A 47,387-nucleotide genomic window follows, 5' to 3' on the forward strand; every position below is an offset into this window, starting at 1 on the left:
CAACGGCGGTTTCCGCTAAGGTCTGGGCATCAGGATCGATGTTAATGGCATTGTCAGCAAACAGATAGCGTTCGTCGCGGCCGCGTTGCATGATGAAGGCGCCACTGGTCCGGGAAACACCAGGGCGGGTCTTGATGATTTGCAAAGCGGGCCGCACGGTATCTGCCGTGGAGTGCACAGCGCCAGACACCATGCCGTCTGCCTTACCCATGTACACGAGCATCGTGCCGAAGTAATTCGGATCCTTAACCATGGCTTGGGCTTGTTCTTCAGTGGCCTTACCATTGCGCCGGTCGAAAAAGGCCTGCGCCATTTCTGGCAAAATGGCATCGCTTTGCGGATCACGAAGTTCCAGCTTGCTAATGTCCAACCCTTTAGCTTCAGCCACAGCGGCAATCTCGCTGGTGGTACCCAGCAGGACTGGCTTAATCAGCCCTTCTGCCGCCAAGCGCACTGCGGCGCCTAAAATCCGTGCGTCGTTGCCTTCAGGAAAGACAATCGACAAGTTTTTGCCCGTAATCTTTTGCTCTAAGCTTTCAAATAAATCCAAGATGATCCCTCCAAATTGCGAATTGTTAGCGCCTTCAACGCTCGCCTTCTATCATATCAGTCCTCTTTACCGCTTGCACTCATAAATTACTGGCGGGTGAGGTCTGGCTGCGCTGGCAGCTGCCAATTGATTGGGGGCTCACCCATTTGCGTCAGTAGCGCATTGGTTTTAGAAAACGGCTTGCTGCCAAAAAAGCCGCGATAAGCCGACAAGGGACTGGGATGCGGCGAGGTGATAATGGCATTTTTGCTCTGGTCAATCAAGCTGGTTTTAGCTCGCGCCGAGCTGCCCCACAGGATGAACACCACCCGGCCGCGATCTGACAGCGCCGCAATGGCCGCGTCCGTCAGCTCCTCCCAGCCTTGGCCGCGGTGCGAATTCGCCTGCCCGGCACGGACGGTCAGCACCGCGTTTAGGAGCAAGACCCCTTGCTGCGCCCAACTTTTCAGATAGCCATGCGTCACTGGCGGATAACCGAGGTCGCTTTGCAGCTCTTTGTAGATATTTTGCAGTGACGGCGGCAAGGCGATGCCTGGCGCCACGGCAAAACTCGCTCCAACCGCCTGGTTAGGCCCATGGTACGGATCCTGACCCAAGATCACCACCTTGACGGCTTCAAATGGGGTCCACTCAAAGGCCTGAAAAATGTGATGCATCTCGGGATAGATGGTTTGCGTTTGATATTCCTGCTTAAGAAATTGGTGCAGCCGCGCATAGGTGGGACCTTCAAATACCGGTGCGAGCACGGTCTGCCAATCATTATGAATCAGTGTTTTCATAGGCAACCTCCGCCTTCTAGTGTACTCAAAGGCCCCAGCCTTTGCATCCGCTTTTATGCTAAAATTGAGCTCGAATGGAGGTTTTTGCATGATCAAACTGATTGCGTCCGATATGGACGGCACCTTGCTCAACGATAAGATTGAAGTGTCCGCCAAAAACGCCGCGGCCATTCGCCAAGCTCAAGCCGCCGGGATCGAGTTCATTGTCGCTACGGGCCGCAACCTGCCCCAAGCGCAAGTCGAGCTGCTCGCTCATGACCTGCACCCAGCTTATATCACGATTAATGGCGCGCTGGTTTACGATGAAGCCGAAACGATTACCGTTCAAGTGCCGCTCACCAACGCCAAACTGCAAGCCTTGTTTGAGGTGCTTGATGCCAGCGGCCTCTACTACGAACTGGAAGCCGCTGATGGCGTCATCTCCAATGCCAAAGCCGGGCGTATTGCCAATTTGATGGCGATGTACCGTGGCCAAGATGCCACGATGAATGTCGCCACGGCGCGGCAGAAAGCCGAAGCTCGCACCCAGCAAATCAAAACCACTTACGTCACTGACTATCGTGAAGTCTTCACGAACCCGGCGCTGGAAGCCTATAAGGTGATTGTGTTCTCCGACGATGAGCAAGCCGGCTTAGCCCCGGTCAAAGCCCGCGTCGAAGCGCTAGGCGGTTTGGTCGTCACTTCCAGCGGCGCGCGCAATATTGAAATCAATGATCTCAAGGCGCAGAAAGGCCCGGCGCTCGCCGCTTATGCCGAAAAGCGCGGCTACACCATGGATGAGGTCATGGCCATCGGCGACAATCTCAATGATGAGTCCATGATCAGGCAAGCCAAATACAGCGTCGCGATGGGGAACGCCATCCCGTTGATTAAAGAACTGGCATGGCACACGACCCTGACCAACCGCGAAGACGGCGTGGCCAAGGCCATTCAACGCGCCATTGCTCTCAACCAAGCGGAAAGCCAAGGTGAGCGCAGTGATTTACTACATTGATGCACAATCGCTCCATGATACCGGCGTGACGGTGGTCAAAGACCACCACAATCAGCCGGCTTACATTCTTAATGGGAAGCACGGCCTCGCTAATGACCGCATCAACTTGCACACGATCGCCGGTCAGGAACTTGGCGACATTCGCCAGCGCACGGTGGGCATGTCGCCGCGTTATGATTTGACCCTGAATGGCCAAAAAGCCGGCAGCGTCAAAAAGCTGTTCGGCGTCTGGCATGAGTTTGTCTTTGTGTCTGATTTGAACTGGCTAATCTTTGGTAATCTGCTGGCCAATGAATATCATATTTACCACGGTGTCAAAACCGTTACCACCATTGCGGCAGTCGGCGCCGCCACCAGCCGCACGTTCCAAATCGATATTTTGGATCCGCGCAACGTCGCGGCCGGCTTACTAGTAGCGGCCATCTTGGACCGTTGGCGCTTCGTCCACCAAACGAATCCGCTTAGCCGCCGCAATCCTGCGTATGGGCTAGGATAGTCAAAGGCTGAGACAAAATGCGGTTTTAGCCCAGAGTATAAGCCGAACGGCCTGTAAAACCTGTACTTAGGTTTTGCAGGCCGTTTGGCTTATACGGCTAGGGCGTCGCATTTTGGCTCGTACTGTTCCGGAATCGTCGTGCGTCCACCCTCAGCTCAAATTATGGCTCAATCATTTTATGTTTAATCAAATGGCTTTGGTCATATGGTTGTAGCGATGCGAGCCAATCATCAGCTCACGGGTTTTCTTGAAGCCTTGCCGGCGGTACAGTTGCTCCGCGCGCGGATTCGTTTGGTCCACATTCAGCGACAGCAGCTTTTCGCCGCGGGCTTTCACAATCGGCTCAATGCCGGTTAACAGTGCAGTACCCACGCCATGATCTTGGGCACTTTCGGCCACCGCCAAGGTATCGATGTACCATTCGCCAGGGTCGGTTTCGACGTCTGGGAACAGTTCATGGTCGACGGGCAAGCCGACACTGGGCAAAAGCGGCTTGAACGCGTCATCGATGGTGGCTTCTTGCGCATGGGAATAACCCACTAAAATGCCATCGATGCCATTTGGGCCTTCATGGACAATGGTTTGGGGATAACCGTAGCGATAATCCGGCAGCAAGAAAGCTTGCTCGAACACCCGATACAAATCGGGCTTGGCCATTTTCATCAACTGCGGGACTTCCATTTCTTCGAACACTAAGTCGATCAATGGCACGACTTGAGCGGCATCTTCAGGGTGACTTTGACGAATCATAATCTGTTGCGGTCTCAGCCCGCCAAAACGGTGCGACCGCAACTTTTCCCTCCTCAGGCGCCGCTTCGGTTCGGGTAACATCTAGTATATCAAAGTTTCAGGTCAAACCCTATTCCAGGCCGAAAGAAAAACTATCTTTTAGTACCCGCTGTTTCGCGGCTCGTCTGAGAATAGAACATGATTTTATTCTTAGTTCCTGCTTTTTCTCTTAATGGCAAGTATAAGTAAATGCCACCATTATTTGTTCACACCCATTAGCTCCGCGGTTGGCGCGCGCTACAAAAACGTCACACATTTGTAATGAAGAAACCGACAATGGTTTGAGTATGTTGCAAGACCGGTAGAGACTGTTCAAGGATAAAAGCGATAAGAAGCGCCTTAACCAGCAATATGGCCCATATTTTGGGAGTGGAATCTGCGCCACTACTGCATCTTGTGGGATTTTGGCATTTTTGCTAACATTAGCACTGACGACACTTCTCGGTAACCAGTGTCGCCAGAATACAGTTGAAGGAGCGTTAAGGGTGAAAGTAACGTTTAAGGACGTCACTTTGTCCTACGATGGGAAAAAAGATACGCTGAAGAATCTGAATTTTACGATTCCAGATGGCGCCCTAGTTTCTCTCTTGGGGCCAAGCGGCGGGGGCAAAACAACAACGCTGAATTTGATTTCAGGGTTGCTTCCTGCCACGAGTGGTCACATCTATTTTGGGGATGAAGATGTCACCAAGAAAGATGCGCTCGCGCGCAAAGTTGGCATGGTATTTCAGAACTACTCACTTTATCCACACCTGACCGTGCGTGATAACATCGCCTTTCCGCTGAAAATGCAAAAGGTGAGCAAAGCCGAACGCTACAAGCGGGCCGAAGAACTAGCCAAACTGGTTCACGTCGACGATCAGCTCGACAAAAAACCAGCGGGGCTCTCTGGTGGTCAGCAGCAGCGGGTCGCGATTGCGCGCGCCTTGGCGAAATCGCCGTCCCTGCTCTTGCTGGACGAGCCTCTGTCCAACTTGGACGCCCGGCTGCGCATTGAGATGCGGCAAGAAATTCGCCGGATTCAGCAAGAAACTGGCGTGACGACCATTTTCGTCACGCATGACCAAGATGAGGCCTTACACATTTCAGACCACATCATGGTGCTCAGTTTCGGCTCGATTCAGCAATTCTCCACCCCGGCGGAGCTTTACGAGCGGCCAAGCAATCTGTTTGTCGCGAAGTTCATCGGCGAGCCTGTGATCAATTCAGTGCCCGCTGATGTCTTGCGGGCAGATTTGGTTGAGTCAGTGCCAGCCAGCGTGCTGGCGCAGGCGCACACCGTTGGCATTCGCAGCGAGGCCATTGTGCCGTTTGACAATGGCCAAGGCATGGTTGCGAAGATTCATGCCACCTTGCAGCAATCACAGAAGTACGGCCGCGAGTCCACCGCCTACCTCACCTACAATGGTCAGCAACTTTTGTCGACCGAGTTGGCGGGGCTGCCGGCATCACAAACGGAGGGTGACTTCTTCCTGACAAAAGCTGGCTTCTTCCTCTTTAATGAGCAAGGCGCCTTGATCTTTGGCGGTGAAGCCCATGATAAATGAGAAACCCACCCTTAAGTCTTCACTGAAGGCTTACCTGTACCTGCTGCCGATGCTGGTGATTTCGCTGACGTTCAATATTTGGCCGATCATCTCATCATTTCTGATGAGCTTGTACACCAAATACAACTTCTACACCGACAAAGTCGACGCCATGGGGTTCGACAACTTTGTCTACCTTTGGAATGATCCAGACTTTCACCTGGCCGTGCGCAACACGTTGGTCTTTGTGGCTGGCGTGGTGCCTGTCACCGTGATTTTGTCGCTGATCATCGCGCTGCTCCTCAACCAGGTCAAATGGCTGTCTGGGTTCTTCCGCACGGTGTACTTCCTGCCGTTTGTGACATCAACGGTGGCGATTGCCATGGTGTGGAACTGGATTTACCATTCTGACTACGGGCTGATGAATTACTTCATGGGCCTGGTGGGGCTGCATCCGATTAATTGGTTGACGGACCCACATTGGTCACTGCTCGCCTTGATCATTATGTCCATTTGGAAAAACCTGGGTTTCAATATCATTTTGTTCCTCGTGGGGCTGAACAACATTGACAAAGGCTACTACCAAGCCGCCGAAATCGATGGCGCTAATGCCTGGCAACGGTTCTGGAATGTGACGATTCCCATGATTTCTCCGATCACCTTCTTGGTGTCAGTCAATGGCGTCATTGGCTCGTTCAAAGTGTTCGACCAGATTTTTGCCTTGTTCCAAGGCCAGCCTGGCCCGGCAAACGCGGATTTGACCATCGTGTATTACTTGTATCAAAAGTTCTACACGGAATACAAATACCCCATTGCCGCCGCCAGCGGTGTGATCTTGTTCTTCTTGATCTTACTGGTCACGTTGGTGCAGCTGTGGTACTCGCGCAAGCACGTGCACTATTAGGAGGCAACCATGGCAAAAAAAATCAGTCGGATATTGTTGTATGTGATTGTGACGTTAGGTGCAATCACGATGCTGATTCCATTTTTGTGGATGGTGTCAACATCCCTTAAAACCAGTCCGGAAACCATCAAGATTCCCCCGGTTTGGATCCCGAAAGTCTTGCAGTGGCATAACTATGTCGAGGCCTTTAACGCCGCGCCATTCGCTCGCTACTTCATCAACAGTGTCATCGTCACGGTGGTCACCACCGTGGGCCAATTGTTCACCAGTATTCTGGCGGCTTTTGCCTTCTCACGGTTACACTTTTGGGGTAAAAACCTGCTCTTCATGTTGTTCTTAGGCACGATGATGATCCCAGGCGAAATGCTGATCATCCCGAACTTCGTTACCTTGTCTAAGATTGGCTTGATCGATCACTACGGGGCCTTGATTGTGCCGTGGCTGGCCAGTTTCTTCACTGTCTTCACTTTGCGGCAGGCCTTTCAGTCCACGCCTGAGCAAATTTACTACGCCGCCAAAATGGACGGCGCCACGGACTGGAAATATTTGTGGACGGTGTTGGTGCCAATGAGTAAGTCCACCATCACTGCGGTTACCGTGTTATCCGTCATTGGGAGTTGGAATTCCTTCATGTGGCCGCTGATTGTCACGAACAGCGAAAACATGCGCACCTTGCCGGTTGGGCTGCAAGCCTTCACCACTGATGCGGGGACCCAATACCAATTGCTGATGGCAGCATCAACTTTCGTCATCATCCCAATGGTGATTGTTTATATCTTCTTGCAAAAATACATTATTGCTGGCATATCCAAAGCTGGATTGAAAGGATGAGTTCAACTCATGAAAAAGAGTGTTTGGGGTAAATCATTACTTGGGGCAGCTGCTGTTGTGCTGGGCCTAGGCCTGGCTGCATGCGGCAACTCCTCTTCTGATAAGAGTAGTGATAGTGGCAAAAAAGTGACCATTACTTTCTGGCACGGGATGAATGGCCCGTACCAAAAAGCCTTAAACGGCATTATCAGCGATTTCAACAAGTCCCAGGATAAGTATGTGGTTAAAGGCACGGCGCAAGGCAACTACACTGCCCTGCAACAAAAGATCATGGCGGCAGCTAAGTCCAAGAAACTGCCAACAATTGCCCAGACAACCTACACCACCGTTCCTGACTATGTTTCCAACGGGTTCATCACCCCGCTGGATCCGTACATGCTCAAAGGCTCTGACAAGCTGAGCCAAAGCAGTTTGGACGATATTTACCCAGCGTTCATCACCAGTTCCAAGTATGAAGGCAAGTACTACTCCATGCCATTTTCCAAGTCAACGCGGATTATGTACTACAACCCAACTTTGATGAAGAAGCTTGGCGTGGACATGCCAAAGAGCTGGGAAGACCTTGAAGCCCTCGGGCCAAAGTTGAAGGCTCAAGGCGTGATGGTTATGGGCTTTGACTCCAGCTTTGATATGGAACTTGAAGGCTTGGCGCGCCAGGCCGGCAACCCATTTGTTTCCAAGGACCTGAAGGCTAACTTGGACTCCAAGAAGACCCTCAAAGTCACGAACATGATTTACAACATGATCCAAAACGGCGAAGCCAAGACCGCCGGCGAAGACTTCTACGGTGATAAGAGCTTCACTTCTGGTAAGACGCTGTTCTACTTCGGTTCTTCAGCTGGTATCTCTTCCATGAAGCAAAACGCACCTAAAGGCTTCACCTGGGGCACCGCACCGCTACCAACCTACAATGGCAAAAAAGCCACTGAATTGGCCGGCAACGACATTGTGATGTTCAAGTCTGCCTCAACCGACGAACAAAAAGGCGCTTGGGCCTTCATGAAGTACCTGACCTCGAAGAAAGAAACCATCAAGTGGGCTGAAGCGACCGGCTATGTGCCGCTGCGTAAGTCTGCCGTTAAGGATGCTTCCTTCCAGGCTTATCTGAAGAAGAACCCAACCTCCAAGGCTGCGGTTGACTCCCTGAGCTTTGGTTTCCAGTCCACGGCGTTCAAAGGCTTTACTGAATACCGTAACGATCTGCTCGATGCTGTTGACAACATGACGACCAAGGGCACCAAGCCTGAAACCGCCATGGCAGACCTGCAAAAGAAGACAGAAGTCATCTTAAAGGATGCCAAATAAGCAATTTGTATTTTTGAACCGTCGCCTCGCGCGACGGTTTTTTGTTGCCTGTCGTTTCGCGTTTTGGCTTAGTCAGTTAAAATAAAGACAAATCAAACGGAGGTGGCGCCCATGCGTAAACCCATTCAGGAAATGCCATTCAACCAAATCTACCCGCTGTACGTCAGCAAAGTGACGCGCAAAGGCCGCACACAAGCCGAGCTTGACGCTGTGCTCACCTGGCTCACCGGTTACCCTGCAGCGCAGCTGGCGACCAGCACGCTCCCCTTAAGCGACTTTTTCGCCCAAGCCACTATGGCAAAGACTGCCAACCAAATCACCGGCGTCATTTGCGGCGTGCGGGTGGAAACCATTGAAGACCCCCTGCTACAGAAAATTCGGCAGATGGACAAAGTCGTTGATGAACTCGCCAAAGGCAAAGCCGTGGTAAAAATCGAACGAAAAAACTTGTAAGGCTCTGGACATTTAAACATCATCTAGTCACTTATGCATGATGAACCGCTTTGGAGAAACAGTCATACAACGTAACCTCTCTGCTGCAGCGTTGGCGATCAAACATGTTTGCTCTGCATATGAGGCCGAATGCTATGTAGGGCAGGCCAACCGAAGCAGGCAGGGGCTCAGTGGGGAAATTGTGCTTAGCCAATGTGTTGGCTTAGCACAACCCGCGACTTTGAGACTCGGGCTTCGAGGTTAAAAGCGCTGGCCACCACGATCCAGCCCGCGCCTGCGGAGGTTGGCCTGACGGGCCGCGATAGTGTAGTTGCGCTCCGAGCGGCCTGATGACTTTTCCCGTTTTCAGGCGTACAATAATGGACTACGCTAATTTAGGAGGCTAATATGACTGAAATCAGGTTTTTGAATGGACTGCAAACCATCGGCGGGAATATTGTTGAGTTCTCGCAAGGCGCCAGCCGGGTCATCATGGACTTTGGGGTGGCGGCAGATTTAACCGACGAGACGCCGGCTTCTGCCATCGCCAACGGTAAATTACCGAATGTCCCAGAATTATTTGGCTCGGCTGAGGATCACTTTGAGCATGAAGCGATTTTTATTTCGCATCTGCACATCGATCACATGGGCGCCTTGCAGTATCTAACCAAAGACATCCCCATCTACCTGTCCGCCCCGAGTTTCAAGTTATATCAGACCTTGATTCAGTTGGGCATTGAGGCGCCAGTACCAAACCTGCATCCGCTTGCGTTTGAACAGCCGCTGACGGTGGGTACTTTTACGGTTGAAGGCTTTGCCTCCGACCATGACGAACCTGGGGTGATGGCCCTGCTGGTGGGCGACGGGCAGCGCTTCTATGCGCACTCCGGCGATGTCCGCCTCAATGGCCCGCATCGGGAGCGGGTCGACCACTGGGTGCAGGTGTTCCATGACAAGGGGCTTTCGATGTTGATGCTTGAAGGCACGACCTTTTCCTTCGATACGCCAGCCCCGGTGGAAGATCAAGCGCACCCGAGCGCCCCACTCACCGAGGCCACCATGCAAGCCAACCTGGCAGCGCTGCTCAAGACCTCCTCGCAGTTGGTGGTCATTAACCCTTACATTCGCAACTACGAACGGCTCGCGGCCATTCAACAAACCGCTCATGAAGCCGGCCGGATGATGGTGTGGGAACAGCCTGAAGCCACTGTGCTAACGGCGATGACCGGCCAGCAGCCTGATGCCGTAATCGGTCAGACTGTGACCTTAAGCGACATTAAAGCAAACCCTGGCCATTATCTGTGGCAAAACGCCTTTGACCATCTGGATCAATTAGCCGGGCTACCAGTTTCCGCCTACGTGCACACGAATGGTGAACCACTGGGCGATTACGATCCACGGTTCAACCAGCTCAAACAGTTTCTCGCAGAGCATGCCATCCCGCTCCATTTCCTCTCCTGCTCCGGCCACGCGCTGCGGGAAGACCTCGTGACGTTAGCGCAAATGGTCGCGCCCAAGGTCATTGTGCCATGGCACAGTTTCCATCCTGAACGCGAAGCCGCGGTGCTCGATGAACAAACCAGAGCCGAAATTCTTTTGCCGGAAAAAGACCTCTACTACACTTTAGATGAACCTGACCAGGAATAGACAATATTAATATTTTTCTGAAAACCCCATTAACCAATTGATTTGTCAATGTGACAAGTCGTTGATTAATGGGGATTTTTTGAGCTTTTTGCTTACATTTGGCACGTCAAAACGCGTAAGCTAGAGATGTTATCTTTGGCATAGGAGGTCAAACATGCTCGAAAAACAATTCTATGATCAACTCTTCGCCCATTCCTTCAACATCCCCCTCACCGTCGATTACGGTGAGCAGCAGAAGCAGTACGGCGAAGGCAAAAGCCAACTCACTATTCACATGCACAAGCTCATTCCAGTGAAGGACCTGCTGAAAAATGCTTCCCTGGCGCTGGGTGAAGCCTACATGCGTGGTGACATCGAAGTGACCGGCGGCGGCCCCTTCGCCTTGCAGCGCCTGTTAACGGCAGCCTATGAAAGCAGCGGCAGCTTCATGCGCAATCCGAAGTTGATGCGCCTCATCCCCAAGCAATCGCATTCAGAAAAAAAGAGCAAACAAGACATCCAAGCTCATTACGACTTAGGCAACGACTTCTATAAACTGTGGTTGGACAAAACCATGACCTATTCCTGCGCCTACTTCGACGATTGGGATCAAGACCTCACCTCCGCCCAGCAAAACAAAGTCGACCACATTCTGCGCAAGCTCGACCCTCAGCCTGACCGGCGCCTGCTAGATATCGGCTGCGGCTGGGGCACCTTGATGCTCACTGCCGCCAAGCGTTACCACGTCAACGTCACGGGTATCACCTTATCGCAGGAACAATACGATTTCGTCACTGCTCGCATCAATGAGCTCGGCTTGCAAGACCACGCGCGAGTGCTCCTGCGGGACTACCGCGAACTCGATGACGGGCCTTATGATTATGTCACCTCAGTCGGCATGTTCGAACATGTCGGCAAGGAAAACCTGGGGCTGTATTTCCAGGACGTGGCCAAACTCATGGCGCCCAATGGCTCAGCCTTGATCCACGGCATCACCCGGCAACAAGGCGGGGCGAATAACGCCTGGCTGAACAAGTACATTTTCCCTGGTGGCTACATTCCCGGCCTCAGCGAAAACATCGACCACGTCATTGCGGCGGGGCTGCAGGTTTCCGATCTGGAGCCGCTGCGCCGCCACTACCAGCGCACCCTGGAGCTGTGGGACACGAACTTCAACGCCAAGCGCAATGTCATCCAAAAGCAGTTCGGTTTCGAGTTCACCCGCATGTGGGATCTATACTTACAAGCAGCCGCGGCGTCATTTGAATCTGGCAACATCGACGTCATGCAGTTTCTCGTCACCAAAGCCCCTTCTGGCACTGGGTTGCCGCTAACGCGGGATTATATTTACGGCTAAACAAAAACAAGCTGATTCGCGTATGCGAGTCAGCTTGTTTTGGTTGATGGCCGCAGCCATGCAAGCCAGTTTGGGCTACCGCCTGCACTAGGCACAGAAAAAGCCGCCTCCGAGGAAGCGACTAAGTTAATACCGTTCTTTCATCGCGCGGGCAATGTCACGCTTTTGGTCTTTTTGCTTCAGACTCTCGCGCTTGTCATACAACTTTTTCCCTTGGGCAACCCCGACCAGCACTTTGGCATAACCGTGCTTCAAGTACATCTTCAGCGGCACGGCGGTGAGTCCTTGCTGCGTCAAGGCCTCCAGCAGTTTGCGGATTTCCTTTTTGTGCAAAAGGAGCTTGCGATTGCGCAGCGGATCGACGTTGAATTGATTGCCTTCTTTGTAAGGGCTGATGTGGACGTTGACCAGCCACGCTTCGTCATTGGTAATGCGGACGAAGCCGTCACGCAGGTTGGTTTTGCCATCCCGGACCGATTTGATTTCGGTGCCGGTCAGGGCAATGCCCGCCTCATAGGTGTCTAAAATGTTGTAGTCGTGCCGCGCTTTTTTGTTTTGCGCCAGCACATTGTCCGCCTTGGGTTTCATCTTTTTGGCCATTGGTTCACCTTCTTTGGTTAACTAATGTTTGCGTCCTTGATTGTGGGACCGCACCTGGTTGCCGATTGAATTGCGGAACGGCTTAGCCTGGCCAGTTGGGCGCTTAGCATTATGGCGCTTGCCGCGATCCGTCGGCTGATGGTCGTTCTTCGGGCCACGGTTATTGTCGCGGCGCGGCGCCCGACTCGGCTGCTTCGGCACCTCAAGGTCGGTGGTTGGCGTGTTGTCACTTGGCACCAGGGAAAAATCAACTTGGCGCTGTTCAACATCGACATTTTCCAACTTCACGCGCACGGTTTGACCAATGCGGAAAATGTGGTGCGTCCGTTCCCCAATCAAGGCCATTTGGCTTTCAAGGAAGCCGTAGTAATCGTCGGTCATGCGGCTAATGTGCACGAGGCCTTCCACGGTGTTCGGCAGGGCCACGAACATCCCAAAGCCGGCCACACCGGAAACCACGCCGTCGAATTCTTCGCCAACTTTATCGGCCATGAATTCGGCCTTCTTCAGGTCATCTACGGCGCGTTCGGCGTCGATACTGTGCCGTTCGCGAGTTGAGGCTTGAACGGCGATGTCAGGCAGTTTTTCGGCCCACTTGGTTTGCACGGCATCATCAGTGCCCTGAGTCGCGTAGGTCCGAATCAGCCGATGCACAATCAGGTCAGGATAGCGCCGAATCGGACTGGTGAAGTGGCAATAGTACTTGGCCGCAATCCCAAAGTGACCGAGTGGTTCGTCTGAGTACCGCGCCTGCTTGAGACTACGCAACATCTTGACGTTGACCATCATCTCTTCTGGGGTGCCTGAGACCTCCGTGTTGACGTTTTGAAGCATCTTTGGGGTAATTGGCTGGCCTTTTTTAATCGGCACGTGCAGGCCAAAGGTGGCCATGAAATCGATGAAGTCCTTGATGCGATCTTCATCTGGGGTTTCGTGCACCCGGTACAAGAATGGCAGGTGCTGGCGGTTGTAATGTTCCGCCACGGTTTCGTTCGCCTGCAGCATGAAGCTTTCAATCATGCGTTCGGAAATGCCACGCTCCCGCAGCACAATGTCGGTTGGGTGGCCTTCGTCATCAACAATGATCTTGGCTTCGTTTTCTTCGAAGTCAATGGCCCCACGGTGATGGCGCATCGCATACAAAATCTTGTGCATTTCGGCCATCAGTTCGAGCATTGGCACCAAGTCACCATATTCAGCGCGGGCTTCGGCATCCCCTGCCAGCACTTGGTTGACCTTGTTATAAGTCAGGCGGCCATGGGAGCGAATGACGGATTGATAGATTTCATGATTGACCACATGGCCTTCCGAATCGATTTCCATATCGCATGACATCGCCAACCGATCAACATCAGGGTTGAGGGAGCAAATCCCATTGGACAACCGGAATGGCAGCATCGGAATGACCCGGTCCACCAAGTACGTGGAAGTGCCACGCTTATAGGTTTCCTTATCCAGCGCCGAGCCTTCGGTGACGTAATAGGACACGTCAGCAATGTGAACCCCCAAGTGGAAGTTTCCGTTCGGCAAACGCCAAGCGACCACGGCATCATCGAAGTCCTTACTATCGTCGCCATCAATGGTGACCACTGGCTGATCGGTGATATCACGGCGTCCCAGGCGATCTTCGGCGGTGACATGATCAGGAGTGTCATTGGCCTGCTTCATCGCGTCATCAGGGTAATCGACATAAATATCATTGGCCAACACCAAGGACATGACATCGACGCCCGGGGTGTTTTTGTTGCCCAGGTTTTGGACCAACAAACCAACCATACTACCAGGCCGTTCCTGACTTGGATATTCGGTGATTTCAGCCATGATCATGTCGCCGAGCTCTGGGACAGTGCCATTGTCCTTCAGGAAAATTAGGTACCGCGCCAGCTTCTTTTCATGGCTGGTGACGGTGCCGATAAAGCCAGTGCGGGCATGTTCGCCATCAGATAGCGGGGCATATTCTCCGACCAGGCGGGTATTCTTATGTTCAACGATGCGAGTAACCGCCGCTTCTGGGCCGCGGGAATCGCCAGGCCGCGCTTGGCGCACAATCGTCACTTCAACGGTATCGCCATCCAGCGCAAACTTCGTGTTCGGCGGGGCGATAAACATGTCGTTGTCTTGGCCTTCTACGGCAACAAAGCCGAAGCCCTTTTCGTTGCCATGAAACACCCCAATCAACTGCTGAGGTTTGCCACCTAACATGTAGCGGGATTCATCATTTTGGTGAATCAAATCATCATTTTCTAGTCCGCTCAGCGCCTGCACCAGAAGTTTAAAGTCCTGGGCATCGGTGAGCTTCAGTGCGCGATTTAGTGATTGGACAGAAAATCCGATTTTGGGATTCCGCCGAAAAGTCGCGAGTAGTTCATTACGCAAGTGGCCGACTGTGGTCATAATTGTCCCTCATATTCTTTCATTAAAAATTGTTCAATATCATGTTCAAGCTGGTGATGCGCGCCATTCACGGTCAGCACGTGGTCAGCTTCATATCCCTGATAGGTCACCGGTGCTCGCTTCAGCGCGGTTTGCAAAGCGATGGTGCGCTGGGGGTCGATCATCGTATCCTGCAGCGCAGCGGCGATGAAAACCGGTTTGGTCAACCCCGCCAGCAGCGGCTGGGTACCAGCATTAAACTGTTCAATCGCGGCGAGTTGCTGCGTTAACGCCGCCTGCTGTGCCGCAGTTGGCTCAGTAGGTAATTCCTGCCGGCGCCGAGTCGCCTTAAACCAGCGCCAAAAATTAACCGGCACGTTGCTGGTACCTGGCATCATCGGACTGGCAATGACGCCGCCTAAAGTCACCTGCGGCATCACTGCCAGCGCCCGCATGGCAAAAATACCGCCAAGCGAAAGCCCGAAAACGGCCACCTGCTCGGTTTGATTAGCCATTGCCGCCACCGTTGCTTCAACTTGGTCCCACCAAATCAAAGGCGACTGGCGCAGCAGCTCATCCGGGTCATTGTTTTCATGCCCGGCAAATACCGGTGCCACCACGGGATAGCCTTGGCGGTTCAAAGCGTGCGCCAGCAGATTGACATCCGCTGGCCCGCCGGTATACGCATGGAGCAGCACCACCCCGAGGGAGTTAGCACCAGGTAAGTGTAAGGCTGCTTTCATGCCCTCACCTCCAAAAAAAGGCCCCTGTTCACCAGGAGACCTTCGTTAGTGGGCGCCAATATACACTAAGACGAGCGAAAAGGCGAAGAATAAAACGCCGAGGACCACGGTGACTTTTTCCATAAAAGCTTCGAAGCCTCGCGATTTTTGTTTGCCGAACAAGTCGGTGGCGCCACCAGATAAGGCGCTCAACGCATCTTGCTGTTTGCTTGGTTGCATCAAGGTCGCGATCACGATCAGAATTGAATCGATGATGAGTAAGGTTGTAAATAAACTCTGCAAGTTTTTCCCTCCCTTGCATAAAGTTACTAGCATTAGGTTATCACAAACCACCCGTCAAGGCTAGTCATCACAAGGAAAAACGCCGCGGCACCGCCGCTATTCTTGGCCGGATTTTTCCTCTTGGGTGGAAAGCTTCGCCGCCAACTTTTCAATCTGCTGGCGCACCTGGGTCCGTTTTTGACTATCGGTCAAAAGCACCAAGGTATCACCGGCATGAATCACGGTATCGCCATGGGGAATAATCGTGTTTTCTCCGCGACGAATCGACATCAACAGCGTCTGCTTCGGCCAGGCAAAATCACGCACCTGCATCCCCTCCAGCACACCGCCTTCGTAAATCGGCAGCTCAAGGCGATCCATGCGATGAATCGATTCGATTTGCTTCGGCACGGTCATCCTGCGCAGTAACGATTCGTAAATCGGCGCCCCGCCCAGCAAATCGACCACCAGATAAGCCACCAGCGCCAGCACCGCCATTGCCATCAGGTTGGTTAAGTTACCGACCATTTCGGTGATGAGCAAAATGGCGGTGAAGGGGGCTTTCCCAATCCCAGCGAAATACCCCGCCATGGCAAAGATGATCAGATTCATGACATACTCTTGTGGCAATAGCCCAACATTGGCCATGAACACGGCGTACACCGCCCCAATCACCGCCCCTAGAGACAGAATCGGTAAGAAAATCCCACCCGGCAAGCCGGAGCCATAAGACACCATCGAGAAAATGAAGCGCACAGCGAAAATGGCAACCAAAATGCCCAGTGTGGGAATGGCATGGTTAAAGCCAGTGATGAGGCCATTGCCCCCACCCAAAATGTTCGGGGCGACGACCCCAATGGGAATCACGAGCAAAAACGGCACCAGACCCTGGTACGCCCGCGGAATCTTGGTGAACCGATACAGCTTGGGCATCGCTAGCAGCACCTGTTGATATAAAAAGCCCAACAACCCCAGCAGGACACCCAACAGTAGCAAATGCCAATACAGCGCCAGCGGCAGGGGCCGATTATACACCAGATGCAGCACCGGCACCTCACCAAACACATTCAGCGAGATGAAGTTCGCGCCGACTGCGCTGGCCAAACTGGTGAGCCAAACTAGCGGACTGAAGTTGTGATACACCTCTTCCAGCACGAACATCGTGCCCGCGATCGGCGCATTAAATGCCGCCGCTAAACCGCCGGCCGCGCCGGCCGCAATCATGATGCGCCGATCACTGCCGCTGCGCTTGAAGCCATGGGCCACACCTTGCCCGACTGCCGCGCCAAGCTGAATCGAAGGCCCTTCTCGGCCCAGAAACAGCCCCGGGCCGATACTCAAAATCCCGGCCACAAACTTTTTCCAGAGAATCGACCACCAGTTGAAGTCCATCTCCCCGGCCAGCTGACCTTCGACCTGGGGAATCCCAGAGCCAGCAATATTTGGCTCGCTTTTCAGCAGCCGCGCGACGATAACCCCGAGCACAATGCTCGCCAGCCCGATCAGCAGCAGTTTGCCGCTGGTCGGCTGGCGATAAAGCTGCTGCATCAGCTGCAAAATATGTTCAATCGCCCAGCGAAAAGTGGCCACCACGCCGCCGGTCAGCACCCCGACCAGCAGGCCCAAGCCCACAAAGCGCAGGCGCGTAGGATCTAAATGTTGACGTATTGCCTCAAGCACAACCTAACCTCCCCAACTCTGTTTCCTTGCTTAGTATACACCGCTACTCACCCGCAAAAAAAGCTTCACCTCGCTGCCGCGAAGTAAAGCCTCCTATGCGTTTTGATGCCGCAGCGAGGGTTCGGTGAACCACAGCATCGCAAAGTTAATCAGCAGCAGCAAAGCCGTGGTAATGAACACCACATTGTAGTCGAACAACCCGGCCAACGTCCCGCCAAGCAGCGCACCAAACATATTGCCTAGCGCCTGGAAAGACTGGTTCCAGGAGAAAATCGCACTGGTGGCACTGGAAGGCGAGTTTTTCGTGAGCAAGGTTTGAATCGTGGGGAACAAGGCGCCATCGGAAATGCCGACCAAAAGGCGTAACCCACCAAGCACGACGACTGAGGTCACAAAGCCTTGCGGCAAGTAGACCAGCACCGCAAACAAGTACCCTGCCACCAGCACGCGGCCTGAACCATGGCGGTCGCCGTAAGCCCCTAGCCGTGGCGCCGACAGGATGTTAGAAATCCCTGGCAAGGCGGCGATGATGCCAGCCACCAAAGCATACAGGCCCTGGCTATGCATCAGTTCCTTGACGTACAAACTGATGATCGGCGCAATTGAGGCATTCCCCAACTGCACAAACATGGTGGACAGGAGCAGCACAATGATCAACCGCGGATCGCGGAACTGACCGAGCAAACCGGCCAAACCGCTTTTCCCATCTTTCTTCCGTTCCACCGGCACAAAGGCTTCGGTGACAAATAACCCTGAAATAATGCCTGCCAGCAGAAGCAAGCCCGCCGTGATAAAGAAGGTCACGCGAATGGAAACCAGCTGGGCCAAGACCCCACCAATCACCGGCCCCATCAGCATGCCGGAGGTCGAGCCGGTGACCAAAGTGCCCAAGGCTTTGCCGGCATTTTTACGGGGGGCCTGCGAGGCAATCAGCGCCTGGGCATTAGACACGAACCCAGAAAACAACCCCTGCAGCGCCCGCAAGGCAATGAGCTGCCAAACATTTGTGACCAGACCCATCAAAAACATCGCCCCTGCCATGCCGAGACTGGCTCGAATCAGCATGATTTTCCGCCCTTTGCGATCGGCTAAGGCGCCCCAAATCGGCGACACAATCGCCGTCACAAAAAAGGTCGCCGCATAAACCACCCCTGAGTAAAAGGAAATCTGATTTTTGGTAAAGTCCCCCAATTGGGCAACGTATAGGGACATAAATGGCGTAATTTCTGAAAACGCAATCCCCGCCACAAACGTGCAGCCCCACAAAACAGAGAGGTTCCGCCGCCAAGGGCTCTGCTCCCGTTGCTTTTCGTCCACGATCTTTCCGCCTTTCTGAAAACACTAGTCTCTTAAGCATGGACGAAAATTGTGAATTTTTTGTGAATTTTTGGGCTTTGAACCGGAAAGGCCGCCCTACAGCCCACAAAAAAAGCGCCTCACCCGCAGGTAAGACGCTTCAATGACGAATTAGTCGATGGCTTTAACGTTGTAGAAGGACTTGCGGCCCTTGTACGCAGCAGAAGTGCCAAGTTCGTCTTCGATCCGCATCAACTGGTTGTACTTTGCAATCCGGTCGGTCCGGCTCATGGAACCAGTCTTGATTTCGCCGGCGTTCGTTGCAACAACGAGGTCAGCAATCGTGGTGTCTTCGGTTTCACCAGAACGGTGGGAAACAACGGCGGTGTAGCCGGCTTCCTTAGCCATTTCGATGGCTTCGAAGGTTTCGGTCAAAGTACCGATTTGGTTAAGCTTGATCAAGATGGAGTTCGCAACGCCCATGTCGATCCCCTTCTTCAGGTAATCGGTGTTGGTAACGAACAGGTCATCGCCGACCAGTTGAACTTTGTCGCCCAACTTGGCCGTGATCTTCTGCCAGCCTTCCCAGTCGTTTTCGTCGATTGGGTCTTCAATCGAAACGATCGGGTACTTGTCAACGAAGCCAGCGATCAGGTCGATGAATTCGTCGGTGGTGTATGACGTGTCAGGATCGGACCACTTCAGGGTGTACTTCTTGCTTTCAGCATCGTAGAACTCTGAGGAAGCAACGTCAAAGGCGATGGCAACATCTTCGCCAGGCTTGTAGCCGGCTTTGGTGATGGCTTCAACCAAGAATTCGAAGGCTTCTTCGTTATCCTTCAAGTTAGGGGCAAAGCCGCCTTCGTCGCCGACAGCAGTGATGTCGCCCTTTTCCTTCAAGAGTGCCTGCAAAGCATGGAAGGTTTCAGAACCCATGCGGATTGCTTCGCGCATGGACTTGGCGCCAACTGGCATGATCATGAATTCCTGGAAGTCAACGGTGTTCGTGGAGTGCGCGCCACCATTGAGGACGTTCATCATTGGTGTTGGCAGCACATGAGCGTTAGGACCGCCAAGGTATTGGTACAATGGCAGACCAACTTCGGAAGCAGCAGCACGGGCTGCAGCCAAGGAAACACCCAAGATGGCGTTGGCACCAAGCTTGCCCTTGTTCGGGGTGCCGTCCAAGTCGATCATGGTCTTGTCGATCAGGCGTTGTTCAGTTGCGTCCAAACCGATAACGGACTTGGCAATCACGTCATTGACGTTAGCAACGGCCTTCAAAACACCTTTGCCGCCAAAGCGGGACTTGTCGCCGTCACGCAGTTCAACGGCTTCGTGTTCACCAGTGGAAGCACCTGATGGCACCAAAGCACGGCCGAAACCGCCATCTTCGGTGTACAGTTCAACTTCAACAGTCGGGTTGCCGCGAGAGTCTAAGACTTCGCGAGCCAAAACATCTGTAATGATAGACATATGTCTTCTCCTTTATTTTTGCCCGAAGGCACTTTTTTTAATTGACGTTCATCACGCAGGCGTGACTAGTCTTGGTAGTTAGCCAAGGCAATGAAGCTTTCTGGATCCATGGAAGCACCGCCGACCAAGCCGCCATCGATATCAGGCTTAGCCATCAATTCCTTGACGTTAGCAGGCTTAACGGAACCGCCGTAGAGAATGCGAACAGCGTCAGCCACATCAGCATCATACAACTTAGCGACCGTCGCGCGGATGTGCGCAACCACGGCTTGCGCCTGATCAGCCGTAGCCGTCTTGCCGGTGCCGATGGCCCAGATTGGTTCGTAGGCAATCACAGCGACTTTAACTTGGTCTGCAGACAGGCCGGCCAGCGCAGCTTCAACTTGGGAAGCCACCCAGTCTTCAGTCTGGCCAGCTTCACGCTGAGCCAAGCTTTCGCCGCAGCAGATGATTGGCAGCAGGCCATTGTTGAAAATAGCGTGAGCCTTTTTGTTAATGTCTTCGTCGGTTTCGTAGAAGTAGCCGCGGCGTTCGCTGTGGCCAATCACGACATAGTCCAGACCCATTTCCTTAAGAGCTTTGGGTGAGGTTTCACCGGTAAAGGCGCCTTCGTCTTCGAAGTAGCTGTTTTCAGCTGCGGTCTGCAGCGGGGTGCCTTTAGCGCCAGCCACCAAGGTGGACAAATCGATTGCCGGTGCGGCAATGACGGTTTGCACCTTGCTGGATTCTGGCAACTTGCCCTTAACGCCATCTAAGAAGGCTTGGGTTTCTTCCGGGTTCTTGTTCATTTTCCAGTTCCCGGCAATAATTGGTGTACGCATTACAAACTTCCTTTCCAAACGCAGTGATTACTTCTCGGAAATCGCAGCGATCCCTGGCAAAGTCTTACCTTCAAGGTATTCAAGACTTGCACCACCACCAGTGGAGATGTGGGTGATCTGAGGCGCGATGCCGAGCTGCTTAGCAGCCGCAGTGGAGTCGCCGCCGCCGATAATGGTGGTAGCGTCCTTCAAGGCACCCAGCGCTTCGCCAACTTCCAGCGTACCCTTGGCGTAGTTAGGCATTTCGAACACGCCCATTGGCCCGTTCCAAACCACCGTCTTGGCACCCTTCAAAGCAGCCTTGATGTCTTCAACCGACTTCGGGCCGATATCAAGCGCCATGTAGCCATCAGGAATCGCACCTTCGACGACCTTGTGTGGGGCGTCATTGGAGAATTCGGTGGCAACCACGTTGTCGACCGGCAAAAGCAGCTTGTCGCCGGCTTCGTCCATGATCTGCTTAGCCAGTTCAATCTTGTCCTTTTCAACCAAGGACTTACCGATTGACAGACCCTTAGCAGCGTAGAACGTGTAAGTCATACCACCACCGACAATAATCTTGTCAGCCTTTGGTACCAAGTTGCGGATCACACCGATCTTGTCGGAAACCTTCGCGCCACCTAAGATAGCAACGAATGGGCGCTTTGGATTTTGAACCGCGTCGCCTAAGAACTTGATTTCCTTTTCCATCAAGAAGCCAGCAGCGGCTTGCTTCATGTTGGAAGCAATGCCGACGTTAGAAGCATGGGCCCGGTGTGCGGTGCCGAAAGCATCGTTAACATACAGGTCGCCCAAGGAAGCCCAGTACTTGCCCAATTCTGGGTCGTTGCCGGATTCCTTTTTGCCATCTAAGTCTTCGAACCGGGTGTTCTCCATGACCAGAACATCGCCGTCGTTCATCTTGTTGATGGCGTCTTCCAGTTCTGGACCGCGCGTAGCGGGAACGAAGGTCACCGGCTTCTTCAGCAATTCGGACAGGCGTTCTGCGACTGGACGCAGGCTCAACTTAGCCTTGTCTTCTTCAGTCTTCACGCGGCCCAAGTGTGACAGCAAGATGGCCTTGCCACCATGGTCGATTACATACTGGATGGTTGGCAAAGCTGCCACGATCCGGTTGTCATCACCGATAACGCCATCCTTGATCGGCACATTGAAGTCGACCCGGATGAGGACTTTTTTGTCCTTAACGTCTAAATCAGAAACGATCAATTTAGCCATTGAATAAAACCCTCCTAAAAATGGATGTCTACTTAAAGCCCGGCCAAACGCGGACTAGGTTTGCCCTAGCGGCATTGCTGCCGCCACGGCAAGCCCAGTCCACGCCTGTGAACCGGAGCCTTGAAAAAAGGGCGGAGGGAGTTACTCCCTCCGCCCTCTTCATCAAACGGTTGAAATGAGCTTACTCCAACGAATTAGAGGGTAGCAAACTTCAGCAGGGTACGAATCATTTGGCAAGTGAAGCCATATTCGTTGTCGTACCAAGCAACCGTCTTAACCAGTTGGTAGTCACCGGCGGTTGTAACTTCGGTCTGGGTTGGGTCGAAGATTGAACCGTAAGTGGTGCCGATGATGTCTGAGGAAACAACTTCGTCAGCGTTGTAGCCGAAGCTTTCGTTGCCTTCAGTGTGCTTCTTGATGGCTTCGTTAACTTGGTCAGCCGTAACGTTCTTGGTCTTCAAGATGGAAACCAATTCGGTCAAAGAACCGTCGACAACAGATACACGCTGTGCGTGGCCCTGCAGCTTGCCGTTCAGTTCTGGGATAACGATACCGATAGCCTTAGCAGCACCGGTGCTGTGAGGAATGGTGTTAACCGCAGCAGAGCGAGCAGCGCGCATGTTGCCGCCGCGAACTGGGCCGTCCAACAGCATCTGAGTGGAGGTGTAAGCGTGAACCGTGGTCATGGTACCAACTTCGATGCCGAATTCCTTGTTCAGGAAGTAAGCCATTGGTGCCAAGCAGTTGGTCGTGCAAGAACCAGCGGAAACGATCTTGTCGTCAGCAGTCAATTCGTTGTCGTTAACGTTGTAAACGATCGTACGGATCTTGCCGGCAGGAGCGGAGATCAGAACACGTTCTGCACCGGCATCCAAGTGAGCCTGAGCTTTTTCAGCAGAGGTGTAGAAACCAGTACATTCGAGGACATATTGAACACCGTCGTTCTTAACCCAAGGAATGTTCTGTGCTTGTGGTTCTGCGTAAACGCGGTATTCCTTGCCGTTAACAACGATACCGTTGTCGGTAGCGCTGACTTCACCAGGGAAAGTGCCGTGTGTGGAATCATACTTCAGCAGGTGAGCCAACATCGCTGGGCTGGTCAGATCGTTGATTGCGACAACTTCGATGTCGTCACTCTTGGCGCCCAATTCGAAGATGCGGCGGAAAGCCAAACGACCGATACGGCCAAAACCATTGATACCAATTTTAACAGTCATGCTAAAATTTCCTCCTTTAGGAAATAAGAGTTTTATTCTAACGGGTTTCCCCAGTTAAAATCGCATTTGAGGCACCGACGTCCGTGATGAGCCACGTCCGACTCGGTGCATTTTTCATATAGGCCGCAATCGCTTGGGCTTTGGATTTGCCTCCGGCGACGGCGAACACATATGGGATATGATCAAGATCCGGAATCTGTAACCCGATTCTTGGGATCTTGTAAATGACTTGCCCGGCTTCATCGAAGAACGTACCGAAAGTTTCTGAAACGGCATGTTTATCGACCAGCTTGGCAATGGTGGCTGGAGCCATGGAACGACGCTTGGCCATGACCAAGGCATCCCCTATACTATGAATCACAACCTGAGCATTGTCAATTAATTGAAGCACTTCTTGCACCGATGGCTCTTTGAGCAGCGGCTGGTAAGTTTCGGCGCTGACATTTTCAGGAATGTAAAGCACCCGATACTTACTATCTGTTGCTTCTGCCATGCTGGCGGCGACGGAATTAGCTTGAATGGCCACCGCCTCACCGACCCCGCCGCGGGCTGGCACAAAGGTCAACTCTCGGCCCGCCGACAACTTGTAGGTCATCTGTTGGGCGACCCGCGCCATCGTGGTGCCGCCCATGACAGCGACCGTCAGCCGGCCAGCCGGTAGCACCAGCTGCAAGGTTTGGTTGAGCTCTTTGCCCATTTCGTCCAACACCCGGCTGCTTTGATCGGCATCGCCGTTAACAATGAGACAATGGTCAATGCCCAGCTTGTCCGCCAAGCGCTTCTCGTCTTCTTTGAACCCAAGCAGGCGATTCATAAACTGCTCGAGCCCTTCAAAGACTTCAATGCCTTGGCTGGTAAGGACCATCCCAGATTTGGAGCTTTTGATCAGCCCCTGCTTGCGCAGAAAGTCGGTCTCGGTTCGCAGCACCCGTTCTGAAATCTTCATCTGCTCGGCGAGTGAACGCCGACCAACCGGTGCCATCCAGCTGATGAACTGAAGGATCTGATAACGTTTCGTAATCACGCCCATGAGGTCTGGCGCGATTGCTTCGATCCAGGCGAATTCAGAATGCATAGGTCATTATCCTTCTTGTGGGTCTCACCGTGTCCCGCTGTGTCACATTACGACCCAGCACTTGTAAAAAAATTAGGAACCCCAGTGCGACCTGTTTTTCCTTACCAACGACTTCTATTATAGCCACTGCTCGAAAAGCAAGCAAGCAAAATGCCCAATCTCCCCAAAAGGTTCAAATTATGGAAGATTACACGGCGGTCCCATGACTATTTTCGGATTGAAATCGGTTGCGGTGCATTGTGGCGACCAATTTTGGGAGCCCATATTCGGCTTTATTCTCACGGGATTTTCATCCGATCAGGCGCAGCCCTCACACCGGCATCACCAGTAATTAAAACTTCCATTGCTCCATTCAATCGTGTACAATAATCTCGACAAATGCGATGGCCGCAAATCTGGAGGCAAGATTATGACAAAACCAATTCGTTTGAACGAGCAACTTTGCTTTTCAATCTATAAAGCCCAAAAACAGTTCAATCATTTCTACGCACAGGCGCTGGCCAAGTACAAACTGACCTATCCACAATACATCACCCTGCTGTCACTTTATGAGCACGGCACCATGTCGGTCAAGGAAGTCGGCAAGGCGTTGGATCTGGACTCCGGCACTTTGACCCCACTAATGAAGCGGATGGAAAAAGACGGCTGGATTTCCCGCAAGCGCTCCACCGTTGATGAACGCCGCGTTGATGTCAGCTTGACCGAGAAAGCCGAGATGATGCGTGATGACATTTACGAACACGTCGGCTCCTGCATGACCCTACTCAATCTGCCAGAAGAATCTTATGTGGCGATTAAAGAGAGCGTCGACCGCGTGGACGGCAACCTATCTGCCATTCCAGATGAGTCTCTGAACTAAACGAGCGCACAAAAAAATCGCCAGCCTGTTGCTTTCGCAACGGACCGGCGATTTTTGGTTGGTATCGATGTTACTTTTGGTCGGCCTTAGAGGTCAGAATGTCATCAATCAGGCCATAATCCTTCGCTTCTTGAGCGCTCAGGTAGTTGTCCCGTTCGGTGTCCTTCTTGATCTTCGCTTCGGTTTGACCGGTGGCGTCAGAGAGAATCTTGTTCAGCTTCTTGCGAGCTTTCAAGATTTCTTCCGCCGCAATTTCGATTTCAGTTTGCTGGCCCTGCGCACCGCCGGATGGCTGGTGAATCAGGATTTCGGAGTTAGGCAGCGCAAAGCGCTTGCCTTTCTTCCCGCCGGCTAACAGTACGGAAGCCATGGAAGCCGCCATCCCGATGGCAATGGTTTGCACGTCGGCGTGAATCAGGTTCATGGTGTCCAGCATCGCCAGACCAGAGGTGATCACACCACCTGGGCTATTGATGTAGAGGTAAATGTCTTTGTCAGGGTCTTGCGCGTCCAAAAATAGGAGTTGGGCAATGATCGAGTTGGCCACTTGGTCATTAATCTCCCCGGACAGCATGATAATCCGGTCTTTTAACAGGCGGGAGTAAATGTCATAGGCACGCTCGCCGCGGCTGGTTTGTTCAACAACTGTCGGAACTAACATATTGGAACCTCCTCATCGCGAGTTTTAGCACTCTTAAAAGTACAGTGCTAAGTATAAAGCTAAAGTCAAAGAAGGTCAAATCTTTTCTTTGCCTTTGCTTGGCTCTAGTTTAGCATAGCGCAACGCGAAAATATCGGGCTTGCGCTTATCACCGATTAACTTAGGGAAAACAAAAACGCCCATCACTGGACGTTTCGTTGATCATGCTGCGCAGCCCGGGAGTCGAACCCGGATTTCGAGAACCGGAATCTCACGTGCGATCCATTACACTAACCGCGCAAGTACTCAATTATGATACGTGACTGCCTCTTAAAAAGCAAGGGGCAGAAGCGATTAATTGAGCAATGCGGCCAGAATGCGCCGTTAGTTACTTGCCGGTTGCCGAGTGCCTTCAGCGATTTCATTGAGCTTACGCAGGCGGTGGTTAATCCCTGACTTTGAGATTGGCCCGCTTGGCACCATGGTTCCAAGCTCCTTCAGCGATACATCAGGATGCGCCAGGCGCAGCTCAGCAATTTCCCGCAACTTCGCGGGCAAACTGTCGAACATGCCATGGTCGTGCAAGTAGTTGATATTTTCAATCTGCCGCTGCGCCGCATCAATGGTTTTGTTCATATTGGCGGTTTCGCAGTTCACCAGACGGTTAACGGAATTGCGCATGTCGCGGACAATCCGCACATCCTCAAATTTCAGCATCGCATTGGTGGCGCCAATCACCTGCAGAAAATCGGCAATCTTCTCGGCTTCCTTCAAATACACAATCCAGCCGCTACGGCGCTCGACGGTGCGGGCATTCAGGCCAAAATCATTCATCATCTTAAGCACGCCATCATTATGGTCTTTGTACAGGGAATAGATTTCCAAATGGTAGCGTGACGTTTCCGGACTATTCACCGAGCCGCCAGCCAAAAAGGCGCCCCGCAAGTAAGACCGTTCGCGCTGCGGCTCATTCAGCACCTTGGGCGACACAGCGGTGCTGATCGCCATATCCGCGGGATCGAGAATGTCGAGATCCTGCAGGACTTCATTGACACCTGAGACCAAGCGCACGATGTACTGATTATTCTTCTTGAGCTTCATCTTGCGCCGCACCACCAGCGCAGCTTCGCGGTGATAGACTTGATTAATCAACTTATAAATACGCCGCGCAATCGCCGGGTTTTCGGTTTGGACGTTCAGCACGAATTCATGCGCCTGAATGGCCAGCGAACCGTTCATGCGAATCAGCGCCGACAGCTCGGCCTTAGCATGCTCTGGATGCACCTCCAGCTGGGTTAATTCTTTTTTGACCGTACTGGCATAACTGGCCATGTTCTCACCGCTTTCGTTTCTTCATCGTCCCCACCTGAAAAGCGAGGTTCAAAATTTCCGAGGCGACTTTATCGCCATCATGGAACACCCCGTGATCGCGCAACTTCAGGAAGTCAGCGGAAATCACGCGGCACCCCATGGCGCGCAAACCGGCGTAATCAGGCCGCACTGGCACGAGAATTTCGTTGTACTTTTGTTGATCGAGGTAGTGACTCGGCACCGGCGCAATGTTGACCAACACCGTGTCGACAAAATTGGCGCCGAGATGTGCGTTCAGCACCCGGACATGATCCGCATCGGTGAAGCGTTCAGTTTCCCCTTTTTGGGTCATGATGTTGACGACATAAATCACTTCGGCCTGGGTTTTCAGCACCGCTTGCCCGAGGTTTTCAATCATCAGGTTCGGCAAAACACTGGTGAAGAGGCTCCCTGGCCCCATCACCACCACGTCGGCGGCCAAAATTGCTTGCACGACTTCATCCACCGCTTGCGGCTTGACCTCACCGTTGCTGTCGGTGACCCAGACCCGCTTGATATGTTTGCCGGCCGCGGTAATCTCCGCTTCGCCGGCCAAGGTCGTACCATCGGTAAATTCCGCGTTCAGTGTCAGTGGCCGGTCGCTGGCCGGATAGACATGGCCATCGACTTTCATCATGGCGGACAGAGATTGCACCGCCTGGAAAATGCCGCCGCGCATTTCGGACAACGCCGCAATAATCAGATTACCAATCGCATGCCCGGCAAAAAAGGCATCACTGGTGTCAAAGCGGTATTGGAATACGCTTTTTTCTAGCTCGGGCAAATCCGACAACGCCACCAGGACATTGCGGATATCACCAGGCGGCACCACGTTGATGTAGTTGCGAATCACGCCGCTAGAGCCGCCGTCATCCGCCACGGTGACTACCGCGGTGACATCGGCATTTTGCTCGCGTAAACTCTTCACAATCACTGGCAAGCCCGTGCCGCCGCCAATGACGACGACTTTCGGGCGCCGGCCGCGAATGACCCGAATGGTTTTGGTTTCAGTCATGGTCATGAGCGATTCACCGTCGCTTTCCGTTTATTGACATCCCGGTGCGTGATATCCACCGGATAATCCGCCTTGAAGGCTTTGCCGATGCGCTCAGCAAAGGCCACGCTGCGATGCTGGCCGCCGGTGCAACCAATCGCAATCGTGACGGAGCTTTTACCTTCTTCTTGATATTGCGGCATGATGGACGCCAGCATGCCATAGAATTTTTGATAAAAGTCTTCGGCCGCTTTGTTATCCATCACGTAATCGTAAACATCCTGATCGCGGCCATCGCGATTGCGGAAAGCTTGCACGTAATAAGGATTAGGCAAAAAGCGCACATCCATCACGATATCAGCGTCAATCGGCAGGCCGTACTTGAAGCCAAAGGACATCACTTCCAAGTGGAAGGTCGGATGATTGGCCGATTTGAAGGTGACGAACAGTTTCTCCCGCAACTGCCGCGGACTGAGATTGGTGGTATCAATCACCACTTGCGCGCGATTACGTAGCTCGGTCAAGAGCGCCCGCTCCTTGCGAATGCCATCCATCAAGCGGCCTTCTTGGGCCAAGGGGTGGCTGCGCCGCGTTTCCTTGTAACGGGAAACGAGCTCCGCATCAGTGGCGTCCAAAAAGAGAATTTTGGTGGTGACAAACGCCGTATTGTCCAAGCTGGCCAACATATCGTTGATTTGATCGTAAAAGGCATGACTCCGCAGGTCAATGACCAAGGCGATTTTGGTAATCTTGCCACTTTCCTTCACCAGTTCCCAAAACTTGGGCAGCAAAGCCGGGGGCATATTATCGACACAAAAATAGCCGAGGTCTTCGAATGATTGCATGGCGACCGTCTTGCCGGCCCCAGACATCCCTGTGATCACAACGAGGTTCAATGATTCCGCCATCGTATCCCTTCTTTCTCGCTCCATTGTAACATGCCGGGCGTGTCATTGATACCAACCCTCTTCAAGCTAGCAAAAAAGTCGCACCTACAGGATGCGACTTTCTCTGGTTATAACTGCCGTTTCACAGCGGCAACGAGCTTTTCGTAGCCGGCATCATTGACATGCAAGCCGTCTTTGAAAGCACTGGTATCAAGGTGCCCATTTTCGTCATACAAGGCATCAAACATATCAATCATGTGGACGTATGAATACGGAATGACGCGCTGGTATTCCGCAAAGACCATGCGCAGCGTGTCATTGCGTCTGAGCGTGGTGCCTTTGGCCATGTAGCTTTGAATGGCTTCATCACAAGGAATACAGCTCAGCAAATTAATGCGGCAATCAGGTAGATTATTGTGAATAATCTCAATAATCTCCTTCACGTTCAGGGCAATCTGCCGGGGACTGGTCATCGTAGTATTGCCTAAGTCATTGGTCCCCACCATCAGAAACACGGTGCTGGGCCGGTATTTGAGTACCCCTTCATCGATAAAGTGCAGCAACATATCCGACGTAATCCCAGCAATGCCGCAGTTATAAGCATTTTTGTATTCAGGATAGAAGCGCTTGAGATCCATGAACTGAGTCAAGGAATCCCCGAAGAACACTACCCCACCAGGCACCGCGTCCCGGTTGGCCATTGTGACTTCGTTCAGCCGCTCAATAATATAATCGCGTAGCTGGTAGCGGTCCGTATCGTAAAGCATTTGTTCGCGCATAATTTTCCTTCTAACTATCTCGCAATTATTGTTGATCAGCGAGTTGTTCTTCGGCTTGCTTCTCAGCCACTTTGTCATTGATCTTGACGAATGGCGCGTAAATCAGCACCCCAGCGACCAAGATCAGCAGCTGAATGACCACGGCGCGCCAGTCGCCCGCCGTTGCCAGAAAGGCACTGATGCCAACCGGCGTGGTCCAAGGTACCAAGGTCACACATGGGTTCATCCAGCCGGCCACCGTTGCGGCCCAGCTAACAAAGACACCCAGTGCTGGCACGAAGATGAACGGGAAGATCAGGCTGATGTTGTAAACAATTGGGTAACCAAAGATGACTGGTTCGTTGATGTTAAAGATCCCAGGCGCAACGGACAAGCTCGCCACATTGCGGGAAACCTTGTTGCGGCTGAACAGGAAGGTCGCAATCAAGAGGCACAGCGTTGAACCGGAACCACCAATCAGGCCAAAGGAAGCAACCTGCGAAACGTTGATGATGTTAGGAATTGCTTTGCCGGCACTGTATGCGGCAATGTTCTGGGTAATGTTGATAATCAACAATGGTTCCAAGATGGAACTGTAAATAACTGAGTGGTGAATCCCAAACAGCCACAGCAAGTTGCCCAGAGAATAGAGCAGCAGCACGCCCCAGATTGAGGTCCCAACATGGCGCAGTGGTTCTTGAATGAAAGTGGTGATCAGGTTAATCAGGTTCATCCCGGCCAAGTTATTCAGCAAGGCAGAAACAATCGCCAAGCCCGACAGCACCAAAATGACCGGAATAAGGACATTAAATGAGTTCGAAACCGCCGGCGGAATGTTGTCGCCTAAGTTGATTTGCAGGCGCTTCATGTGAGACACCCGGATAAAGATTTCGGTTGCGACCAAGCCCATGATGATTCCGGCAAACATCGCGCCGGTGCCCAGGTTGGTGTATGGCAGCACAGCGGAAATCGAAACTGCCTTTTTCGCCCCATCAGGAATGAGGGAGACCGTGTTTGGCATCATCAAAATCAAAGCCGCAATTGAAACCATCGCCGCGGCGATGGGGTTTTCAAAGCGCCGGTTCTTGGCCAAGCAGTATCCAATCATGGCCGCAATCATGACGCCGGAAAAGTTCAGCGTCGCATTGCTCAACAGCGTGCCCCAGTACTGGACTGACGTTAAGGTACTACCCTTAAAAATCCAGGTGAACACGGTGTTGTTCAACAAGGTCGCCAAGCCAGCCAAAATATACAGCGGCATGACGGTCGCAAACGCATCCCGCAATGAGCGCAGATGAATTTGATTGCCGAGCTTGGCCGCGAAAATCGCGAACCGATCGCCCAGTTTAGAGTTCTCCAAAGACATAATGCCATCTCCCTTTTATAAGTGCATCGCGCAGTTAGTCAGCGCCAACTACCACGAAAGAATGAAGCGATTTCATCAACCGCCAAAGTCAGTATATATCAGAATATTTCCATGTCAATACTTTTATATTTTTCATGTATATACTTACGCACAAAAAAAGCACCTGTGAGCAGGTGCTTAGCGCTAACGTTTCACATCGATAAAGGTGTAAGTATGATGGGCGCTATAAGGATGTTGATCAATCGACATTTCAAAGGGTTGCCCGTCGTCCAAATACACCGTCTGCTTCACTTGCAAAATCGGCTCATCCGACTTGGAATGCAAGTATTGCTCATTGTATTGATCCGGCTTTTCCGCCGAGATCGAGCGATTAGCCCCGCCAATCGTCAGGCCGCAGGTTTCGTGGAGATAGCGGTAAAACGAACCTTTGAACACTTCCGGCTTCAATTGCGGAAAAATAGCGGCGTTTAGAAAGGTGTGTTCAAGCCCATACGGCTGGCCATCAACTAGCCGCAACCGGCGAATTTCATAGACGGGCTGGTTTTCCTCGATCTCAAGCGCCTCCTGGACTTCCGCGGTGGGAAAGCCAATATCGAACAAAATCACCTTGCTTTCCACCGGCACCCCTAAGTCATTGCTCAGGCCGCCATAGGAACTCAGTGGCAGTGAGTTGCGCTGGCGCACGACTTTGGGCCGTACAAAGGTGCCCACGCCGCGTTTTGGCAGGACATAGCCATCAACGGTTAAAATATCCAACGCTTTTTTAACGGTCATGCGGCTAACGCCAAGCTCTGCCGCCAGTTCCTCCTGCTTTGGAATCACACTGCCAGTTGGATAAACGCCATCGGTAATTCTTTTTTTGATGACGTTCACAATGTGCATGTACTTTGGCTCCACCTTGCCATCCCCCATAGTCTTCGTTTGTAATAAGTCTATACTTGAAACTATAGGCTATCCTTGGAAGCGCTGCAAGTCTTGGGGCTACGCCAGCGCAATTTTGCGACCCCGGTCGCGCAGGTAAAAAAAGCCCTTCACCGCAACGTGCGGCAAAGGGCCTGTTTGATTTTCGTTTTAGTCGCGAGCGGATTAGATCTGGCGGCGGGCAAACGCCAGCAGAATCGCATTGAGTCCCAGCAGGAAGAAGGCCGTCGCCAGCAAAATCACCATGCCCACTGCGGCCACCACTGGCTGCATCAACAGTAGCACGCTGACGACCAGCGCAAAGATGTCTAGCACCAAGTTCAAGATGAACCAGCCGGTGCCAGCTGCGCGCATTTGTCCGGCATTGGCCAGGTTAGCGATACTATCGATCACGAACCAGATGGCAAACAGGTAAGCTAGCGTCAACGCCCCAGCTTGGAGGTTAAACAGGAAGACCACGCCCAAGATCAAATCAAGGATCCCAGAAATCAACGTCAACCAAGCCAACTTCCCTGTGAACTCACGCAACTTGGCAAACGCCGCCAAGGTCGCAATCCCCCTGATAATGGCCACCAACGCGAACAGGAAAGTCAACGTGGTTAAAGTCGCCCCAGGGTGATGCAGCACCACTACCCCAGCCAAAATCAAGGCAATCCCTGTAATAAATTCGCCCCAGTCAAATCCAAAATGTGTCCGATTAAACATAAACCGCGCCTCTCTTTCTACCCCTATCATACCGGCTTCATCTACGTGGCACAAGAAAATTCAGTTTTGGCCAGCGCTGCCGCGGGTGGCGCCGGCGCTCAAGCAACGCGCATCCCAGTAAACCGGGATTCAGCCCAAACAAAAACCGCCACTCAACAGTAGCGGTTCACAGCCTTATTTAAGCTGGGCAGCCATGCGGGCCTTGTCCCGGGCCAGAATTGGCGCGAGGTATTGGCCGGTGTAGCTGTTCTTCACCTTGGCAATGTCTTCTGGCGTGCCGGTGGCGATCACTTGACCGCCGCCATCGCCGCCTTCTGGGCCCAAATCAATCAGCCAATCGGCGGTTTTGATCACATCCAGGTTATGTTCGATCACCAACACGGTGTTACCTTCATCGACCAACCGTTGGAGAACCTCCAGCAACCGGCGAATATCGTCGGTATGCAGGCCGGTGGTTGGTTCGTCGAGAATGTAGAAGTTGCGGCCGGTAGAAAGCTTTTGCAGTTCAGAAGCGAGCTTCATGCGCTGGGCTTCCCCACCCGATAAGGTGGTGGCGCTTTGACCCATTTGGACGTAGCCGAGGCCCACATCAACAATGGTTTGCAGTTTGCGCGCGATTTTAGGAATCGGGGCAAAGAACTTCACCGCTTCGTCCACTGTCATTTCCAGCACATCAGCAATGTTCTTACCTTTGTAAGTCACTTCGAGGGTTTCGGAGTTGTACCGCTTGCCATGGCAGACTTCGCAAGGCACATAGACATCCGGCAGGAAGTTCATTTCGATCTTAATAATCCCGTCGCCTTTGCAGTTCTCACAGCGGCCGCCTTTGACATTGAAGGAAAACCGGCCTTGGGTGTAGCCCCGCAATTTGGCTTCACCAGTTTGGGCAAACAAGGCCCGAATATCGTTGAACACCCCCGTGTAGGTGGCGGGGTTACTGCGCGGCGTGCGGCCAATTGGACTTTGATCAATGTCCACCAGCTTTTCGATGTTCTTCCAGCCCAGCAGTTTGCTGTAAGCCCCAGGCTTAGCCGAGTTGCGGTACAACTTCTGGGCCAAGGCGCGCTTCAAAATCGAGTTGACCAAAGTGGACTTACCGGAGCCGGAAACCCCAGTCACGCCGATGAATTTACCCAGTGGGAAGTCGACGTCAATGTGTTTCAAGTTGTGGTCAGCCGCGCCTTCCAGCCGCAAAATCTTGCCGCTGCCGGCGCGCCGCTGGGTCGGTACCGGAATAAACTTCTTGCCGGCGAGGTATTGGCCCGTCAGGGATTTGCTAGAACGCATCACCTGCTTAGGGGTGCCGGCGGCCATAATGTGGCCGCCTTTATCCCCAGCGCCAGGGCCAACGTCAATCAGATAATCCGCCGCCAGCATGGTGTCCTCATCATGTTCAACGACAATCAACGTGTTGCCCAAATCACGCATTTTCTTCAGCGAGGCAATTAAGCGGTCGTTATCGCGTTGATGCAGGCCAATGGACGGTTCATCCAAAATGTACAGCACGCCTGATAAGTTGGAGCCGATTTGAGTGGCCAGGCGAATTCGCTGGGCTTCCCCACCGGACAGCGTGCCAGCCGCCCGACTCAGGGTCAAGTAATCGAGGCCGACGTTTTCCAGGAAGGTCAGGCGATCGTTGACTTCCTTCAGAATCGGCTTGGCAATCACGACTTCGTTTGCGGACAGCTGAATCTGACTGAAAAACGGCAGGGCGTTTTTGATGGCTAAGTCAGAGGCTTCCGCAATGTCTTTACCGGCGACTTTGACTGCCAGGGCTTGGCGGTTAAGGCGCTTACCGTGGCACACTGGACAAACCAGTGCGGTCATGTACTGGCGCATCTGATCAGAGCCAAACGGGGTGTTATTGGAGCGGTAGCGACGCTCGATGTTCGGGAGCACGCCTTCGAATGGGGCCATCACATCGCGCACACCGCCGAAATCGGAATCAGCATGAAAATGGAACTTCTTGCCTTGACTGCCGTTCAGCACCAAATCACGCTGGCGGTCGGTCAATTTATTGAATGGCTTGTCAATCGGCACCTTGAACGCCGTGCAGGCTTGTTCCAGCATGGTCGGATAGTAAGTGGAACTAGCGGTGTACCAAGGCGCAATCGCCCCTTCGGCAATGGTTTTGTCAGGATCTGGCACCACCAAATCCACATCCACCGTCAACTTTTCGCCTAACCCATCACATTCTGGGCAGGCCCCAAATGGCGCGTTAAAGGAAAACAGCCGCGGTTCCAACACCCCAATCGTGAAGCCGCACAGCGGGCAGGCAAAATGTTCCGAGAACACGAGCGGCTCGCCGCCAATCACATCAACGGTGGCATAACCTTCAGACAGGCGCAGCGCGGCTTCAAAAGAATCGAACAAGCGCGAGCGATTGTCGGCATCCCCGGCCTTCACGACAATGCGATCAATGACAATGTCGATGTCGTGGTTTTTGTTTTTGTCCAATTCAACGTCGGCGCTGGCGTCCATGATCTCGCCATCCACCCGCATGCGCACATAGCCTTCACGGACAATCTTTTCCAGCACCTTTTTGTGGGCGCCTTTTTTCCGGCGCACCACTGGCGAGAGAATCTGAATCCGCGTTTTGTCCGGGAGTTGCTGGACCCGGTTGACCATTTGCTCGACGCTTTGGCTGGTGATCGGCGTCCCGTCATTCGGGCAAATTGGCTTGCCAATCCGCGCCCACAGCAAGCGCAGATAGTCATTGATTTCAGTGACCGTGCCCACTGTGGACCGCGGATTTTTCGAGGTGGTTTTCTGATCGATGGAAATCGCTGGGCTCAAGCCGTCGATTGAATCAACATCAGGTTTGTCCATTTGGCCAAGGAACTGGCGCGCATACGCCGATAAGCTTTCGACATAACGGCGCTGGCCTTCCGCATACAGCGTATCAAAGGCCAGGCTAGACTTCCCGGAACCGGACAAGCCGGTCATGACCACCAGTTTATTTTTGGGAATGGTCAAATCGACATCTTTTAAGTTGTGCGCGCGAGCGCCGTGAATCACAATTTTATCGTTAGCCATAAATCCTCACTTTTCTGCTTCCAGTTCCAAAATCGTGTCCCGCAACGTGGCCGCCTGCTCGAAATCGAGCTTTTTGGCGGCAGCTTGCATCTGCGTTTGCAAATTGTTGATCAACTGCTGGCGCTCTTGCTTGGTCAGATCATGCAGATCAACCTCGGCAAAGCTCTTGTTCTTGTCATCATCGCCGTTGCCGCTGGTATCCACCGCCGTGATGGCATCGCGAATGGGTTTGATGATGGTTTTCGGCGTGATGTGATGTTCCTTGTTGAACGCCATCTGGATGGTCCGCCGCCGCTTGGTTTCATTGATCGCCGCCTCCATCGAGTCAGTCATCTTATCAGCGTACATGATGACCTTACCATGCGCATTCCGACTGGCGCGACCAATGGTTTGAATGAGCGAGCGTTCCGCCCGCAGGAAGCCTTCCTTATCGGCATCCAAAATCGCAATCAGGGACACTTCAGGGACATCGATCCCTTCCCGGAGCAGGTTGATGCCGACCAGGACATCATACTTGCCTAGCCGCAAGTCACGGATGATTTGCGTCCGTTCCAGCGTTTTGATATCTGAATGCAGGTAGGCCACCTTAATGCCTTCTTCTTTCAGATAATCGGTCAAATCTTCAGCCATTTTTTTGGTCAAAGTCGTGACAAAGACGCGCTCGTTGCGTTCGATGCGTTTGTTAATTTCTGAAGTCAGGTCATCGATTTGGCCCATAATCGGCCGCACTTCGATTTCCGGATCCAGCAACCCCGTCGGCCGAATAATTTGTTCGGCGATATCCGCTTTTGGCACCCGGTCCAGTTCATAAGGCCCCGGTGTCGCCGAAACATAGAGGATCTGGTTGACGTGCTGCTCGAATTCGTTGAGCTTCAGTGGCCGGTTGTCCAACGCGCTGGGCAGGCGGAAGCCATAATCAATCAACGTTTGCTTCCGGGCCCGGTCGCCGTTGTACATCGCCCGCACTTGCGGCATCGTGACATGGCTTTCGTCCACCATGATCATGAAGTCCTTAGGGAAAAAGTCGAGCAGCGTATATGGCGGCTTGCCTGCCGCCCGCCCTTCCATGTGCCGGGAATAGTTTTCAATGCCGTTGGTGTAGCCCATTTCCCGCAGCATTTCGATATCGTAATTGGTCCGTTGCTCCAGCCGCTGCGCTTCCAGCAACTTGCCTTGGTCACGCAGCTCTGCCAGCCGCTGCGTTAGTTCAGCGGCAATGCTTTGAATGCCTCGCTCCAGGGCGTCATCTGAGGTCATAAAGTGGGTCGCCGGGAAAATGGAAACCTGTTCCCGTTCGCCAATCACTTCCCCGGTTAAGGCGTCGACCTCGGTGATGCGATCAACTTCATCGCCAAAGAACTCCACGCGGATCGCGTGATCATCGCGGCTGGCTGGGAAAATTTCCACCACATCGCCGCGCACCCGAAAACGCCCGCGCTGAAAATCAATGTCATTGCGGTCAAATTGGATGTCCACCAGCTGCCGCAGCAAGGTGTTGCGGTCAATCTCCATGCCTTTGCGGATGGACAGCACATGGTCGCGGTACTCGGTTGGTGAGCCTAAGCCAAAGATTGAGGACACCGACGCCACCACAATCACATCATTGCGCTCCAGCAAGGCACTGGTGGCACTATGCCGGAGCTTATCAATTTCATCATTGATGGCGGAGTCTTTTTCAATATAGGTATCCGAACTTGGCACATAAGCTTCTGGTTGGTAGTAATCATAATAGGACACGAAATACTCCACCGCGTTGTGCGGGAAGAACTCTTTGAACTCCCCGTACAACTGGCCAGCCAGCGTCTTGTTATGCGACAAAATTAGCGTCGGCTTATTCAGGTTGGCAATCACATTGCTCATCGTGAACGTCTTCCCGGTCCCAGTCGCGCCTAGCAGCACTTGTTCCTTTTCTCCAGCCAAAAAGCCCTGGGTCAACTTTTCAATGGCCTCAGGCTGATCCCCCGCCGGCTTATAAGGGGAGACTAAATCAAATTTTTTATCGGCAATGCGTTCAATCATGGCCGCAACCTCCTCACCTCAACGCGCAAAAAGCCGGAACCGAAATTCCGACTTTTTCATTGGACTAATTATAACATAGCGAACACACATTCGCCAATGGAGAAAACAGGCTGCGGAGCGTTGCCCTGCGGAGCGCAACTACACGCTGCGGAGGGTGGCCGCTCTTAGCCGGATGGGTAGCCTTTCTAACGCATGTCAGTCTGTACGCGCCATGCGCTACAGACTGATCAAGCTAAAGGCATTGCCGGTGTATTTTGCCGGCGAGGCCTTTAGCGTAGCTAGCCACTCCGGCGTTGGCCACCCGGAGCGCAACTACAAACCTGCAAGGTGCAGCGGCGCTCTTAGCTCGCAACTCCTACTGTTTCGCCATCACTGACCGGGTTAACTTGGCCAGCATATCCCGGTCGGCAAATTCTTCATTGAGCATATCCGGGAGAATCTGATCTAGGAAATACTGCACTGATGGCCGGTCTTCGAACGACATGATGACGCTCAAGCTTTCCGTGTAGATGTTAACAAAGACCCGCTCTGGGTTACCCTTTTCAATTTCGCCAAAGGATTCATAAAGCAAGTCCACCTTGTCAGCGATGCTCAAAATTTGGCCTTCCAAGGTATCGTCTTTACCTTCCGAAAGCCGCCGGCGATAGACATCCTGATAATCGGCCGGAATTTCGTTTTCGATGAAGTTCTCGGTCATGGTGTCCTCGACATCGGCCAGCATTTTACGCAGCGTCGGCGTGGCGTACTTAACTGGGGTCTTGATATCACCGATGAAACGCTCGGTGTAATCATGGTTTAAGGCCTTTTCGTAAAGCATCTGCCAGTTGATCTCGTTGCCAGCGTGCTCTTCGATGTCGCCCAGCAGTTGCGCGATTTCCGCGACCTTAAAGCTGTGCGCGGCCACGCTATGCTCAGCATACTTGAAAAAGCCTGGTGCCCGCCGCAAGGTTTCCAAATTGTTCAGGCCTTGAATAAATTGGTGCATTCCCATGATTGAACCCTCCTGTAAAGTTTCTAAAAGCTTACCACCGCGCAAAAAATCCGGCAAGCCACTTTGCGACTCGCCGGACAGCTGAACGTTCAATTATGCAGTGCGAAAGGCAGTTAACGCTGCTTCAAAGCTGGCCAGTTTCTGCTCTGCTTCGGCCTCAGTGGCAGCTGAGGTGCCAACATAGAACTTCACTTTTGGCTCCGTCCCAGAAGGCCGAATGGCAATCCAAGTGCCATCTGCCAAAATGTACTTCAGCACATCAGAGACCGGCATCGTGATGGGACTGGTGCCTTCTGCCGTGGTGATGAGCTGCTTTTTGTAGTCCTCGGTGCGCACAATCTTCACGCCGGCAAAATCAGCTGGTTGTTCTTCCCGGAACTTGGTCATCAACGCGGCCATTTCCGCTGGCCCTTCCAGCCCTGGGAAGTCAACGCCGACGGTCTTTTCGGCAAAGTAGCCGTACCGAGCATACAAGGCCTGAATGCCATCCCACAGGGTTTGGCCCTTGGACTTGTAGTAAGCTGCCACTTCCGCCAGCAGCACGGTGGATTGAATGGCATCCTTGTCCCGCACGAATGGCTTGATCAGGTAGCCATAACTTTCTTCAAAGCCAAACAAGAATTCATGGCTACCGGTTTCTTCGTATTGCTTGATTTGGTCGCCAATGAACTTGAACCCGGTTTCCACATTGATCATGGCCACGCCATAATCCTTGGCGATCGCGGTGGCCAGTTCCGTCGACACAATCGACTTCACCACGGCCCCATTGGCTGGCAAGGTACCAGCTTGTTTGCGGGCTTCCAGAATGTAGTGGAGCAACAGGGACGCAATTTGGTTGCCGGTCAACAGTTGGTAGCCATCCCCGGTCCACACTGCAGTGCCCAGGCGGTCCGCATCGGGATCCGTGGCAATCAGCACATCGGCATGACTGGCCTTACCCATTTCAATCGCTAGGTCAAAGGTTTGCGGGAATTCAGGATTCGGAAACGGCGTGGTCGGGAACTCGGGGTCTGCTGTGGACTGCGGCAGTACCAGCTGGAAGTTTTGGAAGCCGGCGTTACGCAGCACCATTTGAGCCGGAATGCGGCCAGTCCCATTCAGTGGCGAGTAAATCAAACTCATATCCTTGCCGACGGTGTGGACCAAGTCTTGGTTGATGGTGACGGTAGCCACGGCTTGGTAGTAGGCTTCATCGACATCTTCGCCAATCAAGTGCATCAGGTTCTGGGCCCGCAAGGCATGCACATCAAGCGTCTTAATGGCAAACAAATCATCCACGCTCCGAACGTACTCGGTGATGCGGTCAGATTCTTCTGGTGGCATTTGGCCGCCATCTGGGCCGTAAATCTTGTAGCCGTTATACTGCTTCGGGTTGTGGCTGGCGGTGATCATGATGCCGGCGTATGTTTTCAGATAGCGCACAGCAAATGACAGCTCCGGCGTGGGGCGCAAGCTGTCGAAAACATAGCTCACAATCCCATGCGCCCCCAAAACCGCCGCAGCCTCTTGCGCAAACTGCTGGCTTTGGTACCGCGAATCAAAAGAAATTGCCACCCCGGCTTGTTTTTGACTGGCATCCAGGGTATCCATAAACCGGGCCAAGCCTTCAGTGGCTTGACGCACGGTGTAGATATTCATCCGGCCAATGCCGGCTCCGATGATACCGCGCATGCCGGCAGTTCCAAAGGCCATTGGCACCGAAAAGGCTGCCTCTTGTGTCTTCTCGTCATCTGCCATTGCGCTGAGCTCGCGTTTTAGAGCAGCATCCATCGTCGGTGCATTCACCCATGCTTGATAATTTTCTTTATACCCCATTTGATTCACTCCTATCCTTTGTCCGGTGCCTATTGCAAGTTCATTGTACGCCGCGAAGTGGTTTCTGGCATTCACCAGCCCTTGGCTAGCGCAAAAAAGCATCGGCATAACGGTTTCATTATCGCATATCAAAAGCGGGTTTCAACTCAAGGTGGCCAATTGTTACGCGATGTTAAACAATCGCGGCCACCAAAAAAGCGCCCTCCAGCTGGAGAGCGCCACATGTTACTTCGTTGCTGCCGTTAAAGTGGCATCTTGAAGACTTTGAATGTAGTTGAACGCACTTTGGCCCGCCTGGCCGCCTTCGCCTACCGCGGTTGCGATTTGGCGCAAGCCTTTGGCCCGCACATCACCAATAGCGAAAATGCCAGGCACGCGGGTTTCCATCAGGTCATTAGTCGGAATCCAGCCGGCTTCATCAAGCACCCCGACGTTTTTGAAACTATCGGTCAAGGGTTTGATACCAACGTAAATGAAAGCACCCGCCGCGGGAATGACATGCGTTTCGCTAGTCACTTTGTCCTTGTACTGAACGCCGGTGACTTTCTGGTCATCCCCGAGGATCTCCTGCACGTCTGCGTTCCAGACAAAATGCATCTTGTCGTTGGCAAAGGCGCGTTGCTGGATAATCTGCTGGGCGCGCAGCTGGTCACGCCGGTGAATCACCGTGACTTTGGAAGCCAGCCCGGCGAGGTAGAGGCCTTCTTCAACTGCTGAATCACCGCCGCCGATCACTGCGACTTCTTGATTCTTGAAAAAGGCGCCGTCGCAGACCGCACAGTATGATACACCGCGGCCGCCGAATTCTTCTTCGCCAGGAATCCCCAGCTTACGGTGTTCGGCCCCGGTAGCGATGATCACCGCTTTGGCTTCAAACTCGCCTTCGTCAGTGACCACGCGCTTCATGGCCCCTTCATCGCGCAAGTCCGTCACATTACCATAAGCGTATTCGGCACCAAATTGCGTCGCGCCATCATACATCTTTTGGCTCAGGTCTGGTCCCAAGATCGAAGAAAAGCCAGGATAGTTTTCCACTGCGGCGGTATTGTTCATCTGGCCGCCGTAAATCCCGCGGTCCAGCATCAACACGGACAAATTGGCCCGTGACGCGTACAACGCCGCGGTCATGCCACCAGGGCCAGCCCCGATTACGATTACATCATATTGTTTTGCCATGGGACGCACCTCTTTCCAATTCGCTTACCTTTCGTAAGTCAAATTATACTATACCTTGTTTGGGACGACTTGTAAAGTGACCCCAAAATCGGTTTCGGCTTTACCTTCACGCGCCATTAAATCCGTAATCACCGTCTTGATTGGCGCCCCTTGGTAAAGGACTTGATAAATCGCATTGGAAATCGGCATCTCGCATTGCTGCTGCTCCGCCAATTCATGCACGACTTTGGCCGTCGAGACCCCTTCGACCACCATGCCGATGTTGGCCAACACCTCAGGCAATTTTTGGCCTTGCCCCAAAGCATTGCCGGCGCGCCAGTTGCGACTGTGGACACTGGTACAGGTGACAATTAAATCGCCGACCCCAGACAGGCCGATGAAGGTCATAGGATTGGCGCCCATTTTAACGCCCAACCGGGTGATTTCGGCCAAGCCTCGCGTCATCAGCGCCGCTTTGGTGTTATCACCATAACCGAGGCCATGCAAGGCGCCAGCGCCGATGGCAATCACGTTTTTCAAAGCGGCCCCATACTCAACGCCAATCACGTCGGTGTTCGTATAGAGTCGGAAATAGTCGTTCATGAACAGTTGCTGCACTTTTTTGGCCACTGCTTCGTCGGCCGCCGCCGCGGTCAAGGTCGTGATGTCCCGCGTTGCCACGTCTTCGGCGTGACTCGGCCCGGAAATCACCACCGGGCCCTGATACCGGCCTGCTGGTAGCACAGCTTCCAGCACCTGCGATACCCGCAACTTGGTGCCCAGCTCCAGCCCCTTCGCCGCATGGGCAATGATGGGCCGCTGGCTGTCATCAAGTAGCGTGCTGACCTGAGTGGCCACACTGCGAATGGCATTCGTCGGCACCACAAATAAAATCACCGTGGCGTCTTTCACGGCCGCGGCTAGATCCGCGGTGGCGTGCAAGGCTTCATGCAGTTTAAAATCCGGCAGGTAGTGCTGATTGGTGTGCTGCTCGTTGATTTCTGGCACTTGGGCCGGCTTATGCGTCCACAAGGCAACGTCCAGCTGGTTCTCCGTCAACAGATTAGCCAACACGGTGCCCCAGGAACCGGCCCCTAATACTGCGATTTTTTCGGTCAAAAGATCACTCCTATAAGTTGTTGATCGTATAGCCGTCCATGTACCACGGCAGGTCTGATTTGCGTCGGCGCCAAATGAACAACCCCAAAGCACCAACGAACAGCACGATGGACAACAGCTGCGACACCCGCAGCCCCGGCATCAAATACAAGCTATCGGTGCGCATGCCTTCGACAAAGAACCGGCCAAAACTGTACCACATCACATAACTCAGCAAGATTTCGCCGCGCTTGAACCAACCTTGATGATGCCGAACACTCATGATAAGCACAAAACCGACAAGGTTCCACATCGATTCATACAAAAATGTCGGCTGGCGAAAGGCCCCGTTGATGTTCATCTGCTGAATGATGAATTCTGGCAAATGCAACCCACGCAGGTACGCCAGGGTGGTTTTGGCGCCAAACGCTTCTTGGTTCATGAAGTTGCCCCAGCGGCCAATGCTTTGAGCAATCATCACGGTTGGCGCCGCAATATCCAGCACCAGCCAGGCTGGTAGCCATTTGATGCGGCAATATATCAGGAACACAATCACGCTGGCAATCAGTGCGCCATAAATCGCAATCCCACCATTCCATATCGCGATGATTTGATCGGGATGCGCGGCATAATACGGCCACTCAAAGGCCACATAATACAGCCGCGCCCCAATCAGCGCGAATGGCAGCGCCCAGAGCACCAAGTTGATGATATGGTCTTCGCCGATGCCCCGCGCATTGGCTTCTCGGGTGGCGAGCCAAACTGCCAGCAGCACCCCGCAGGCAATAATCACCCCATACCAATGAATTTCTAAACCGCCTAGCTTCAGTGCAATTGGATTTAACGCCGCTAACATACTGTCCCTCTCAATCCGGAATCGTTACTTCGCCTTATCGGCTGCTTCATTTGATTTAATCAATTTATTCAAGTTGGCCTCGAACGTCTTGGTGGCATCATAGCCCATGGATTTGGCTCGGAAGTTCATCGCGGCCACCTCAATAATCGACGCCAGGTTCCGGCCGACTTTGACCGGAATGGTAATCTTCGGCACATTGACATCAAAGATCTGCTGGCTCTGCTCACCAGAACCGAGCCGATCGAACTGCTTATCTGGCGTCCAATTTTCCAGATGCACAATCAAGTCGAGGTTGGTGTGCGTCCGCACTGCGCCTGCACCGAGCAAGTTCATGACATCGATGATGCCTAGACCGCGGATTTCTAGCAAGTGGGACAAAATCGCCGGCGCTTCCCCAACGATGGTTTGTTCATCTTTTTGGTAAACATCCACCCGGTCATCGGCAATCAGCCGGTGGCCCCGCTGAATCAGCTCCAGCGCCGTTTCGGATTTACCAACGCCAGAATCCCCGGTAATCATGACCCCTAAGCCATACAAGTCGACGAGCACCCCATGCATGCTTTGGCGTTCGGCGAGCTTTTCTTCCAAATAATCCGTCAGTAAACTCGACAGCCGCGTGGTGGGCAAATCAGAGCCCAGTACTGGCACCCGCACCGCCGCGGCGGCAGTTAGCATTTCTGGCAACGGCTCAATCCCCCGCGACACCAGAAACGCTGGTGTATCTTCCGCCGCCATGCGTTTGAAAATCACCAACCGCTCCGGGGCGGACATATTGCGCGCAAAGGCGCTTTCCGTGCGACCAAACAATTGAATCCGTTCATGCGGATAGTAATTGAAATAACCCGTTAGCTCCAAGCCCGGCCGCGAAATATCGCTCACCACCACCTGGCGCTCCGGCAAATAATCCTCACCGCTATACACCTTCAACTTGATATCGGTCACCAATTGCTTCACGGAAACTTGATCTGCCATCAGGTCCACCCCGTCTTTCACATAGTTAGGTTAAGTTTATCATCACTGAAGGCAAGTGAACAGAGGAAGGCTGTGGAGCAGGCAGTGGAGGGCACCGCACTTAGCCGGACGAGTAGCCTGGCCAGAGGGTTTGCCACCGCTTTTTGGTGGCGGACCTTCTGGCGTAGCTAATCGCTCCGGCGTTGGTGCCCGCAGCGCAACTATAGGCAGTGGAGGCGGGGGCACTTAGCGGGATGATTAGCCAAGGTCAGCGCATTGAAGCCGTTTTTTGGCTTCGAGGTGCTGGCCGTATCCGCTACCGCATGTCAGTCCGTACGCGCTATGCGCTACGGGCTGATCAAATCACTCCCGCGTTGGTGCGCGCAACGCACCTACAGGCCGTGAGGCAAGGCGTACTTAGCGGACAAGTAGCCTAGCTCCGAGTATTACCGGCTAAGACCGCCGGTAATACTCGGAGCGTTGCTAATCGCTCGTGTGTTGCCGACCTGACCGCAAGTAGGTTATGGCGGCAACGCACTTAGCAGGACGAATAGCTTTCTAACACGCCGCCTTCACGCAAAGGGGTTGTGACATAACTCCACAAAAAGACGTCAACTGAGGAAAACCAAAAGAACCAAGACTAGAAATCTTCGTAATTTCCGAGTCTTGGTCCTTTTTTGAGGGGGGTATGTCACACTCTTTTTTGCACTATGGCCTTAGTTAAAACCGAGAATTATCGTGGCACTCGTGTGAAGCACATTAAAACCAACTAAGGCGATCACGCGCAAACGAGAAGGCTTATTTCAAGAACCTTAGTGTGTTATGCCTTCTAAATGCAATCAGAGGAGCTGTCACCACACACCCCCAGTACGAAACCAGTGCCTTGGACTTTCATGCGAGAAACTGAGCTGGCCCACCGAAAAATAGCTCTATTCCTTTAGTCTCGTTGAACTGGCGTGTCGGTTATCTTCTTGAACGGCTTGAATAATAGAACCAATTCCACACCGAGCAGAAAAACAGAAGTTACTAACAAACACCAGAACAAATAGCTAAGCACATCACTAGTAAAAACATCACGGAGTGCGCCGTATGCAGAAGTGACCGTCATCTGAAGAGCAACAAGCAAAACATTCATCAGGCTATATAATAAAGTAAATTGCTCCAAGTTTTCTTGGCGTTTTTGGTAATGCAAAATCAACACTATAACCTGAACTGCTATTCCTATTACACCAATGACTTCTAAAGCGATTTTAATGAATGCCATTCTATTTTCACTCCCTGACCGTAAAATATCCATTGTTGCAAGCGCTACGTTTACTGAAGGCCCACTTGCAAGGGCAACTTTCTGGAGTGAACCATTTTTGATTCGAAAGAGGAAAGGCACTGACACCAACTCAAGTTTTTCTGCCATCGTAACAAATTGAGGATCATTACGATATATATCAGTGTCAATATATCCCACTGTTTCGCCCGTATACTTTAAACTTGAAGCAAAGGCTCCCATGAACTGTTGGCAGTACGGGCAGGTGCTTCTACCAACATATACAACAGTGAAAGGTCTGCCTGATTTAGTCAGTGTAGTCATGACTTGATTAGGGGAAACTCGCACTAAGTTATGGCTTTGAACGAGACTATTCTCGGTTTTGCGGTAAGTCGAAATATTATTAACTTTCGGTGTTCTTTGAGGGGTACACATAAGAAATGCAAGCGTAGCCAAGCTTATTAAAATCAAGAATAGTTTAAGGATTACACAACGCCGCGGTCGTTGCACTCATGCTCACCGTCTTTCTCCAGGGTTCCAGATTCCAGGGAGTCTTGAAAGCAAAAAGATAATGGCACATAAATTGATTGCGCATGCCGTCAGTATTTTCCCAATTTTTGCTGCTGGAAAACTTGGCTTTCAATAAGTTGAATGCCCTTGTAGCCAGCGCACCTTTAAGATTGCCATTCGAAATACTTTCAAACTGTGCTGACATTGTAACGCTTAAAGACACTTTACCGCTCCGGGTTATCCAAGATGCTGACTTAATTAAATCCGAGTATGAATATTCGTTCACTGATTTCGCCTCTACGTTAAGAGCTGGCGCAAAAAGCACCGATAACAAGCACATTAAACCAATAAGAGCACCCAAGACCACTTTTCTCATTACTATTCAGCTCCTTTTACCTTGCTTCAGTACGCGCCAATAACAACTTTTGAGACTGCGTTATACCACATGGGAAGTCTGAAAGTATTAGGATACGGTATAGCTTGAGCTAGGTTTGGCATGTGTGACAGATTTAAAGAAAATATCACACACATCCGATCGAAAGCATCACCATTGGTATGGCATATTCATGCCACTTTTATAGAGGCTTATCGTCATAAAATTGACTATTGGTATATCACCACTTTTCTGGCAGAAAATACCCCATTTTTAGATGAATTGCAAGTAATAGCACTGGCGATGAGAAAAGATTAACCTTAGAAAAAATACATTCGAATGAAGCCCCTCAATTTTCAAGTCAAGTGCAACGATGATAACGAATTCTTGATAGTGGTCTAGTCTGTTACGCCATGCATCGGTAGTAATCGCATGGGCGAAGATAGTTCAGAATACGTCTGGGACGATGGTTCAGTGCGGATTGGACTGCTTG

At 52.5% G+C, this 47,387-nt stretch carries 42 protein-coding genes and 1 tRNA gene (1 of these 43 cut by a window edge); 10 read left to right on the plus strand and 33 right to left on the minus strand.

Translation table 11 applies throughout. From position 1 onward, the window contains the following. Positions 1-550, minus strand: partial view of a phosphate acetyltransferase gene (gene pta, locus EKM90_RS06550; RefSeq protein WP_125580896.1) — the 5' portion only. The gene continues 428 nt to the left of window position 1, outside the view; only the first 550 of its 978 coding nucleotides appear in the window; it begins with the start codon at positions 548-550; its stop codon lies beyond the left edge, outside the window. A gap of 86 nt (positions 551-636) precedes the next feature. Next, the gene (locus EKM90_RS06555) at positions 637-1,329 is read right to left on the minus strand and encodes a uracil-DNA glycosylase (RefSeq protein ID WP_125580898.1); all 693 of its coding nucleotides are present in this window, start codon (positions 1,327-1,329) and stop codon (positions 637-639) included. An 88-nt stretch (positions 1,330-1,417) separates the two neighbouring features. On the opposite strand from EKM90_RS06555, the gene EKM90_RS06560 reads away from it, so the two are divergent. Both EKM90_RS06560 and EKM90_RS06565 read left to right on the plus strand, forming a co-directional pair. Continuing rightward, entirely contained in the window at positions 1,418-2,323 is a 906-nt protein-coding gene (locus tag EKM90_RS06560; RefSeq protein ID WP_125580900.1) for a Cof-type HAD-IIB family hydrolase, read from the plus strand. Beyond that, positions 2,307-2,819 carry an LURP-one-related/scramblase family protein gene (locus EKM90_RS06565; RefSeq protein ID WP_164507889.1) on the plus strand — a complete coding sequence of 171 codons (513 nt, stop codon included), beginning with the start codon at positions 2,307-2,309 and terminating at the stop codon, positions 2,817-2,819. Before EKM90_RS06560 ends, EKM90_RS06565 begins: the two co-directional genes overlap by 17 nt. Before the next feature lie 186 nt (positions 2,820-3,005). Here the strand turns inward: EKM90_RS06565 and EKM90_RS06570 are convergent, their stop codons facing one another. Then, positions 3,006-3,572, minus strand: coding sequence for a GNAT family N-acetyltransferase (locus EKM90_RS06570; RefSeq protein WP_125580982.1), 567 nt, complete (start codon positions 3,570-3,572; stop codon positions 3,006-3,008). Positions 3,573-4,093: 521 nt separating this feature from the next. Between EKM90_RS06570 and EKM90_RS06575 the strand changes: the two genes are divergently transcribed. The 7 genes from EKM90_RS06575 (at position 4,094) to EKM90_RS06605 (ending at position 11,589) form a co-directional block, all read left to right on the plus strand. Next, positions 4,094-5,155, plus strand: coding sequence for an ABC transporter ATP-binding protein (locus EKM90_RS06575; protein WP_125580904.1), 1,062 nt, complete (start codon positions 4,094-4,096; stop codon positions 5,153-5,155). Then, positions 5,145-6,038: a carbohydrate ABC transporter permease gene (locus EKM90_RS06580; RefSeq protein WP_125580906.1), complete on the plus strand. Its 894-nt coding sequence runs from the start codon at positions 5,145-5,147 to the stop codon at positions 6,036-6,038. The genes EKM90_RS06575 and EKM90_RS06580 overlap by 11 nt, the downstream gene beginning before the upstream one ends. A gap of 9 nt (positions 6,039-6,047) precedes the next feature. Next, positions 6,048-6,869 carry a carbohydrate ABC transporter permease gene (locus EKM90_RS06585; protein WP_125580908.1) on the plus strand — a complete coding sequence of 274 codons (822 nt, stop codon included), beginning with the start codon at positions 6,048-6,050 and terminating at the stop codon, positions 6,867-6,869. Between the two features lie 9 nt (positions 6,870-6,878). Next, positions 6,879-8,174 carry an ABC transporter substrate-binding protein gene (locus EKM90_RS06590; RefSeq protein WP_125580910.1) on the plus strand — a complete coding sequence of 432 codons (1,296 nt, stop codon included), beginning with the start codon at positions 6,879-6,881 and terminating at the stop codon, positions 8,172-8,174. A 111-nt stretch (positions 8,175-8,285) separates the two neighbouring features. Continuing rightward, entirely contained in the window at positions 8,286-8,627 is a 342-nt protein-coding gene (locus tag EKM90_RS06595; protein WP_125580912.1) for a DUF2200 family protein, read from the plus strand. A 387-nt stretch (positions 8,628-9,014) separates the two neighbouring features. Beyond that, a complete protein-coding gene (locus EKM90_RS06600) occupies positions 9,015-10,253 on the plus strand; it encodes an MBL fold metallo-hydrolase (RefSeq protein ID WP_125580914.1) in 1,239 nt (412 codons plus the stop codon). A 154-nt stretch (positions 10,254-10,407) separates the two neighbouring features. Next, positions 10,408-11,589 carry an SAM-dependent methyltransferase gene (locus tag EKM90_RS06605; RefSeq protein ID WP_125580916.1) on the plus strand — a complete coding sequence of 394 codons (1,182 nt, stop codon included), beginning with the start codon at positions 10,408-10,410 and terminating at the stop codon, positions 11,587-11,589. Positions 11,590-11,715: 126 nt separating this feature from the next. On the opposite strand, the gene smpB is transcribed toward EKM90_RS06605, so the two are convergent. The 11 genes from smpB to EKM90_RS06660 all read right to left on the minus strand — a co-directional run bounded on the left by smpB (position 11,716) and on the right by EKM90_RS06660 (position 24,349). Then, positions 11,716-12,189: an SsrA-binding protein SmpB gene (gene smpB, locus EKM90_RS06610; protein WP_125580918.1), complete on the minus strand. Its 474-nt coding sequence runs from the start codon at positions 12,187-12,189 to the stop codon at positions 11,716-11,718. Positions 12,190-12,210: 21 nt separating this feature from the next. Beyond that, the gene (gene rnr / locus EKM90_RS06615) at positions 12,211-14,583 is read right to left on the minus strand and encodes a ribonuclease R (protein ID WP_125580920.1); all 2,373 of its coding nucleotides are present in this window, start codon (positions 14,581-14,583) and stop codon (positions 12,211-12,213) included. Then, the gene (locus tag EKM90_RS06620) at positions 14,580-15,305 is read right to left on the minus strand and encodes an alpha/beta hydrolase (RefSeq protein ID WP_125580922.1); all 726 of its coding nucleotides are present in this window, start codon (positions 15,303-15,305) and stop codon (positions 14,580-14,582) included. Before EKM90_RS06620 ends, rnr begins: the two co-directional genes overlap by 4 nt. A 45-nt stretch (positions 15,306-15,350) precedes the next feature. Further along, on the minus strand, positions 15,351-15,587 hold the full coding sequence (secG, locus tag EKM90_RS06625) for a preprotein translocase subunit SecG (protein ID WP_125580924.1): 237 nt from the start codon (positions 15,585-15,587) through the stop codon (positions 15,351-15,353). A 96-nt stretch (positions 15,588-15,683) separates the two neighbouring features. Next, positions 15,684-17,246, minus strand: a complete 1,563-nt coding sequence (locus EKM90_RS06630) for a ClC family H(+)/Cl(-) exchange transporter (protein WP_125580926.1) — start codon at positions 17,244-17,246, stop codon at positions 15,684-15,686. A 93-nt stretch (positions 17,247-17,339) separates the two neighbouring features. Further along, a complete protein-coding gene (locus EKM90_RS06635) occupies positions 17,340-18,563 on the minus strand; it encodes an MFS transporter (protein WP_125580928.1) in 1,224 nt (407 codons plus the stop codon). Positions 18,564-18,713: 150 nt separating this feature from the next. Next, positions 18,714-20,018, minus strand: coding sequence for a phosphopyruvate hydratase (gene eno, locus EKM90_RS06640; protein WP_125580930.1), 1,305 nt, complete (start codon positions 20,016-20,018; stop codon positions 18,714-18,716). Positions 20,019-20,083: 65 nt separating this feature from the next. Continuing rightward, positions 20,084-20,839, minus strand: coding sequence for a triose-phosphate isomerase (gene tpiA / locus EKM90_RS06645; protein WP_125580932.1), 756 nt, complete (start codon positions 20,837-20,839; stop codon positions 20,084-20,086). Positions 20,840-20,866: 27 nt separating this feature from the next. Then, entirely contained in the window at positions 20,867-22,057 is a 1,191-nt protein-coding gene (locus EKM90_RS06650; protein WP_125580934.1) for a phosphoglycerate kinase, read from the minus strand. A 194-nt stretch (positions 22,058-22,251) separates the two neighbouring features. Further along, a complete protein-coding gene (gene gap, locus EKM90_RS06655) occupies positions 22,252-23,274 on the minus strand; it encodes a type I glyceraldehyde-3-phosphate dehydrogenase (RefSeq protein WP_125580936.1) in 1,023 nt (340 codons plus the stop codon). Positions 23,275-23,311: 37 nt separating this feature from the next. After that, the gene (locus EKM90_RS06660) at positions 23,312-24,349 is read right to left on the minus strand and encodes a sugar-binding transcriptional regulator (RefSeq protein WP_125580938.1); all 1,038 of its coding nucleotides are present in this window, start codon (positions 24,347-24,349) and stop codon (positions 23,312-23,314) included. Positions 24,350-24,758: 409 nt separating this feature from the next. Between EKM90_RS06660 and EKM90_RS06665 the strand changes: the two genes are divergently transcribed. Beyond that, positions 24,759-25,208, plus strand: a complete 450-nt coding sequence (locus EKM90_RS06665; RefSeq protein ID WP_125580940.1) for a MarR family winged helix-turn-helix transcriptional regulator — start codon at positions 24,759-24,761, stop codon at positions 25,206-25,208. A 70-nt stretch (positions 25,209-25,278) separates the two neighbouring features. Here EKM90_RS06665 and clpP read toward each other — a convergent pair whose 3' ends face one another. From clpP to EKM90_RS06760, 19 genes are all read right to left on the minus strand, one after another. Continuing rightward, positions 25,279-25,869, minus strand: a complete 591-nt coding sequence (gene clpP, locus EKM90_RS06670) for an ATP-dependent Clp endopeptidase proteolytic subunit ClpP (RefSeq protein WP_125580942.1) — start codon at positions 25,867-25,869, stop codon at positions 25,279-25,281. Positions 25,870-26,076: 207 nt separating this feature from the next. Continuing rightward, positions 26,077-26,148, minus strand: a tRNA-Arg gene (locus tag EKM90_RS06675). Positions 26,149-26,232: 84 nt separating this feature from the next. Further along, positions 26,233-27,180 (minus strand): DNA-binding protein WhiA, encoded by a 948-nt coding sequence (gene whiA, locus EKM90_RS06680; protein ID WP_125580944.1) that lies wholly within the window; start codon positions 27,178-27,180, stop codon positions 26,233-26,235. A 4-nt stretch (positions 27,181-27,184) separates the two neighbouring features. Then, positions 27,185-28,213 carry a gluconeogenesis factor YvcK family protein gene (locus EKM90_RS06685; protein ID WP_373301019.1) on the minus strand — a complete coding sequence of 343 codons (1,029 nt, stop codon included), beginning with the start codon at positions 28,211-28,213 and terminating at the stop codon, positions 27,185-27,187. A 2-nt stretch (positions 28,214-28,215) separates the two neighbouring features. Beyond that, positions 28,216-29,100, minus strand: a complete 885-nt coding sequence (gene rapZ / locus EKM90_RS06690; RefSeq protein WP_125580948.1) for an RNase adapter RapZ — start codon at positions 29,098-29,100, stop codon at positions 28,216-28,218. 107 nt (positions 29,101-29,207) lie between these two features. Further along, complete coding sequence (locus tag EKM90_RS06695) at positions 29,208-29,858, minus strand: SGNH/GDSL hydrolase family protein (protein ID WP_125580950.1); 651 nt, start codon at positions 29,856-29,858, stop codon at positions 29,208-29,210. Between the two features lie 25 nt (positions 29,859-29,883). Then, the gene (locus tag EKM90_RS06700) at positions 29,884-31,197 is read right to left on the minus strand and encodes a PTS sugar transporter subunit IIC (protein WP_191987468.1); all 1,314 of its coding nucleotides are present in this window, start codon (positions 31,195-31,197) and stop codon (positions 29,884-29,886) included. 189 nt (positions 31,198-31,386) lie between these two features. After that, entirely contained in the window at positions 31,387-32,115 is a 729-nt protein-coding gene (locus tag EKM90_RS06705; RefSeq protein WP_225422756.1) for a GntR family transcriptional regulator, read from the minus strand. Positions 32,116-32,289: 174 nt separating this feature from the next. Further along, on the minus strand, positions 32,290-32,829 hold the full coding sequence (locus tag EKM90_RS06710; RefSeq protein WP_125580956.1) for an HdeD family acid-resistance protein: 540 nt from the start codon (positions 32,827-32,829) through the stop codon (positions 32,290-32,292). Between the two features lie 174 nt (positions 32,830-33,003). Then, the gene (gene uvrA / locus EKM90_RS06715; RefSeq protein ID WP_125580958.1) at positions 33,004-35,865 is read right to left on the minus strand and encodes an excinuclease ABC subunit UvrA; all 2,862 of its coding nucleotides are present in this window, start codon (positions 35,863-35,865) and stop codon (positions 33,004-33,006) included. A 6-nt stretch (positions 35,866-35,871) separates the two neighbouring features. Then, a complete protein-coding gene (gene uvrB, locus EKM90_RS06720) occupies positions 35,872-37,884 on the minus strand; it encodes an excinuclease ABC subunit UvrB (protein ID WP_125580960.1) in 2,013 nt (670 codons plus the stop codon). A 355-nt stretch (positions 37,885-38,239) separates the two neighbouring features. Further along, entirely contained in the window at positions 38,240-38,875 is a 636-nt protein-coding gene (locus EKM90_RS06725; protein ID WP_125580962.1) for a YfbR-like 5'-deoxynucleotidase, read from the minus strand. Positions 38,876-38,968: 93 nt separating this feature from the next. Next, on the minus strand, positions 38,969-40,690 hold the full coding sequence (locus EKM90_RS06730; RefSeq protein WP_125580964.1) for a phospho-sugar mutase: 1,722 nt from the start codon (positions 40,688-40,690) through the stop codon (positions 38,969-38,971). A 225-nt stretch (positions 40,691-40,915) separates the two neighbouring features. Continuing rightward, positions 40,916-41,866 (minus strand): thioredoxin-disulfide reductase, encoded by a 951-nt coding sequence (gene trxB, locus EKM90_RS06735; protein ID WP_125580966.1) that lies wholly within the window; start codon positions 41,864-41,866, stop codon positions 40,916-40,918. A gap of 48 nt (positions 41,867-41,914) precedes the next feature. Further along, the gene (locus tag EKM90_RS06740; protein WP_125580968.1) at positions 41,915-42,964 is read right to left on the minus strand and encodes an NAD(P)H-dependent glycerol-3-phosphate dehydrogenase; all 1,050 of its coding nucleotides are present in this window, start codon (positions 42,962-42,964) and stop codon (positions 41,915-41,917) included. Between the two features lie 10 nt (positions 42,965-42,974). Then, positions 42,975-43,799: a prolipoprotein diacylglyceryl transferase gene (lgt, locus tag EKM90_RS06745; protein ID WP_125580970.1), complete on the minus strand. Its 825-nt coding sequence runs from the start codon at positions 43,797-43,799 to the stop codon at positions 42,975-42,977. A gap of 24 nt (positions 43,800-43,823) precedes the next feature. After that, on the minus strand, positions 43,824-44,771 hold the full coding sequence (hprK, locus tag EKM90_RS06750; protein WP_125580972.1) for an HPr(Ser) kinase/phosphatase: 948 nt from the start codon (positions 44,769-44,771) through the stop codon (positions 43,824-43,826). 916 nt (positions 44,772-45,687) lie between these two features. Further along, positions 45,688-46,335 carry a thioredoxin domain-containing protein gene (locus tag EKM90_RS06755; RefSeq protein WP_125580974.1) on the minus strand — a complete coding sequence of 216 codons (648 nt, stop codon included), beginning with the start codon at positions 46,333-46,335 and terminating at the stop codon, positions 45,688-45,690. Positions 46,336-46,489: 154 nt separating this feature from the next. Next, on the minus strand, positions 46,490-46,897 hold the full coding sequence (locus EKM90_RS06760) for a DUF2599 domain-containing protein (protein ID WP_125580976.1): 408 nt from the start codon (positions 46,895-46,897) through the stop codon (positions 46,490-46,492). Positions 46,898-47,387: the final 490 nt, after the last annotated feature.

It is taken from the genome of Lacticaseibacillus suibinensis, assembly GCF_003946175.1.
Taxonomy (GTDB): Bacteria; Bacillota; Bacilli; order Lactobacillales; family Lactobacillaceae; genus Lacticaseibacillus; species Lacticaseibacillus suibinensis.

Excerpts from the sequence above, each read along its gene's own strand:
- EKM90_RS06555 (WP_125580898.1), bottom strand. The coding sequence starts at position 1,329 with ATGAAAACACTGATTCATAATGATTGGCAGACCGTGCTCGCACCGGTA.
- EKM90_RS06560 (WP_125580900.1), top strand. The coding sequence starts at position 1,418 with ATGATCAAACTGATTGCGTCCGATATGGACGGCACCTTGCTCAACGAT.
- EKM90_RS06580 (WP_125580906.1), top strand. The coding sequence starts at position 5,145 with ATGATAAATGAGAAACCCACCCTTAAGTCTTCACTGAAGGCTTACCTG.
- EKM90_RS06585 (WP_125580908.1), top strand. The coding sequence starts at position 6,048 with ATGGCAAAAAAAATCAGTCGGATATTGTTGTATGTGATTGTGACGTTA.
- EKM90_RS06590 (WP_125580910.1), top strand. The coding sequence starts at position 6,879 with ATGAAAAAGAGTGTTTGGGGTAAATCATTACTTGGGGCAGCTGCTGTT.
- EKM90_RS06595 (WP_125580912.1), top strand. The coding sequence starts at position 8,286 with ATGCGTAAACCCATTCAGGAAATGCCATTCAACCAAATCTACCCGCTG.
- EKM90_RS06600 (WP_125580914.1), top strand. The coding sequence starts at position 9,015 with ATGACTGAAATCAGGTTTTTGAATGGACTGCAAACCATCGGCGGGAAT.
- EKM90_RS06605 (WP_125580916.1), top strand. The coding sequence starts at position 10,408 with ATGCTCGAAAAACAATTCTATGATCAACTCTTCGCCCATTCCTTCAAC.
- smpB (WP_125580918.1), bottom strand. The coding sequence starts at position 12,189 with ATGGCCAAAAAGATGAAACCCAAGGCGGACAATGTGCTGGCGCAAAAC.
- rnr (WP_125580920.1), bottom strand. The coding sequence starts at position 14,583 with ATGACCACAGTCGGCCACTTGCGTAATGAACTACTCGCGACTTTTCGG.
- EKM90_RS06620 (WP_125580922.1), bottom strand. The coding sequence starts at position 15,305 with ATGAAAGCAGCCTTACACTTACCTGGTGCTAACTCCCTCGGGGTGGTG.
- eno (WP_125580930.1), bottom strand. The coding sequence starts at position 20,018 with ATGTCTATCATTACAGATGTTTTGGCTCGCGAAGTCTTAGACTCTCGC.
- tpiA (WP_125580932.1), bottom strand. The coding sequence starts at position 20,839 with ATGCGTACACCAATTATTGCCGGGAACTGGAAAATGAACAAGAACCCG.
- EKM90_RS06650 (WP_125580934.1), bottom strand. The coding sequence starts at position 22,057 with ATGGCTAAATTGATCGTTTCTGATTTAGACGTTAAGGACAAAAAAGTC.
- gap (WP_125580936.1), bottom strand. The coding sequence starts at position 23,274 with ATGACTGTTAAAATTGGTATCAATGGTTTTGGCCGTATCGGTCGTTTG.
- EKM90_RS06660 (WP_125580938.1), bottom strand. The coding sequence starts at position 24,349 with ATGCATTCTGAATTCGCCTGGATCGAAGCAATCGCGCCAGACCTCATG.
- EKM90_RS06665 (WP_125580940.1), top strand. The coding sequence starts at position 24,759 with ATGACAAAACCAATTCGTTTGAACGAGCAACTTTGCTTTTCAATCTAT.
- clpP (WP_125580942.1), bottom strand. The coding sequence starts at position 25,869 with ATGTTAGTTCCGACAGTTGTTGAACAAACCAGCCGCGGCGAGCGTGCC.
- whiA (WP_125580944.1), bottom strand. The coding sequence starts at position 27,180 with ATGGCCAGTTATGCCAGTACGGTCAAAAAAGAATTAACCCAGCTGGAG.
- EKM90_RS06685 (WP_373301019.1), bottom strand. The coding sequence starts at position 28,213 with ATGACTGAAACCAAAACCATTCGGGTCATTCGCGGCCGGCGCCCGAAA.
- rapZ (WP_125580948.1), bottom strand. The coding sequence starts at position 29,100 with ATGGCGGAATCATTGAACCTCGTTGTGATCACAGGGATGTCTGGGGCC.
- EKM90_RS06695 (WP_125580950.1), bottom strand. The coding sequence starts at position 29,858 with ATGCGCGAACAAATGCTTTACGATACGGACCGCTACCAGCTACGCGAT.
- EKM90_RS06705 (WP_225422756.1), bottom strand. The coding sequence starts at position 32,115 with ATGGGGGATGGCAAGGTGGAGCCAAAGTACATGCACATTGTGAACGTC.
- EKM90_RS06710 (WP_125580956.1), bottom strand. The coding sequence starts at position 32,829 with ATGTTTAATCGGACACATTTTGGATTTGACTGGGGCGAATTTATTACA.
- uvrA (WP_125580958.1), bottom strand. The coding sequence starts at position 35,865 with ATGGCTAACGATAAAATTGTGATTCACGGCGCTCGCGCGCACAACTTA.
- uvrB (WP_125580960.1), bottom strand. The coding sequence starts at position 37,884 with ATGATTGAACGCATTGCCGATAAAAAATTTGATTTAGTCTCCCCTTAT.
- EKM90_RS06725 (WP_125580962.1), bottom strand. The coding sequence starts at position 38,875 with ATGGGAATGCACCAATTTATTCAAGGCCTGAACAATTTGGAAACCTTG.
- EKM90_RS06730 (WP_125580964.1), bottom strand. The coding sequence starts at position 40,690 with ATGGGGTATAAAGAAAATTATCAAGCATGGGTGAATGCACCGACGATG.
- trxB (WP_125580966.1), bottom strand. The coding sequence starts at position 41,866 with ATGGCAAAACAATATGATGTAATCGTAATCGGGGCTGGCCCTGGTGGC.
- lgt (WP_125580970.1), bottom strand. The coding sequence starts at position 43,799 with ATGTTAGCGGCGTTAAATCCAATTGCACTGAAGCTAGGCGGTTTAGAA.
- hprK (WP_125580972.1), bottom strand. The coding sequence starts at position 44,771 with ATGGCAGATCAAGTTTCCGTGAAGCAATTGGTGACCGATATCAAGTTG.
- EKM90_RS06755 (WP_125580974.1), bottom strand. The coding sequence starts at position 46,335 with ATGACTACACTGACTAAATCAGGCAGACCTTTCACTGTTGTATATGTT.
- EKM90_RS06760 (WP_125580976.1), bottom strand. The coding sequence starts at position 46,897 with ATGAGAAAAGTGGTCTTGGGTGCTCTTATTGGTTTAATGTGCTTGTTA.